Source organism: Ulvibacterium marinum, from assembly GCF_003626755.1.
Classification (GTDB): domain Bacteria; phylum Bacteroidota; class Bacteroidia; order Flavobacteriales; family Flavobacteriaceae; genus Ulvibacterium; species Ulvibacterium marinum.
Map to the genome: position 1 here is coordinate 1268649 of NZ_RBCJ01000002.1, position 57671 is coordinate 1326319.

Genomic DNA, 57671 nt, shown 5'->3' on the forward strand with positions numbered 1-57671 from the left:
GGTTTTGTTGGCACGCACCAGTTTTACGGGAACAGCCATGATGGGCCCTATGATTCTGGTCGGTATACTGAGTTCACGAAAACCGTCGCTCCTAATGCCTATTGTAACCGTAATGGCTTTGATTACCTTCATTCTCGCCAAAATAGGAATTATTCCATCCAAAATAGGAGTCTTGGAAGTTGAGTTGTTCCTATTTTCAATACTGGCAATTGCCTGTGTTTTAGAAGGTTTTCTTCTAGGTAAAGCCAAGGGTACTACTTCAAAGAATTGAAGGGCCGTGCAAATGCATCGACGAAAAAATAATTACATTTATGGGATGGACCTCCTATCGGAGAAGAATAAATAACCAATCGCACGGAATAATATAAAACCACGATTATGAAAAATAGCCTATATGTTTTATTTGCAATGAGCATTTTTTTTGCCTGCAAGCCAAAGGCAGAAAGTCAATCTTCGAATAATGAACCAGTAATTACCCTGGACGAGGGAACTCTAAAAAAAATAGATGTCCATGCACATTTTAAACATGCCAGGGAATACCTACCCGCATTCTTTGAAAAATGGAACATGCAGGCTGTATTGGTCGATGTTTACCGAGAGGATGAGGTAGGTATCATTAGAAGTTGGGATAACTATTTGACCCATGTCCAAACCTATCCTGAAATGTTTAGTCTATGTTCCGCAATTATCGGAGTGGGCATAGATGAGCCCGACTATGCACAAAAAACCATTGAGCAGTTAAGCAAGGAAATCGATTCCGGAGCTAGAATGGTCAAGGTATGGAAGAATTTTGGCATGGTCACCAAGGATGCTTCAGGGAAATATATTCAAATTGACGATCCCCGTTTACAGCCAATCTGGGACTTTTTAAAATCGAAACGAATTCCGGTGATGGCCCATATCGGAGAGCCTGAACAGGCGTGGAGGGAGCTGGATCCCCAAAATCCACACTACGGATATTATAAGGAGCACCCGGAATACCATGCCTACAACTTTCCAGAGATACCATCCTATGAAACGATAATAGCTGCGAGGGACAACTGGATAGAAAAAAATCCGGATATAAATATTTTGTGTGCACACTTGGGCAGTATGTCCCACAATGTGGATATGGTAGCGGAACGGCTTGATAAATTTCCAAATATGTACGTAGAGCCAGCCGCAAGGTTTGGAGATTTGGCGGGACAGGATAGCGATAAGGTAAAGGCTTTCTTTACGAAATATCAGGATAGGGTGTTTTTTGGTTCCGACTATGGAAATAGCACACCACAAGACTCCTTGAGCACCACCCAACTTAAAGAAGAACAGCAATCACTTGATGCCAATTATTGGCTGTTATGGAACTACCTTAGTGGTACGGATTCGTTGGAGATAAGAGGTCAAAAGACCCGTGGCCTGGGCTTGCCCATTGACATTCTGAAAAAGGTATATTATCAGAATACAGTAAACTTTTTAAAGCTAAAATAGAGTTTGGAGAGATAAATCGATATCAATTTAAAAATAACCGTTGCAATCAATTAAACGTAATAACCCATGAAAAGACACTGCTTGGCCCTTGATCTAAAGAATGATGAAGCCCTAATCGCAAAATATGAAGAATACCATAGGGAGGTATGGCCAGAGGTACTGGACAGCCTGCAGGATTCCGGTATTGTACATATGGAAATCTACCGAATTGGGAATCGTTTGTTTATGATTATTGAGGTGGAGGATTCCTTCTCCTTTGAGAAAAAGGCCCAAATGGATGCGGACAATGAAAAAGTTCAGGATTGGGAGGTACTCATGTGGGATTACCAACAAGCGCTGCCTATGGCCAAACCCGGTGAAAAGTGGTTGCCCATGGAGAAGATTTTTGACTTTAAGGCCTCCTGAATTTTATTCCATAGGGTATAATTCAAGAAGTTCTCCCGGACTATAAAATCCCTCCTTGCCCTTAATTCCTTCCCGTATTTTTTTGACCGTAGCGGGTAGAACTGGCAGGGCTTTGTTTCCGGGCATGTTTCTTACATAAGTCAATACCGAGGCGACTTCCTCATCATTGAGCATTTGGCCGAAAGGGGTCATGGGAACTTGGCCAGGGTACTTCTTACCTAAAACCTCAATTGGGCCCATAAGCCCTTTCAAAGTCAACATAATTAACCGTTCCTCGCTTCCGGTAACCCATTTTGAACCTATAAGCGGAGGAAATTGTGAGGCTTCGAGCCCCTTACCGTCGGGCTGATGACAAGTGGCACAATACCCGTCTCGTTCATAAATTTCCTTACCCTTTTTGAACATGTCACGGTTTGTTCCAATGAGATTGGTTTCCACCGTTTCCTTTTTACGTCCCAGTCTTTCATCGTTTAGATGTGCGATAGCGGCGGCAAAAGGTTTTTCCATCCACTCGTCCAATTCCTTCTTGCCCGCTTCCTCAATGATGGGCAAGCCCACATCCTTTCCAAGCCAAGAGGCCGCCACAAGTGCTTCAAGCCTTACACGAGGGTTGTTGTCCTGTGCGGCTTTCATTAATAGTTCTGCCTGATCGCTTACCTGATGGCTTGTATACCTTAGTACCCTTATGGCAGCCGTCCTAGCCCTAAAGTCCTCGGCACTCAATAACTTCTTCAACAATTCCTGATCAACCTCATTGGCACCCCAGGTAACCCACAGGGCTTCCAAAAGGAGTTGTTCATATTTTTGGGAATTTTCATCCAGGGCATCGACCCATGGTTTCAATTTTTTTAGCACTTCCGAAGTTTCCCTAGCACGTAATTCCCTTTTTGTCCGATATCTTGTCCTATATTCGGGAAGCTTTAAGTTATCCAGTAATTCCTCAATAGTCGCATCCACTATTTTAGCTGGTTCTACCAGCGGTCGTGATGGGTAGGTAATCCGATATACCCGTCCGTGAGCATGATCCCGCAAGGGATCCCGTGCATTATGTTGCATATGGCCTATTAGAACATTATGCCAATCGATAAAATACAGGGAGCCGTCCGGGGCAAACTCCAAATCTACGGGGCGAAAATTCTTATCGTCGGCATAAACCAGATCTTGCCGATGTTTGGTTATATAACCGGATGAATTGGGATCATCTACGACCCTATGTTGTTTTGTACCTAAAAAACCAATGGTATTGTTTATGAGAAGGTCGCCCTGCACATTATCGGGAAAGTGCCTACTGGACACGAATTCTATTCCCGAAGTTGGCCGAACTAGGTGTTTTTTTTCAATAAAGTTTTCGGGTATGGGAGAACTTACCCCATAGCGGGGAACAATGGTTCCAGGCATCATCCAAGTAGCGGAAGGTCCAGAAGTATGAATAAAGAAATTTTGGCCCCAATCATCAAACGCAATACCCCATGGATTTGGAATGGCCAATTGGGCCGTTCGCTCCAGATGATGCCGCTGTGGGCTGTATCTATAAAATCCACCATTGGTTCCCCTTACGGGCCCGTAGGCCGTTTCCACATTGGTATGTAGAAAGGTGCCTTCACCCATATAAATGGCTCCAGAGGGATCTGTTGTAAAGGCGCTAATGGCATGATGGGTATCATGGTCATCAAAACCGCTCAGTATGATTTCCTTTTCATCGGCCTTATCATCCCCATCGGTGTCCTTTAAGAGTATCAGATCGTTGCCTTGGGATACATAGACCCCTTCCGGGGCAAACTCGAATCCGATAGTCAAATGTAGTCCATCCGCAAAGATGGTCTCCTTATCGGCCTTGTAATCTCCATCGGTGTCCTCCAGAATAATGATTTTGTCATTGGGCTTACTATCCCCCGCTTTGTAATGGGGATAACTTGGCATTACCCCTACCCAAAGTCTGCCTTGATTGTCAAATGACATTTGCACGGGATTCGCCAAATTGTTGAATTCTTTTTCGGAAGCAAAAAGCTCTATTTTATACCCTGGTGCAACCTTGATCTTATCCAAAGCATCTTGACCGTACAAATATTCGGGATTTCCGTTTTTTTCACTGGCCTTATAGTTAGTCTTTACCGGAGGAAGCACCTTGGTATGGGCATCGCTTTTGGCCAAATCCATTTTTTTGCCTTGTGAGGCCATCCAAATGGCAGTGTCGCGAATGGCAGTCATTTGCCTAATCTTTTCTATTTCAAAAGGATAGTTGTCCGGGCCAAAGGGATCATATCTTCTTCCATATACATGCACGCCGTTGGGAATCTTGAAATCATTGAGCCAAAACCAGTTTTTTTCCTTTACTGCCTCATGGACCAAGGTTCTGTTTTTTTCTACCTTACTCGTAGTTTTACCAAAAACCTGATCTGCCAGGAAGCGGGAAAATTTTTGATAGCCCTTATCATTTAACTGAAATCCATCTGAGGTCAAATTGTCGGAAGTAGAATCAAACCAATTTTTGGACGCATCAAACGCATTTACAAATAGTATACCCTCTTCCGCTGCAACTTCTCCCATGGCCTTGGTATATAGTTCCAAGTTCTTGTTTTCTTTTTCTCCATTGGGCAAATCCATTTTTTCGGAAAGATCTTCATAAGCAATCGGTGATATCAAGGCCAGTTGTGGAGGATGGCTACCATTATAGTTCTGACTTAAGGTATGTTTGATAAAGGCCCGTAATTCCTCACGATAGTTTTCCAACCCTTCGGCTCCCTCAAAGGACTCCGTATATCCAAAAAATGCAATGATAATATCGGCTTCCAGACTGGTAATCCATTCATCCGGAGTGGGGAAATGCCCTACCCCTCCTTTTTGATGCCCTCCATCGTCCTCCTCAAAATGTATTTTACTACCAGAATCATGTTCAAACCTGTCCGCTCCAGGAAAGGCCCAAGGAGAAGGCCGTGCCGCATGTGGCCTAAAAGCCGGAGTGTTGGCCCCGTCTCCCATATTTCGTATAAAAAGGGAATCTTCCGGATATCGCAATTGCACTTCGGTCTCAAAGTGACCAAAATTCATCATTCGCCATGCCAGGTTATTGCCTATCAAAACGATGTGGGAATCCTTTTTTAATTCCAAAGTCGGACCTTCTTTTCTACTACAACCGACTACCACTAGGGTAAGGCAAAACAATAGTATTTTTCCTTTGCTCCAATCTATCCTTCTTCTCATCTAAACGTTACTTTGGTTGATTATTTCTTATTTGAAAGTTATATGTAATCCTTCTTCTACCGACTTTTCACAAGCTTCTATTATTTGCTGACAGGTAATGGCATCTTCCAAACTGGAAAGTGGCTCCGCATCCTCCCGTAAAACCTTATTGATGAAATGCGTAGTGGTATTCTTTATGGATTCCGGATAGCTGTAATAGGTCTGGGAGTGGGCACCATTCCGGTCATTGATTACCCAATCGCGATAGCTATAGCGTGTACTGCCCTTGGTACCGATGACCTTGATGATACAGGTCCAGGGGTCGCCAGCATGGTCATCATTCGCAAAACTGGCACATAAATGGCTTAGGGTTCCGTTTTGCATTTGAATATTGGCCATAGCTACATTTTCCTGTGGTGCCAGAGTATCATCAACCGTATGTTTTAAACACGATATGGTCTTTGGCTTTCCTGCCAAATATAGCATGGTATAGCTATGGTGGGTCAAAATCTGACGAATTACGCCAGGATATCTGGCCCTAATCTCATCCGCGTGATGAATATTATACATCATGTAAAACTGGGTAACATCTCCCAGCTTACCGCTCTGGATCATATCCTTTGCCCGGCGAATTCCCGTTTCATAAATATAGTTATGGACGGGCATACATTTTACGCCAGCTTCGGCTATGGCCTTACCCATTCTTTCCAATTCTTCAATTGTGGAAGCCGCAGGTTTCTCCACCAAAACATGCTTCCCCGCTTTTGCGGCCCTAATAGTGTACTCGCAATGGGTCTCCATATTGGTCAATATGAATACCGCGTCAATATTCGGGTCATTCATCAAATCATCTACAGAAGCATAGGTCTTGCAACCATATTGCGCTGCCTTCACCTTACCTTTTTCGGGAGTACGATTCCAAAGTCCGATTAATTCCGAGCCTTCCAGACCATTGATGGCCTCCGCATGCAAATCGGCCACATCACCCGCACCGAGTAAACCTATTCGTATTGTGTTCATGTGTTTATCGAAAAATCTAAAATATCCTTCTCCGCCATTTTCTTGAACTCTTGTAAGGACGTCCGCACCCCTTCGGCAATGGCAGTACGCGGTAAATTTTTGAAAGTACCATCAATTTTAGTGTGGTCCAAATCACAGATAAAAAGATTGGGAGGAGCATTATCTATTATGGAAAGTTTTACAAACGCTCCCATTCCCAAGGCATTGGCCTGTTCTTCAACAATTTGTAAAAACGATGGTATGGGTATAGTTTCTCCCTTAATATTAAAAGCTCCAAAACCGGAATACGATTGTAACGTACAAGCAGCAAAGTGAGCCCCTACGTCTTCCACAAAATGATAATTCTCGCGTCCCTGATATGGCATCACAAAGGGCATCAGCCTCCCTGAGACCGACCCCATGGCTATAGCCTTCATGGCATTGGTAGGTGCTGAGGTCTTGCCTTTGTCCCTACCCTTACCATAGGTGGTATTGATACGTAAACAAACCGTTGGCACCTTTGTATTGTCATAAAATAAACGGGCCAAATGCTCTCCTGCCAATTTCCAAATTCCATAATGATTAGGTGGTGCCAGAGGTACATCCTCGGCAATGGTCTCCTGAGGGTACATGGATCGCATCCCATATACTGCTCCAGAACTTGCGAATACGAACCTTTTTAAATCCGGAAGTTTCTCGGCGGCGTCAAAAAGGGCCACTGTACCTCCTGTATTGATTTCCATGCCACGGATGTGATATTTTGAACAATCCGGACTTTGGTATGCACCCAAATGAATAATATGGGTCGGGTTAACTTTTTGGAGCACTTCTTCAATGGCTCGGTAATCAGAAACGTCCAGGGTGACAAACTCCAAACGGGAATCCAAATCTTCGCCTAACCATAATTTCAAGGGATCGGTATTGTTGGATCGTGTAGCGACGATAATTCTATCGACTTCGGACGACTGCAATAACTTGTAAATGGTTACCGAGCCTATACAACCCGTGCCTCCTGTAATAAATATTGTATGCATGTATGTTGAATGCTAGATTATTGATATTTGATGTTGGACAATAGACTGGTCTTCCATTGGAATTATTAGGTTTAATAATTTATGGGTAAGACAAAATAAAATGGAATGATTCCTCAATCCGCCATAATTGTCTTGAATCCCATATCACTTCTCTCCCCTCTCATATCTCTTGTCTCTTTAAAAAAATCAGTTCATTTTTATTACGGCCTTTACATTGTTTGCCTTGATCGAATCCTCAAAAGCCTGCGTAATATTCTCAAAATCATAAAAATTGGTATAGTGTTCCGATGGAAATACTCCGGTTACCATCAATTTTTGGGCAACCATATAATCATCCCTACAGGATCCCATAGACCCCCTCATATTCAAAGACGTACGGGTAAGATGTGTAGCGTTTATTTCAACTTCCTTGGGATAGGTGGCAATAACACAGACATCCCCTTCCGGTCGCACAACGTCTATGGCTTCGGTCAATACTTGGGGGACTCCAGAGCATTCAATAAGTAGATCTACCTTCCCATTGGTTCCAAAAGGGATGCCCTTATCATCCACAATACCTTTGGACAATTGGGTGTTCAACGTATGGTCCGGGGAGACTTCTATGGTAATAAAACCTCGTTCCTTTGCTTTTTTAAGGCGAATATCCCGATCATGGGCTATTCCGGTAACAGCAACCCTAGCCCCTGCCGCCCTTGCCAATTCGGCGGACATAAGACCGATAATCCCACATCCTGTGACCACCACATCCTGCCCTGGTTTTATGTTACATTTATTATGCAGGGCGTTTACGATAATGGATAATGGTTCTACCAAGGCACCCTGCTCGGGCGTAAGACCATCAATCAAATGAACGACCCGGTCGGACTCCAGCACCACCTGTTGACCAAAGCCTCCATTTCTATGAAAGCCGATGATTTGTTTATTGGGGCATAGATTCCATTTTGCCACGCTGCAGGCCGGGCAATCTTCGTCTTGGCAACCTAGCATGGCCAAGGGTGTAAAAACATCACCCACTTTTACATCACCGTGATCTCCAGGTCCCAATTCCAATACCTCGGCACTGAACTCATGGCCTATTACCCTTGGACGTTCTACCCAATCAAAATTGGGTTTCCCTAAACTTGCACTATTATCCGAGCCACAGATTCCGGTATAGAGTGTCTTGGCCAAAATTTCACCCTCCTTTAATCCAGGAAGGTCCATATCCACTACGGAAGTATTGCTTGTTACCGAAACTCCGGAGTTAGGATATATTTTTTCCCTTCCATGAAGGCAAAAACCTTTTATTGCGTTGGTCATTCTTAACGAGTTCTTTATTGGATTTTTAAAATAGGATATAACTGGGGTTTGGAGATATTTCCGATACCACTACCAATCAACACCAGTTTCCTGCCAGCTTTTAGATTTTGCGGAATTCAACACGGCTTCGCAAACCTTTTGCGTTTCCTGGGCCTCTTTAAAGGTCGGGGAACAAGGCGTCCCATCTTCAATACTTTTGAAGAAATCGGCCACTTGGTGTACAAAACTATGCTCATACCCGATAGACAGGCCAGGGACCCACCATTTGTCCATATAGGGTTGGTCACCATCGGTAACGTGAATGGACCGCCACCCCCGTTCTATAGATTCATCCCGATGGTCAAAATATTCCAATCGGGACAGGTCGTGCAAGTTCCATTTAATCGATGCGTGCTCTCCATTGATTTCAAAGGTATACAGGGCTTTATGGCCCCTAGCGTAACGTGTAGATTCAAAGAGTCCCAAAGAACCATTATCAAAATGGCAATGGAAAATGCAGGCATCGTCTATACCTACTTTCTGTACCTCACCGGTACCCGTATGTACCCTTTCCTTGATAAATGTCTCCGTCATGGCCGAAACATCCTTGATGCCCCCGTTCAACCACATCGCCGTATCTATACAATGTGCCAAAAGATCTCCGGTAACTCCTGATCCGGCAGCATCGTTATCCAATCGCCATAATCCCTCCCCACCTTGGGGAAGCTCCGGACTAATGGTCCAATCCTGTAAAAAATTGGCCCTATAGTGAAATATCTTTCCAAGCTTTCCGTCATCAATCAATTGTTTGGCCAAGGTCACCGCAGGAACCCTGCGATAGTTGTAATATACTGTGTTGGGAACACCGGCCTTTTCCACGGCATCTACCATGGGTTGTGCCTCGGCCACGGTCCGGGCCAATGGTTTTTCGCATAGTATCATTTTTCCGGCCTCGGCCGCGGCTATGGCAATCTCGGCATGCATGTTGTTCGGGGTACAAATATCAATGGCATCCACATCATCTCTGGCGACCACAGCCCTCCAGTCGGTTTCTATGGATTCATACCCCCATTGGTCGGCGAATGCCTGCAAACGTTCCTTGTTACGGGCACATACCACTTTCAGCACAGGTTTATGCTTCAATTCCGGGAAAAAATCACCCAAACGCTTATAGGCATTGGTATGGGTCCTACCCATAAATCCGTATCCTATCAGTCCTATTCTCAATTCTTTTTTGTCCGCCATTTATAGTAATCGATATTAAATTATTGGTGTTTTGTTTATTGTATGAAATACTACTACTTCCTGCTCCACTACCCCTCGTACCATCCGTGAAGCTCGCGCACCTTGATCATGGCACCCAGGACATCGTTCCAAGTTTTGGGTTGCATCATTACCTCATTGGGGAACATACAGCCATCCCAACAGATATGTTTGAACCTTTTGGTAAGGCTGCCATCTTCATTTCGAAGCCAATGCCCTGCATCTACAGGAATATCCAATTTCCCATTGGGGTCCGCGGCCTGGCAGTGCCTTCCGGTCTTGTCATGGGAACCTGCCCCGAACACCGTTCCATCATTTTGGGCTACATGAAAATCTATCGTCCAGGGCCGTAAGGCGGCCGTAAGGGTTTTAAGACCCTCGGTTAAGGTGGCACGATCGTTCCATTGAAAGTCTTCAGGTAAAATTCTTTCATCGGGTTTGTTATATCCTAGTAAATATAATAAGGTATGAGCCATATCCGCTTGGAAGCCGATATTTGGTCGGTCTACTGCTTCCAAGGTATTGACCATGGATTTCCACCCATGCATCCCACCCCAACAGATTTCACCTTCCGCCGCCAGGGATTCTCCATAATCCGCAGCAATATCACAGGCCTCCCGGAATGTCTGGGCAATCAATTTTGTGTTTCCAACAGGATCCTGAGCCCAACTTTCGGGATCTATGGAGGAGTCTATACGAATGATACCGTTTGGACGGACTCCTATTTCACGTAGCTTTTGGCCTATCTTACAGGATTTGTGCACCTGTGTCACAAACTGCTTACGTTCTTCTGCGGTACCCATGGCAGATCCCCCTCCTGTAGGGGTCCACACGGGAGCGACCAGACTTCCAATTTCCAAGTTTTTGGACGTCGCCTTGTCCGCCATTCGTTTGATATCATCATCCGAAGCATCAATATCCATATGCGGATCGAATAGAAACAGGTCAAAACCGTCAAATTTTGTTCCGTCCACTTCCGCATTGGCGGTAAGTTCGATCATGGTATCGATGTCTATTGGGGGTTCGGAATCGGGGCCTTTACCCACTACACCGGGCCAAGAGGCATTGTGCAATTTAGGATAATTGTTCTGTTGCATTTTATCTTAGTTATTTAGGGTATTGTAAATTATCGGTGTGTACGTACACTAAGTGGACTAATTTAGCTAAAATCATGTATTTCATGAAATAAATGTTGTGGCTTTTTTAACAGCAACCTATATTTTGTGATAAACTGGTAAGACAACCATAAAATAATTATGATAATAGCAAAAAAGTAAGTAAACTTATACTTTGAATTTAAATTTTCTAGTATTGATTTTAATCAACCTAAACTAAAAACGTATGGAAAATACCGCTTCCACTTCAATGGTAAATGACAAAAGATTATTTTACGGTAGTTGTTTTGCCTTGATTACTACAGCTTTATCATTTAGTATCCGGGCTGGCATCCTCCCCCAGTTGGGAGAAGAACTGAGTTTATCCGCTACACAATTGGGTTTCATCAACCAAATGTGGTTTTTGGGCTTTCCCATATCCATGGTTATCGGCGGACTGATATATCATAAGGTTGGTGGCAAGGCAATAATGCAATTTGCTTTCTTCGCCCACGCCATAGGCATTATCATGACTATCTATTCAGGTAGTTATACGGGTCTGCTCATATCAACGCTTCTTATAGGGCTGGGCAATGGATGTACCGAAGCGGCCTGTAATCCTATGATAGCGGATGCCTATGAGGGTAACAAAATGAGTAAAATGATGAACCGTTTCCACATGTGGTTCCCCGGAGGAATCGTCATAGGAAGTATTGTTTCTGAAGTTATGACGAAAGTACTGGATATGAGTTGGGAATCACAAATTTGGGTCATCATGATACCTACGTTAATCTATGCCTACATGTTCTTTGGTCAGTCCTGGCCTAAGGCAAAAGTCAAGGAAGGTGCTACTCTTATGGGTAATTTAAAAGCCATGGTTTCTCCGTTATTTCTTTTTATGATTGCCTGCATGTCTTTGACCGCAATTTCAGAATTCGGGCCTCAGCAGTGGGTAGGACTGATATTGTCCAAAAGCGGGGCATCCCCTATGATTATACTGGCTTTGGTTACGGGAATTATGGCTGTGGCACGATATTTTGGTGGCGAAATGGTACATAAATTCGATCAAACTGGAGTGCTTTTAGGGTCTGCGGTTCTAGCTACTATCGGCATTTATCTGTTTAGTACGCAAACCGGAGCTATGGCCTATGTGGCGGCCATCTTTTTCGCCTTGGGCATTGCTTACTTTTGGCCGAATATGGTTGGTTTTGTAGCAGATAAAATCCCAAAAAGTGGTGCCTTAGGCCTATCCATTATAGGTGCGGTGGGTATGTTCTCCTCATCTATTTTCCAACCTATCATTGGTAGTTGGATTGATGCTGACAAGGCCGAAGCTGCGGCTGCAGGTCTTACAGGAGACGAATTGGAGTTGGTTTCCGGTCAGGCCACTTTGGAGACCATGACCTTGTTCCCCGGAATATTGATCGTACTATTTACCATACTTTATTTTTGGATGAAGAATCGGAAACCGGAAGCTGCGGCTGCAACGGCATCCTGACGACAGTAAAGTTTTGACCATATGGAATCGCAAACCAGGTCAAAAAACACATAGTATTATATTCGCCCCCTGCCTATTACAGGTGGGGGTTGTTTCTTTTAAGAAATGGTATTGAAAACTGAAATACCGCAATAAATTGATATAAATGAAAATTGGAATGAACCTTTTGCTCTGGACCAATCATGTGACGGAAGAGCATTATCCCATTATTGATAGTTTAAAGGAAACAGGATACGATGGCATTGAACTCTATATGGGTGAAGGCGATGTGGCACACTATTCCAAATTGGGAAATCATTTGTCCCAATTAGGCCTGGGAGTCACAACGGTGACCGGATTGGGACCTGAAGAAAATATCGCCAGTCCCGATGCCAAAATCAGGCAGGCCGGGCTAGACCGACTAAAGTGGGCCATCGACAATGGGGAGGCGTTAAAAACTGAAAATATATGCGGGCCCCTACATTCTAGTTTTGCCCATTTTACCAGACAACCCCCGACAATGGAAGAACGCCAGTGGAGCGCCGAAATGTTACGTAAAGCAGCTGAATATGCCGCTGAAGCCGATATTATGTTGGCTCCGGAAGCCTTAAATCGGTTTGAATGTTACCTGTACAATACTATGGAAGACCTACGGACTTTAGTAGAGGCCGTGGACCATCCCAATCTAGGAGCCATGTATGACACGCATCATAGCAACATTGAGGAAAAAAGTCAATCCAAGGCCCTTAAGACCATAGCACCCCATCTTAAACATGTACATATTAGTGAAAATGATCGAGGAACACCCGGTAGTGGACAAGTACAATGGGAAGATGTTTTTACGACCTTAAAAGAAATTAAGTATGATGGATGGTTGACCATAGAGGCCTTTAGTACCATAATTCCGGAATTTGCCAATGCCATTAACGTATGGCGTGATTATTCACCATCAGAAGAAATATATACCAAAGGACTTGCCTTTATCAAAGAGGGATTGGGGATTTGAAGTATAAGATATGAAGTAGGAAGTTAGAAATCAGCAATAGTAACCAACAACCATAAACTATCAACCGACAACTAAATTGTGAAGTACGAAGTGGTAAGTGGTAAGTGGTAAGTGGTAAGTGGTAAGTGGTAAGTGGTAAGTGGTAAGTGGTAAGTGGTAAGTGGTAAGTGGTAAGTGGTAAGTGGTAAGTAAAAATATCAAAATCAACCGGCAACGAACAACGAAATAAATAACATGAAAGTCAATCGATAAATATGAAGAAAATATATACACTTTTACTCCTTGCCCTATTAATGGCTTGCGGACAAAAAACGGAAAAGAAAGAGACGGAAAAGACCGTTGAGGAACCGAAGCAACTATTGACCTTTGAAGGCAAGGGTGATACCGGAAAACATATTGTTTTGATATCAGGAGATGAGGAATACCGTTCCGAGGAGGCTTTGCCCCAATTGGCTAAAATCCTGTCCAGACATCACGGGTTTACCTGTACGGTATTATTTGCCCAAAATCCGGATAAACCGGGAATAGTGGATGCCAATTACCTAAAAAATATCCCTGGTTTAGAAGCCCTTAACACTGCTGATGCCATAGTACTCTTTACCCGTTTTAGGGCACTCCCGGATGAGCAGATGAAATATATTGATGATTATCTCAAAGCGGGGAAACCGATTGTGGCTATCCGGACGGCTACCCATGCTTTTAACTTTACCGAGGAGGACTCTACCTCCAGCTATTCCCACTATAGTAATGCATACAAAGGTGATATGACCGAATGGACGGATGGTTTTGGTCGTCTTATCCTGGGTGAAAAGTGGCATACGCATCATGGACACCATAAACACCAGAGTACTCGTGGAGTTATTCCTCAGGAATCCACAAAACATCCTATTACCAACGGTATCGAAAATGGTGAAATTTGGGGTTCTACAGATGTATATGGTGTTAGACTCCCTTTACCAGGAGATGCGCAACATGTAGTTCTTGGTCAAGTTGTCAATAGAAAAGGGGAATACGATGAGAACGACCTTTTTTATGGAATGCGACCTACGGATGAAGAAATTGCCGATGTTAATGATAAGGGAATGAAGGTAAACGAAACCTTGATGCCCATTGCCTGGACCAAAAGTTACCAAATTCCAAATGGCAAAATGGGCAAAGCTTTTACTTCTACTATCGGCTCTTCCAGTGACCTGATGAACGAAGGGGTTCGGAGACTTTTGATTAACGGAGTGTTTTGGGCATTGGATATGACGGTACCCGAAAAAGCCAACGTGAATCTAGTTGGTACGTATAACCCTTCTGCCTATGGATTTCAAGCGGATGACTACTGGTTGGAAAAACGACTGAAAATCGAGGATTTGGAATAAAAACAACATTTCTTATCAACAAGTCTGTAGCTAATCTTTACGGTACTCAAGAATTTCCCCGGGTTGGCATTCCAAAGCCTCACAAATAGCCTGAAGTGTACTAAAACGAATGGCCTTTGCCTTTCCTTTCTTCAAAATGGAAAGATTGGACATGGTAATCCCTACCTTTTCCGAAAGCTCTTTAAGAGACATTTTTCGTTTGGCCAACATCACATCAAGATTTACAACAATAGGCATACTCTTTTCTTAAATAGTTAAATCTTTTTCTGCCTTTAATTGTGCTCCAATACGAAATGCCTCAGCAATGACTAAAAGGAAAAGAGATATGAATAAAGAGTTTAGCGTGACCCAAGAAAATAAATTAAAACTTGTGAATACCATGCCAGAAAATTCCAATCTATCACTGAAATAGGATGCAGAAATTACCGTTCCCAATCGGTCTAGAATAAAAAACACAATCCCCAGTAACCCAATATACCTCAATCGAATGGCATTTTCCACAATGAAGAACTTTCCTATTCGCACTGAATCTAGGATACGAATTGTCAACCGCAAAGAAAGAAGAAAAAGAACTTTAATCAAAAGGGCAATAAAGCTGTATATGGCCAAAAACCCTCTAGGAACATCATCTGACATAATTGCTCCGGTTGCACCTCGCATATAAAACTTTGCGGCCGAACCATCATTGAGTGTTTTTAGAGAACCCTCATCGGCAAAGGAAAACATCACGGGAAAATCCATATGACGTGTTGGACCACCACTAACAAATATGAAGATGCTATAAATCAGCCAAATAATTACTCCAATTGCAACAATGAAAAAGCCAATTCTAAGCACCCATAATAAAAACTGAATAAGAGCACTGCCATAAACCCTATTTTTCACTACCATAACAATCAATTTAATTGTAAAAAAACAAAAAAAATTATTGATAAACAATAAATAATAACTGTTTTTCAATAAAATTCATCAATTAATGGAAAGCATTGGAATTGATAGACGCTAGAAGGGCTGCAATTGCTTACCTATCCATAATGAAGCCACTTTCTACATAATCCGGTTCAAATCAACGGGTATAGCTCCGGATGTTCCGAAAACCTTTTTCTAAGTGCCTTTATCGTATCCACGAATTGCTTACAGGCCACAAAGGGATCTCCGCCTATACGCCATCCTTGTGTGGAAATGGGGCCAGTGTACCCAAATTCATAAAGTTTGGCCAACATCCAGGCCATATCTATTTGCCCCTCATTAAAACGAACTGCCTGAAAATTTGATGGTAAAAAGATACCATTAGTGAGGACCACATAATTTAAGTGCTTCATATATTCATTTTTTATGACTTTATCCAGCTCGTCCGAAGCCGCATTGGCGTACCAATGATGGGAGCAAAAAGCCGGACCTATGGCAGTCGCCTTAGCCCCTTTTAATATCTTAAATGTGGACTGGGGTGTATCGCATATCCAATGGATATGAGGATATAAAGCACCAATAATCCCAGATTCCTTACAAGCCTTATCGAAAGCGGCGATGATTTTATAGGCACGTTCCCAATGTCTGTCCTTGGCCCTGGCCGAACCACTTTCTGCAATAGTATCACCCATCAATTCCCCACGACCACTCAGGGACAAGGAATAATAGGGCTTTATGGGCAGTTGGGACAAGGCCTTAACGTTATTTACAATTTTTGCAATCTCCTCGTCAATTTCAGGAGCCTTGGCATCAATAACGGCTTGCGTAGTACCATGAAAACCCATTACCTTAAATCGTGTTTTCCCGAAGAGGTCCGTTACTTCTTTCCACGTATCCGAATCCGTATGTAACCCAACAAACTCAAATCCATCAAAACCTGCATGATCAGCAGCTGCTAATTTTGCTTTCCAGGAATAGGACCTTCGGTTTCCCGAGTGGAAATTATCAAATAGAACCAAAGGGTTTTTTGGTAACTCCTTAATTATCTTTTCTTCGTAAAATACCTGTCCCTTGCCATTTGAAGCTCTTGTTTGTACAGGAATGCCCATGGCCATTCCTGCTGCAGTTCCAGCCACACGTTTTACAAATGTTCTTCTATCGCTCATAAATCTCTATTTTAACTGGCTTAGATATGTAATCAAATCGTTGAATTCCAATGGAATCATAGTCCTTTCCAGCCCTTCTGGCATCAAGGAACTTTCCATCACCCCATAGGACGAGGGGTTTTTAAACGTATCATATTCTCCGTTTGTATTCATCAACTCGGCATAGTTAAGATGTACATCAATCTGTCTTCCCGTATGCCTAGTCCCTTCTGCATCCACCAAATACCAGCCCTGCCATTCCGGGGAAATCTCCAAAGAGGGTTCCAAAACCGCCGAAATTAGTTGGGAGATGGATTTACTGTCTCCAATATTGGACAATTCAGGACCAAAAGATCCCCCCCAACCATTTACCTTGTGACAACTTGTACAGAGACCGATTCTATTTTCAAAAACCAATCGCCCGATTTCGGAATTCCCGTTGCCTTTTACCGATGCATAATCGGCTTCATTAAATGGCGCGGTAACATCTTTAAAACAATTATTCCAAATGGAAAAAGCAGTTTCCGAGATTTGGTATTTGGTATTTTCAACCCATTCCTCGATTTCAGATCTTGTTGTATCATCCAGTCTAGCCGCACAGAGATACTTTAGGGCGGCATATTGTAGGATTTCGTCATTTTCATTAAGCATGCCCAGTACCTTCTTGATGTATTTTTGCGGGCCGTAACTCAGTTCCTGCACGGCCATTGATCGGGCAATTGATGTAAAATCAGTATTGAAAGCGACGGTTTGCAGTGCCCAACTGAAATCGGTTCCCGGTATTTTTTGAATGGCCTTTATTAGGGCGATTTGAAGCCTCCCGGACTTGGCATTCCCGAGAAGTTCTTCGATAATCGCCTTATTTGACTTAAAATCCTGCAAGTAAGGTATTGCCATTGCCTTTACCTCCTCGCCTATAACCGGGTTCTTCAAAATATCCTTAATAAACGATTTGGGCAGTTCCCTCGGGATTGTGGAACTTCTACCGGATCTTTTCCTTATCCTGTCCATGAAATCAGGTTGCAAATGCCGAACGGTTGCCAAAAAACTCTCGAAAAGTTGGGGCGGTATTTGGTTTTCCCTCAATGTACTGTACAAATGAGGCTCCATTTCGGTGATACCTTTTTTGGCTATATACATCAAGGTCATCCTCTGCATATCCTGATTTCTATCTCTCAACAAGGAAAGTATGGACGTCTTATTCAAGTTTTTCTTTACCTTAAAAAGGGTCAATAGACCTTGTAAACGCAGGTGGGGATTGTCACTTTTTATTAAGGGAAGTAATTCTTCGAGGCCAGCATTTTTTGCCAGGGAGTGCCGGGTAATGGCCAATTCAAAAAGATCTTTTTGTTCGAGGTCAGCAATAAGCTGGTCTACGCTCCTTGTATCTTTTTTAAATATATTGATGCTACGCTCTGAGTATGGTTGTTTTGATACGACTGATTTAGACTTTACCCGCCATAAACGCCCACTACCATGATTAGGGTATTCCCGTAAGACCCAATCCGTAATATATAGGTCTCCCCTACTATTTGTGGCCAACGAAACAGGATGAAAAGAGGCATCCCCCTGAATCAACACTTCGGGAATACCTTTTACGGAGGAGCCGTTTTGATCAAGAGGGATGCGAACCATGTTGTTCTCCTCCCAAATATTCACCAACATTTGAGAAGCGTAGGGGTCTCCAAAATTGGTAAAACTCCCATCGATCATGGCGCAAGGTGCCTCTCCCAAAGGAGCGGAAAAGGGCAATGTTCCCGGTAATTCCCCATTCCAAGAAGAAAAAGGATGTATACCACTTCCGCCGTATACCGATTTGTATCCGTAATCCCCACCGGGTACAATCTCAATCAATCGATTTGGGCCTCGGCTGTCAGGATCGTTATCGGTTACAAAAAGTCGACCTTCGCTATTAAACTTCAAATCGAACGGGTTCCAGAAACCGGTGGCCAATTCCTCCAATTGGCTACCATCTACCTTGCATCGAAAGACATTACCGCCGTCACCATATCCCTCAATTTGCGAACCATCGGTTCCCTTAATGGTCCAAGGGTTTCCCCCTACATTTCCCCTGGAGACATAAAGCCAATCATCTTCACCTAGGGCAAGCCCCAAAATTCCCGCATGGTCATAAACATTTTTGGGCTCCACCATAGTAACTATTGCCCTCTTCATATCGCTCACACCATTTTTATCATGGTCAAGATATTGGAATACTCCGTTTTTGGTAGTCAAAAACAAACCATGTTCTAAATTGTAATGTAGATTCATCCCATCTTCTATACTATCGGCAAAAACTATCCATTTGTCCGGGATACCATCATCATTTTCATCTACCGATTTTTTGATTAAATCAAACTTTGGTCCTTGATAGTTATTTGGAGGAGTATGGGTATGGGATTCTAAAACATAAATGGCATCGTTTTCATCGATGGCCATTCCAATGGGCGTCTTAATACTTGGATGTTCCGCAATCAGTTGCAACGAAAGGTTAGGATCATGGAGAATGATGTTGCTATGGGAGGAGGGCTCTTCCGCGCAGGAAACCAAGAATACCGTAATGCAAATTACACTCCAATTGAAACTATACTGTAATAAAGACATCATGGGAAAAAACTCCTAAGAATTAATTTTTTAATCTAGAGACTGTTTTGAAACAGTCTCTTATTCTATGCATGTTTAAAGTACAGATTTCGAAAATGCCATCAAAATCCTTTTCTATCATAAGCCAACCATTTTTTGCATGGGTAGCTATTCCCTGGCAGGTCGATATAGGGTATCCAAACACTACCAAACTGGAGAAATTTCTTTTTTGCTACATTAAGCTATTCTTTCTAATTAAGGAGATGATTTAAATCTAAAGTGGTTCCTTTTCCATAGTCAAGGCATGTATGGTATTCTGAATGGTTCCTTGCATAGGGTCACCGTTTTGGGAAGCCAGATTGTAGTTTATCGTCATAACGTCCACGGGCTGTATATCCGGAATATAAAGTTTTACGGCTTTCCCATCGTGAAGTAATTCCACTTTGGAGATGTCCAAGGTTAGTTCGTCATAACGATCGGAACCGTATTTGCTACTTCTTACGAGGTTCCAAGTCTTTATCTCAAAATTCCCGACATCCTTGGCCTTGTTTTGATCTAAAGGCTGTTCAAAAACCAACTGCACCGATGACCTTGCTACCTTAAGGTCAACGGGAAGCGTTAGCGGTTTTCCGGTATAACGAACCCGATAAAGTCCCCCGCCCCGTAGCATTTGGTTGGTACCCCAGGCCGACATGCCACAGGCGTATAATTGTCCATCAGCGGGATTGAACCTTCCGCGCATAACACCCGTCAAAAATTTGACTCCAGGCAAATCAATGACACCGCCTTGCATCTGACCCTTCACTTTCTCATGAAGTACTAATTGGATTTTACCATAACCATAAGAGAAACTCAAAAGACTTCCATTTAGGGGTCCCCATTTTTCGCTATCTATCCATAAGAGTTCAGAGGGAGACCGGTCAAATTGCATGTCCACCCAGACCATGGGTTGTTCCATCGCAACTCTGGTGGTATCTTTGGGCGGACCATACCCCCACATATTACCGTAGAATTTACCTTTTCCATCGACCCAATTAATACGATTCATAGGGTTCCAAAACCCTTGTTGATCGGTAACCAAAAAGCTACCGTCCGGATTAATACATACTCCATTGGCCGCCCTAAAACCAGTAGCAATGATATCGGTTTGGGAGCCATCCTTACTGACTTTTAGCAAGGTACCGTGCTGGGGTACCAAGGCCTCCCTTGCATGACGCCCACTCTTGGCATAATACAAATTCCCCTGAGCATCTGCCTGAAGCCCCATGGCGAACTCGTGGAAATGGTCGGTTACCTGATGATCATGATTAAAGCTTTCATAGAAATCGGTTTCATTATCCCCATTAAAATCATGCAATAAGACCAACTGATCTCGACAGATTACATAGATATTATCATTTAGTACTTTTATACCCAGCGGCTGAAAAAGACCGGAACCAATTCTTTGCCAGGTAAGTTGTCCTGTAGTATCCGTAAGTCCACTAATCACCCAAACATCGCCATCCGTGGCGCAAACCACGGCCTTGTTCGCATCACCCATAAAGTCGATACCGCTCAACTTCATCCTACAGGCCCACGGGTTATCGAATGGAGGGGTCAATTGGTCTACCGAAAAAAGGCCATCTTCATTTCCTGAGGTAATTGTAGTTTTTATCTTCTCGGGATAATGTGCGGGACCACTTGAAGTATATTGCGCCAATGATTCGGGTAGGCTTGAAGCGGCCAAAGCGTTCAAATTCTTTACGGATGAATCTGCAATAAATAACTTGAGGTTCACTGACGTTCCATGTTGAACCTTAAGTATTACGTAACCTTCCTCCTCTTCGAGCACAGCACCTTCACCCACGAGAGCTACTTCATTAGCTACCGGTGCCACTTTCATTTTTAAATTAGAGGTCGATGGACTGATATTTAACGTTCGGGTAAAGATGGTTTCCTTGCCTCGTTCCTCTACACCCAATTCTTCCAGAATATTGGCATTTCCCACGGTGTAGGAAATAATCGTGTGATTTTCATAGTGATATAGTCCCTTGTAATCTGCCCAACTTTTGGGTAACGGCCCAAAAGCTCTACCGTCCCGAGCCCGAAATCTCGGATCTTCAAAAGAACCTGTTTCGGGATTGGCCCATCCCGGGCCTACTGGAGTTTCAAAATGAAGTTTCCCTACCGTCCTAGGATACGTCTCATGTTTATCATTGAGAAGAATCCCGTCCCAGTCTATAAATCCCTCACCGGTCCATCCCCCGGCAACACGCATAACGTCATGATCAAATATCATCCAGGCCTTGCCTTTGGACACTCCCCCATCCCCTTTGTCCAAACGGATGGCAATACCTTTATACGCAAAATTGTTCTTGCTATAGTCCTCATCAGGATATGGGGCGGGTCCTGGGGAATGATATCGTTCCGGTCCGGTTTCTTCATCCACCAACTCATAGGTGTTGATCAAAAAATTTCCATAATCCATGTCCGACCAGGGTTGGTAGGGTTTGGCTTCAGGACCTTGTGAAGTTCCTTTAGGCAGACCGGCCAAATAGCCTGGAGAATTGGCAATATAGTTTTCCTCTTTGTTTTCCTTGATGTATTTATGACGTATATAGGAGATGACATCATATTTTTCCCTTGGGGTCAGCGTTGGTTGTGGTGGCATGGAACCATAACCGCGGCTTATGGTCCGGTACATGGAGAAAGCATCGCTACCGGCCTTTAACGGTTGCTCCCAAAACTTGGTGGACAGCGGAATTGAACCTTCTACCTCATCGGTTCCGTGGCAGTTGATACAATTAGCGGAATATATCCGTTCCCCTCTTTGGTATCCTTCGCGATCCGTACTGGCAATGATACCAGCATGGTCAATATTGGTCTCGGATTCGGAAAGATCTGACTCGGAAAGCACATATACAATAGTAGAGCGATCTATCTGAAAGGGTTCATTGGATAACCTCGAGGCCCTAAATGGGGATACCTCATCATTTATCCTAAGTTCCCCAGAAAACGTATTTTCTTTAAATGTACCTTCCAACTTGGCCGCATTTCCAAAAAGTTCGAAGTTCCCCGAAAAACGGTCCGAGGTAATGGAAACATTTTCAAGGTTGAATGTCCCCCAATCCAAAGAGACCAGTGAAGCTTGATTATCTCCACCTGATTTCACCAATTTTAGAATTCCTTTGGGGTTTTCATCCCCAAGGTCAATCTCATAGTCCCAAGACTCTTCAAGGACCTTTGATCCACAACCGGTTAAATTGAGTAAAATTGAAGAAATCAATATCCAAAGGAGGTATTGGGGAAAGTTACTTTTTCGTGAACACCATTTTTCCCTTGTCCTGATTTGGAGTTTCATATTTTTGTTTTGTTGAATCGGTTGGTGAAAACGAGACTCTTTTTGAATCCTAATAAAGCCTATTCCCTAAAAATATAAAAATAATGGACTTCCAATACCAAAGGCCGCATCAATGATTATGGCAAATATGATTTTCCAATTGGTGAAAGACTTCGGTAGGTGGTATTTGCTCCTTTAAGTTTGCTGAGCTATTGTTAGTAATGAAAATAGGGTAATCGTCCACGTGCTCTGGAATCCTACCATGTGACCCCTTTATTAAACTGGCATCCAAGGGAATGATATCCATTACTGTTCTAAACCCCAATTTCTTTTTGATAAGTTTACCAATAACCTTGGGCATCACCCATCTATCATTTGGGTCCGTATGCATTTCCACTGGATCGTAACCCGGTTTTTTGTGAATATCCACCATACGGGCAAAATCTGGGGCCTTGGCATCGTCCAACCAAAAATAATAGGTGAACCAGGAATCCTTGTCCGCTATAACTACCAGATCACCACAACGGTCATGATTTAAATTAGCCTCCTTTATTTCCTGTCCCGACAGTACTTTTTCTACCCCCTCTACTTTTTCCAATGCTTCCCGTACTTTGGATTTGATGGAGCCATCGTTTAGATACACATGTGCAATCTGATGATCCGCTACGGCAAAGGCCTTGCTAGCGCCGGCATCCAAAAGCTCTAATCCCCTCTCCGTGCGAATGTTTACATAGCCCGCTTTTCGAAGTATCCGATTTAAGTGTACTGGGCGGTTCACGTTGGTAATTCCATATTCCGAAAGCAGGATAATATGTGCTTCTTGTTTCTGATAATGTTCTACCAATTGTTTTACCACACCGTCAATCTCTCGCAAATCCTTGGATATGATGTTGAAATCAAGGCCATAGCGTTGCAGGTTATAATCCAGATGGGGAAGGTAGACCAACGTAAGCGTTGGGTTGTAAATTTCATCCGTTCGCAGGGTGGCATCCGCTATCCATTGGCTAGACTTTATGGATGTTTTCGGGCCCCAAAAATGGAACAACGGAAACGTTCCCAATTCCTCTTGTAGGGTATCCCGTAAGGTGGCAGGGTGGGAATAGATATCGGGTATCTTTCTTCCATCCGCCAAATAATTGGGTCGTGGCGTTACATTATAATCGGTATTGGCATACATGTTATACCACCAAAATAAATTGGCGCAGGTAAAATTCGAATCTTGCTTTTTTAGTTTGTCCCAGATTTTTTCACTTTGAACCAACTTATTGGATTGCCTCCAAAATTTCACCTCACATTCGTCCTTAAAATACCATCCGTTGCCTACGATACCATGTTCCGAAGGGTATTTCCCAGTGAGGTAGGTCGATTGCGCCGAACAGGTAACTGCGGGAAGTACGGGTTGGATAACTGTTGATTTACCTTGTTCTAAAAAGGATTTTATAAAGGGCGTATGCTCCCCAATGAGTCGTTTGGTCAATCCTACTACATTAATCACCGCCGTTTTTTGCATAGGATTACAATCTATCCTTTAACCAATTGATTTCCCGAATAATCGATTCCGACAATTCGCGCTTTAATGCTTTTGGAAGCACGTCCCAGGTGTAGGTCTCGATTTCCAAATGTTTGGAAACGGCATGTTTTTTCAGATAGTCGATTACTTTCAAAATATGGTCCTGAGTAGAATACAAAGTGTCGAAGCGCTCCAAAAAAATAGGAACGTGAAAGTGAGCCCTTAACTCGGTAAAATCATTTTTTTGCTCTAAAACTATAGGTAAGTCGTTATAAGTCTTCACTTTGCCATCCTTTTTTTCAGTAACTTGATGCAAATAGGTGGGTTCATCAAAACGGGCAAGAGATGCCCAAATTGCATCTTGATTCTCTTCGTCAAAAAGTATTTTTAGAGCAGCACTAACTTGAATCTTTCCAATCTGGATCCCTATATCGGCAAACTTTTGAAAGGTATATTCCGGTTCTTCGTAGGCCAAGGAAAAATGACAAATGTCGTAACAAACCGTGATATGTTTTTTAATCAAGCCCTCGGCTTCGTCGGCGGTAATCCCAATTCTATCCTGTAACAGTGGAATGGCTATCGGCAGTAAATATTCTGCAAAAAAATGAACTACCTCCTCACTATTCTCCAGAAGACCGTCCGGTTCGGGCTCAATATCCAAATGTAAATATTTGCCTGTAGTAGATTCTAGATTACCAAGTTGTAAAACGATTTCCGCGAGGTGTTCGGCACCTGTTTCAAAGGCCTTTTTCTTTAGTTCTTCGCTCGCGTGCCAGTATTTGTAACTAACAGGTGAGGTAGAAATCCCACCTGACATTCCACTGGGAAGTAATTCCACCAACTGCTCAAAAAGGCGTTTGGTATATGTTACCCTTTCCCGCGTTGTCCAATCCGGGGCATGCACCTCTTCCTTTACACGTTCATCATGGAAGTTTCCATAGGGGAACCCATTCATAGTGAACACATAAAGGTCGTGTTGCGTCAACCATTCCTTGAATTCCATTAAATGCCCCTCTTCATCAAGTTCTTCGCTGGCCTTATTGGACAAACGTAAACCTAATCCAAAAGGACGATCGGGAGATACCTTTGCCTTAATACCAGGAACATATTCCTTTAGACTATTAAATGTACTTTCCCAATTTGATCCTGGATGAATATTTGTGCAATAGGTAAGTTGAGTAGTGGTGCTTATATGCATTTTAGCTAGTCTATTTTTATTTTGCAACCATCGTTTAGAACTTTAATTGCATGTTGCATAAGATCTAAATCGATTTTATTCACATCGTGCTTCTTGCCAATTTCAGAAATCAAGGTAATACAAAGCTCACCTCCTAAATGTTCCCGAAATTCCTCGATTCCTTGCAACAGTTCCTGTATTTCTTTTTCGGTTTCTACGGGAATGTGCAAATCGAGCCCGATTTTTTGCATTACATTTAAAATACGTTTTTGGGTATCTTCGGAAATAAGGCCCATTAGCTGCGAATATGTAATGTCCAAGGCGATGCCTTTTGCCACGGCCTCCCCGTGTCTAAGCGTATACTGGGACATCTGTTCCAGTTTATGGGCGGCCCAATGGCCAAAATCCAATGGTCTGGAAGAACCACTTTCAAAGGGGTCGCCACCTTGGGCAATATGATGCATGTGCATTTCGGCACATTTATAAATCACATATTGCATAGCGGTCATATCTCTATTCCTCAATTTTTCCGCGTTATCTTCAAGGTAATTGAAAAACTTTTTATCCTTGATCAAGGCGACTTTTAGGGCTTCGGCTATCCCTGCTATCCAATCCCTTTGCTCCAAGGTTTTTAGAAAATCCGTATCATTGATTATGGCGTAAGGCGGAGCGAAAGTGCCCAGAAAATTCTTCTTGTCAAAGCTATTGATGCTGTTCTTTACCCCTACGGCCGAATCGTTCTGGGAAAGTACAGTGGTAGGAACGCGAATCAGTTTCACCCCGCGATGTGCAATCGCGGCCGCATAACCCACCATATCTATTATGGCCCCTCCGCCAATAGCCACCACAAAGGAATGTCTACAAATGGAATTCGTATTGATTTTCTCCAATATGGCGGAAACATTTCCATAGTCATTTTTACATTGTTCCCCTCCTTTTATAATGAGACTTCCGGTATATTGTACGTTCGCGGAATACTGAACGCAATAGTCCTTTATCTCCCTATCCAGCCCAGGATGATGTTCATGAACACCCTTATCAATTACAAAAAACGCCTTTACCCTTCCATTCTTTTTATACCCATCAAAAACATCCTTGAACAACGTATTATGGACATCGAACAGCTTTTGGGTAAAGTGTAGTTTGTACGCGTACTGTACGGCAAAGGATTGTTCTATAGTTTTTGAATGCATCGTTTTGGTTTAGGTCACTGCAAAAAGCTTGGACAAAAGTAGGGATAAAGGCAACAATAGTAATAACAAAAGGCCGTACCACCAAACGGAAAAGCCTACGGCCAAGGAAGCGTCCAGGACAATTAGCGAAAGGACGCCTGCTATCACCGCTTTTTTTATGTTTTGAGGGGAATTCAAGTTATAGGCACGAATAAGGGGTTTAAAGACCAAAAAAGCGAAGAGCGCTAAAAAAGGAATCACTTGAACTATATTTTCGGTTTTGGACATAACAATAGTTGCAATGGCCAAAATAACCAGTATGTACAATACCCCTGCCCAAATGATATGGTTCTTATTATTTCCATGCACCTCACCTCTACTTATTACCGTAATGGCAAAGATATACGCCAAAGGGATTCCGGCGTACCACCACTGGGAAAATGCTCCTAGGATGGACATACCCAAGATTAGGTTCAGGCCCCTGCACAATCCCATATTCAAAGGTCCAAGAAAGCCATCTTTTTTTGAAAAAGCATCATAAAGGACAATAAAAAAAGCCAAAACAAAGGAAATAATACCGCTAAAAGATCCGGAAAAAAAGGCCAATACTATCCCCAATATCAATAAAAGCACTCCGTAAAGTGCTGCGGATTTTAGAGGAATCAATCCACTTGGAATAGGCCTTTCCGGACGCTCCACTTTATCCAGATTTACATCGAATACGTCATTAAGAACAACCCCGCCCGCATACAAAAAGACTGATGCAAAAACCAAGAAGATTACTTTGTAAACGATTTCTAAACCAATAAAGTCATTGGAAAGAACTCCGGCAATTGCAATACCGGCCAAAATATCGGCGGCAGCGGTAGGTAAATTGGCTGGACGGGCCAAGCGCAAATATCCTTTTAGTACAGTGGACATTTATACAATTTTATCCGAATCCACTTTTGGGACTTGACCGCGCAATACGCTATTCTCATTATACAGTTCCGTCTGGTCGATTCCTTTCGGGTTTAACCAATCGGATTCTTTCATTTTGCCATTTTTTCCAAAAATATCCAAAGCATTTTGATAGCAGGTCTTCACCACATCTTCCTTTGCAATCCCTCGTTTCAACATTAAGTTGGCGGTTTTGGGAACTGCTAATGGGTCGCTTACCCCCCAATCTGCAGAGCTATCCACAATGATGTCCGTACTTCCATATTTTTTGACTACTTCTACCATGCGCTCGTTGCCCATTTTAGTCTTGGGATAGATAGTAAAAGCGGCTACAAAGCCCCTATCCAGCACTTCCTTTACCGTTTCTTCATTGTTATGATCAATAACGACCATGGCCGGATCTAAGCCATGTTCCAAACATACCTCCATACTTCTAATCGTACCTGATTTTTTATCCCGATGTGGTGTATGTACCTGTACCACCATGCCCAGTTCTTTGGCCATTTCCAATTGAGCTCGAAAGTACTTGTCCTCCGCGGGGGTTTGATCGTCATACCCTATCTCACCTATGGCTACCACATTTTCCTTATGAAGGTATAAGGGCAGTAATTCGATTACCTCTTCGGCCAAGGCTTCATTATTTGCTTCCTTGGAATTTAAACCGATAGTACAATAGTGTTGTATCCCGAATTGTCTGGCCCTAAAAGGTTCCCAACCTACCAAGCTGCTGTAATAGTCCTGAAATGAACCCACTTTGGTACGCGCCTGACCCAACCAGAAGGAAGGTTCGATGACCGCTACCACCCCTGCCTCCGCCATAGCTTCGTAATCATCCGTTGTTCTTGACGTCATATGAACGTGTGGGTCTATAAACATCATTTTTTCTTCCATATTCAATCTTTTAGGGTTTTCCAACTTAGTATTTTATTTTCAACCTGTTCCAACAGATGAGGATAGCCTTCCAGCATTTTTTTGGCTTCAGGGGTATCCGAATGATAACAACACAGAGCTCCGGCCCTATTTTCCAAAGAATCGGTACTGTCCAACAACCGTTTCATATCAGCTAAAAGGGTGGCATTTAGAAATCCGGAAACGGGACGCCAAAAATAAGGGTCAATATCCCTGGAGGCCGCCCATCGTTCATGGGCATAATCCGAAATAATACGGGCCAGTTCTTTGTTCGCCCTTTTGTCTACATCCAATATGGCGCTCAGATCTCCTTGCATAAAAGCGGTTTTCAGATACATCTGGTTCCATTGTTGCTCATTAAAGTACAATGCGGGATATGGGTTATTCAGGGCTATTGCATTAAAAACCGTGGATACATTGGTTCGAAGTGCATCGACTGCCTGGGTATTATAGGCCTCCGGATTGGGCAGCAATATCAAAAATTTTAAAAAAGTCTCCAATTCCCCGGTATCCGCCACTTCAATAATATTGGCAACCTTCGGTGTAAAAAATTCCCTATCCGCCTTCAATACGCTGATCAACAAATAAATTCTTGAAATCTGTTGGATATTCGCTTTCTGAATACGCAAGTAACCTTCTAGATCATTACCGGAATTGATACTTTGGATATTCTGAAGACCAATCTTGGACGGGACAAGACTGTAGGTTAAATACATATCCCGGGCATTGCCTTCGCGGGCGATTTTTTGGATTTTTTCCTCCAACCAATTACGGGCTTCCTGGTCAACGGTATTTTCAATAATCCTTGACAGCTGTTCGCCTACATCATTTAACTGCATAAAACCACCTATTTTAAAGGTAATCGGTAGTTCTTGAAATTGCTACCACTTCTACCAAGCAAACCATTTTGCCAAACATCATCAAAAATAAAGCTAATTATCATATAATAAAAGTGGTGGATATCGGTATTAACCACAATCCCTTTTTTTGTAACCTATGTTACCGGATTTTCAAGCAATAAGGTGATAAATATCATGAAAACACTTCAGTGAAGTCTATACTTTTGAGTGATCCAAAATTCAGGTAAACACCTTAAAAACAATAGTATGGAAATCATGGAAGAAGTTAGAAAACGGGTATTTCGATTTGGCAGCAAATCGGCCGATGGGGACAGCACAATGCGAAACTTACTTGGTGGAAAAGGCGCCAATCTAGCCGAGATGAGCGCTATCGGTATCCCCGTACCGCCAGGGTTTACCATAACCACAGAAGTTTGTACGGAATATAATAAGTTAGGAGAGGAGGCTACATTGAAACTGATCAGGAAGGATGTTGAGCAGGCCATTGCCAATATTGAAAAGATCATGGATACCGAATTCGGTAATTCGGAAAACCCTCTTTTGATTTCCGTACGATCGGGAGCACGTGTTTCCATGCCCGGAATGATGGATACCGTTTTAAATTTAGGTCTAAATGATGATGTTGTAAAAGGCCTTGCCGCTAAGACAAAGAACGACCGATTTGCCTGGGATTCCTACCGGAGATTTATTCAAATGTATGGAGGCGTTGTCCTCGGAATGAAACCGGAATCCAAGGACGATATCGATCCCTTTGAGGAAATTATGGAACACCTTAAGGAAAAACGTGAAATTGAACTGGACACCCAGTTTACCGTACAAGACCTTAAGGATTTGGTCTATGATTTTAAGGATATTGTAAAGAAGCGTACCGGTCACGATTTCCCTACAGACCCATGGCAACAACTATGGGGAGCCATTATCGCGGTTTTCAATAGTTGGAACGGAGACCGCGCCCTGTACTACCGTAAAATGCACGGCTACCCTGCGGATTGGGGAACCGCCGTAAACGTACAGGCCATGGTCTATGGTAACATGGGAGACAGTTCGGGTACCGGAGTATGTTTTACCCGGGATGCGGGAACAGGTGAAAATGTATTTAATGGGGAATATCTGATCAACGCACAGGGCGAGGACGTGGTTGCAGGTGTACGCACCCCACGACAAATCACCACGCTTGGATCCAAACGATGGGCGGAACTGGCCAAAATCAATGAAAACGAGCGTTTGGTTACCTATCCCTCCTTGGAGGAATTGATGCCTACCATATATAAGGAACTTCATGGGTATCAAGAAAAGCTGGAAAAGCATTATCGGGATATGCAGGACATGGAGTTTACCATTCAGGAAGGAAAACTCTGGATACTACAGACCCGTAACGGGAAACGTACCGGAGCGGCCATGGTAAAAATCACGATGGATTTGCTCAAAGAAGGATTGATTGATGAAAAGGAGGCAATACTCAGTATAGAGCCCACTAAATTGGACGAGTTGTTACACCCGGTCTTTGATACAAAAGCCCTAAAACGCGCACATGTCATCGCCCAAGGATTACCTGCCTCTCCAGGGGCCGCAACGGGACAGATCGTGTTTTTTGCCGACGAGGCACATAAATTCCGTCATAGCATCCTAACCCGGATAGAAACCTCTCCAGAAGATTTGGAGGGAATGAACATAGCCAAGGGTATCTTAACGGCTCGGGGCGGAATGACTTCCCATGCGGCCGTAGTCGCCAGGGGAATGGGGAAATGCTGTATCTCCGGTGCCGGTGCCTTAAAAATCAGTTACAAAAGACGGACGTTGACCGTAGACGGAAAAGTATATCATGAAGGAGATTGGATTTCCTTGAACGGTTCCACTGGAAATATTATTGAAGGTAAAGTAGCTACGAGCGAACCTGAATTAAGTGGAGAATTTGGTGAAATTATGAAATTGGCGGATAAGTATGGAACCATGGAGGTACGTACCAATGCCGATTCTCCAAAAGATGCCAAGGTTGCCCGTAATTTTGGTGCAAAAGGTATTGGACTGGCCCGTACCGAACACATGTTCTTTGAAGTAGACCGCATCAAGACCATGCGCGAAATGATTCTGGCCGATACGGTAAAGGGAAGAAAACATGCCTTGGAAGATTTGTTGCCCATGCAACGTAAGGACTTTGAGGGTATTTTTGAAGCCATGGACGGACATCCCGTTACCATTCGTCTTTTGGATCCCCCATTGCATGAATTTGTGCCCCATCAATTGGCCACACAAAAAGAGTTGGCCGAGGATATGCATATTTCCTTATTGGCCGTTAAGAACAAAGTAGCGGAATTACAGGAATTCAATCCTATGTTGGGCCATAGGGGATGTAGATTAGGAAATACCTATCCAGAAATAACCGAAATGCAAACCAGGGCCATCATTGAAGCAGCTCTAAATTTGAAGGAGAAGGGCATTGTCTCCAAACCTGAAATTATGGTCCCCTTAGTTGGAACATTGAGTGAATTTATGGAACAGGAAAAGGTAATCCGGGAAACCGCCAACAAGGTATTTGAAGAATATGAGGATACCATCGATTATTTGGTAGGTACCATGATCGAAGTGCCCCGGGCGGCATTAATGGCCGATTCCATTGCTGAACGCGCCGATTTCTTTTCCTTTGGAACAAACGATCTTACGCAAATGGCCTTTGGCTATTCACGGGATGATGCCGGTAAATTCCTGCCCATCTATCTGGAAAAAGGAATTTTGACCGCAGATCCCTTTGAGGTTTTGGATCAAAAAGGTGTAGGACAGTTAGTAAAAATGGGAACGGAACGCGGCAGAAGCACCAAGCCTGATTTAAAAGTAGGTATTTGTGGAGAACATGGCGGGGAGCCTAGTTCGGTAGAATTCTGTTATGCTACTGGAATGAACTATGTGAGCTGTTCTCCCTTTAGGGTTCCCATTGCACGGGTAGCAGCTGCCCAAGCAGTTTTAAAAGCAGGTAGTTGATCCACTTATGGATTTCATCCCCTTATAAAAAGAGGCGAAACTATAGTAATTGCGAATTGTTACCTGGACCAAGTTCCGGGTAACGGTTCGCAATACTATTTTTATGTGAACCTAACCCCATCTGATTCCCTCCTAGAGTCCTTGGAACCACATTCTTTACGGCGATTTTTTAAATACAAAACATTATAAATCAATCGATTATATTGGATTTTATGTAACAATTGTTACCAAGTTTTGACCCTTCACCTGACTTTTGTCATGTCTTTTGACCCCATATCCCAATAACTTTATGTGTATAAAATAGAAAAGGATAAAGTTTAGAAAGCATGAAACATTTGGTCATATTAGGCGCGGGAACATCAGGTACCATGATGGTAAATCATCTCATCGGAAAGCTTCCCAAAAAAGAATGGAAAATTACCATAGTAGATCAGTATAAAACACATTACTATCAACCGGGGTTTCTGTTTCTTCCCTTCGATATCTATACCACACAACAGGTAAAAAAAGATGGTAGAAAGTTTATTCCAAAAGAAGCGAATTATATCCAGAAAAAAATTGAGCTCATCCTGCCCAAGGAAAATTTGGTAAAGCTTGAAGGTGGGGAGGAACTACCGTACGATATATTGATCGTCGCGACTGGTACAAATATAGCTCCTGATGAAATAGAAGGTATGGACGGCCCTGGGTGGTACAAGGACATCTTCGATTTTTATACCTATCAAGGAGCTAAGGCCCTACGCAATAAGCTACGGGAATGGGAAGGTGGAAAACTGGTAGTGCATATTACCGAAATGCCGATTAAATGTCCCATTGCCCCTTTGGAATTTGTGTTCTTGGCCGACTCCTATTTTAAGAACAAGGGCATGCGGGACAGCGTGGACATTACCTTCGTTACCCCTCTAAGCGGTGCTTTTACCAAACCCAAGGCCACCAAGGCCCTACACTACCTATTGGAAGAAAAGAACATTACGGAGATTACCGATTTTAATATAGAACGCGTCGATTATGAAAACAAAAAGATAGTCGATTATGCCGATACCGAGGTTGAATATGATCTGTTGGTTACCGTACCCACGAACATGGGGGATGCACTTTTGGAACGCTCGGAAATGGGAGATGAACTGAACCATATCCCAACGAACAAGGCCACCTTACAGACCTTGGATCATGAAAACATATTTGCCATAGGCGATGCCACAAACTTACCGACCTCAAAAGCTGGATCGGTCGCTCATTTTGAAGCGGAGATACTGACGGAAAACATACTTCATTACATAAAGGGAGAACCTTTGAAAGAGGAATTTGACGGACATGCCAATTGCTTTATCGAGACCGGTAATGGCAAAGCCTTATTAATCGATTTCAACTATACCCATGAGCCGGTAGAGGGAACCTTCCCGTTTCCCGGCGTAGGCCCGCTGCAGTTATTGAAGGAAAGTAGAGCGAACCACATGGGCAAAATGGCCTTTAAATGGGTGTACTGGAACATGTTATTGAAAGGCACACATATTCCGTTCGTATCCGCGAACATGAGTACAAAAGGCAAACATTTTGAAAAAATGGAATCTTAATAATCTAAAACAAGGTAAAATGGAAAAGCTAATCGCACAACGTACTATTTCAGTAAATGAAGAAGGATATTTGACCGATTTTTCGCAATGGACCAAGGAAATCGGTGAGGGAATCGCCAAAGAGCAGGATATTGCTATGACGGATAGGCACTGGGAGGTCATAGATTACATTCATGATAAATTTCAAAAGGAAGAACCCCTCTCCATACGCGGTATCAAAAAAAGTGGGGTCATCAATATCAAGGAATTTTACAAGCTGTTTCCGGGAGGCCCATTAAAAAAAGCTACAATGATCGCCGGGATACCCAAACCCAAAAGTTGTATTTAAACCAGTATTTGTAAACAATTTAAATCAAAAATCATGAGTAAGACCAAAGTACGGAAGATGATGTTCATCCTTTCCAAAGCTACCATAGAAAATGTATATGCCGCCTTTATTATGGCCAATGGTGCCCGGATGGAAGGTATAGAGTCCGAGATATTCTTTACTTTTTTCGGATTGGAAGCCATCCAGAAGAAAAAACTGGAACATTTGCGTGTGGCCACGGTGGGCAACCCTGCCATGCATATTCCAACCATGTTGGGTGGCCTACCGGGCGTTGAGGCACTGGCCACCAGTATGATGAAAAAGGAAATGGAAAAACTGGATATGCCACCTGTTGGTGAATTTTTGGAAATATTATCGGATTCTGGATGTAGGCTTTGGGCCTGTAAATTGGCCATGGATATGTTCCATTTAAAGGAAAAAGATTTGATCGATGAAATCGAAGGCATCCTTACCATAGGGGATTTTTACAATAGGGCCGATGCCGAAGGTACCCAGCTGCTTTTCATTTAATGGCTAGGTATCTGTTAGCTCATCTTTAACAGGATAAATAGTTATACATTTTTTCTAAAATTTTATAAAAATATAGATTTTATAGTCAATATACATCGATAAGTAAACAAATATATTTCGAAAAAGATTACTTGAAAATATAACTTTATTTTCAATAGATTACGTTTTTTCTTAAAATTTTATAAGAATTTACGTTCAATTAATGATACATACCGATAATTTGACGGAACCTACCGTTTACCCGATTACGGAAACGTCCACCCGTCTTTCCCCTTAATTTTGATATTGTAACCACCAGCCTCCCTTTTGGATGTGCCTCTCAAATGGATAATCTAGATTAGGGGGAAAGGCAGGTAAAAACGCATTGAAATGTCCCCTTTTAAAAAGCTTGACCTACTTTTTATGTTCGTGCTATGTATTGTACTGAGCCATACCCTTACCGCACAGGTAATCTTGACCCATAATGTTGGAGAAATTGTACCCAGTACACAGTTTTCGTGTAGTCCATCATATATGGGGCGGATTTTTACGCTTCAGGATTTTGGGATTGCCGAAGATGAGGAGCTTATTATCAATTCTGCCGAAATAGCGTATCAAATCAAGGTAGAAAGGGAACTTGGTGCTTGGGTAACTTTCTATGTATATGCCATTGATGATAACTTCCCGACCTCCTTCTTCCAGGCTACGCTGCTAGGAAAGAGCCAACTGGTTCAATTGGAGACATCACCAACCAATAATGGGCTGACCCCTTTGAAGACGTTGACGGCCGATTTCAATATTCCGGTAACCGTGCCACCGAATACCAAAAGAATTCTGGTAGAAGTTGAGGAAAAATTAACACCAAACAGCCTCTATTTGGCATCTACCGAGGATGAAACCGATTCTTCCTGGTTCAGAGGGGGTTGTCCTCCTTACACTCATAATACCACGGACAATTATGGATATCCGGATGCGCACTTTTACCTAAAGGTATTTGGAAATAACCGTATTCCCTCAGGCTGCACGGATTATCCCATAAATTATACGGCCACCATCTGCGATCCCGATGGTGATGGTATTGGCCAGTTCGATTCTACTAATTGGGGATCTAACGTTGGTGGATTTGGAAACGAGGTCTCTTATTTTTATGCTAATGGAGATCCCCTTCCCGATCCCCTTCCCAACCCGTATACAAACAAAACGCCCTATAGAGAGGTAATTACGGTACGGGTGACAAATCCAAATACCGGAAACTGCCATGAGAGCGAAAGGACATTGATAACCCATGCCCCTATTGACATAGAGCAACCGCCCAACCTTTATGCCTGTGACGAAGGAAACGGTTATGCCCATTTTGATGTTTCCGCCATAGAGGCACAAATAATTGGTACACAGACCGGCTTAAACCCCTCCTACCTAAATATCTCCTATATGGATGCCAATGGCCAGGAGCTATCCGGTTTCCCTTCCGCCTCTTATAGGAACCAGCAGCCCCATACCCAGACCGTTTACGTACAGGTGGCGTATGATGCACCGTATACACCTCCATGTCCTGCAGAGACCTCCTTTGACCTTATTGTAAGACCTAGGCCACAAGCCGGATCCTTGAACGATTTGGTGGTCCAAGATAACGACGGTGATGGATTTGCCGAATTTGATACTTCTGGTGTAGAAAATACCGTGGTCGGCAGCCAGAGCGGAATGGACGTTTCTTACTTTGATGCCCAGGGATCCCCACTTCCTTACCCCTTACCGAACCCGTATACCAACACGACACCCCACCTAGAAACGATCACGGTACGGGTAAGCGACCCTATTACCGGCTGTTACAGTGAGACTCCGTTGACCTTGCGGGCCTCAAATACCCCAATAGTGCTACAACCATCCGACAAATATGCCTGTGACGAGGGAAACGGCTTTGCCCATTTTGATGTCTCCTCTATCGAATCGCAAGTCATCGGTACACAGACCGGACTAAATGTTTCCTATCTGGATGCCCAAGGACAGGTACTGCAAAATTTCCCCTCAGCGTCCTACAGGAACCAAAACCCCTATTCCCAGACCGTTACTATCAGTGTAACGGACCAAAGCGACCCTACATTTCATGTGGAGACCGCCTTCGACCTTATCGTAAACCCAATGCCAGTGGCACATGCCCTCCCAGATCTTATCGTGTGCGATGATGATGGGTTTGCAGAATTCGATACCTCAGAGGTCGTAGGCGTCGTGGTCGGGAGTCAGACAGGAATGGAAGTTTCTTACTTTGATGCCCAGGGATTAACGCTTCCCAATCCACTTCCAGATCCGTATACCAATACGGTTCCTTACCAGGAAACTATTACGGTACGCGTTACCGATCCATTAAGCAATTGTTATGCTGAAACCCCGTTGACCTTGCGTGTTTCGGATACCCCAACCGTTGGGAATCCATCTAATTTGTATGCCTGCGATGAAGGGAACGGCTTTGCTCAATTCGATGTCTCCTCGATCGAAACGCAAATAATCGGTACACAGACCGGACTAAACGTTTCCTATCTGGATACCCAGGGACAGGCGTTACAAGGTTTTCCCTCAATATCTTACAGAAACCAAGAGCCCTACTCTCAGACTATTACGGTAAGAGTGGAGAATAGCAACAATCCCGATTGTTATTTAGAGACTTCCTTCGACCTGGTTGTAAATCCCCTGCCCCAAGTCCAACCCTTGGAAGATTTAATAGTCCAGGATGAGGATGGGGATGGATTTGCCGAGTTCGATACCTCAGGTATTGAGAGTTCGGTTTTGGGCAGCCAGACCGGAATGGAAGTTTCCTACTTTGATGCGCAGGGATTACCGCTCCCTTCCCCCCTTCCTAATCCATACACAAATGCTAACCCCCATCAAGAAACGATTACCGTTAGGGTGAGCGACCCCATTACCGATTGTTATACCGAGACCTCTTTGACCTTACGAGTCTTGAAGGTACCTAACGTTGGGAGTCCAACTGATTTCTATGCCTGTGACGAGGGGAACGGCTTTGCCTATTTTGACGTCTCTTCGATCGAATCGCAAATAATCGGTACACAGACCGGACTAAACGTATCCTATCTGGATGCCAATGGAACGGTACTACAAAATTTTCCCTCCGCATCCTACAGGAACCGGGAACCCTATTCACAGACCGTCACCGTAAGTGTGACTGACCAGAGCGACCCTGCATTTCACGCCGAGACCGCCTTCGACCTTATCGTAAGTCCCTTACCCGTGGTACATGCCCTCCCAGATCTTATCGTGTGCGACGATGATGGTATCACAGAATTCGATACCTCCGAGGTCGAAGGCGCGGTAGTCGGCAACCAGACCGGATTGGAGGTTTCATACCTCGATGCCCAAGGATCCCAACTTCCCTACCCATTGCCTAATCCGTATATAAATTCGGAGCCCTATTTGGAAACAATCACCGTAGTAATCACCAATCCTCTTACCGGGTGTAGTGTGGAAACCCCATTGACCTTACGGACATTTGAGGCTCCGGACATACAGCCCCTTCCAAATTTATATGCCTGTGACGCAGGAGACGGCCACTCGCTTTTCGACACCTCTTCTTTGGAAACCCAAATACTTGGAGAACGCAATGGGCTGAAAATCTCTTACCTAGATGTCAATGGACAGGAACTATCAGGTTTCCCCTCTGCTTCTTATAGGAACGAGGAGGCTTATTCCCAGACGGTCACCGTTAGGGTGGCCGGAGAAGAAAGCCCAAATTGTTACTCAGAGACTTCCTTTGACCTGGTCGTGATCCAACCCCCGGCCATCGATCTACAGGAAACCTACTATCTCTGCGACCAGGAACCTTCCAGGACCATTTCCGCAACCCCCGATGGGAATTCCTGGACATGGTTCGCCGATGATGGCACTATACTCTCGGATTCTTCCGAAGTGGTCCTTACCGAGGAGGGAGGGTATACCCTTCTTATGGGCAGAATCCAAAACGGGATCAGCTGTGAAAGCTCTGCCTCATTCCGCTTGGTCCGCACCGAACCGACCATTATCCAACAATTGAACACCGGGGAGGACTTCTCCGGGGATAACCGTATTGAGGTCCTTGCTTCCGGGGATGGCGAACTGGAATATTCCATCGATGGCGAGAGCTATCAGGACGATAACATGTTCCATGAGCTTCCGGGAGGAACCTATACCGTATACGTAAGGGACAAGGAAGGTTGCGGAGAGGACTCCAGGGAAACGATCCTGTTGGACTATCCCAAATTCTTTAGCCCCAACAGTGACGGGATAAACGACCTTTGGAAAATCGAGGCCCTAGCGGACTTCCCCGACGCCGTGGTCCAAATCTTCAATCGTTATGGAAAGCTATTGGGCCGGATACGGCCTGGTGATATCGGCTGGGACGGTACTTTCAAGGGAAACCCGTTGCCTTCATCCGATTACTGGTTTACCCTAAATCTTGGTGACGGAAGAGAGTACAAAAAACATTTTGCCCTAAAACGGTAATCAGGAGGCCCTAAACCTTTATAATTAAACCAAAACATCTTGTGAAAAAATACTCCAAAAAAAGTAACGCTCCTGTTCAAGTCGTCACTACTACAGATGCCCTCGCAAACAGCTGTATCAAGTTTTGTATCGAGAAGACAACTACTACTGGCTTACAAAGAAGGCATTACCAATCCACACCTGTACTTTACCTTTAAAAAGAGGAAAGCTACCGTTTAATAAATCACGCAAACATCCGGGCATTCTACTTCGTAATTTTATCTCATAATAAACAGTTTACCACTGTGAATTTATAAAAAACCCAAATCCAAATCGTAGATCTTGAAACCATCAAAGCACAACAACCACAACCTTTTTGAAAAATCTAGACCTACTACTTATGCTCTTGACCTTTCTGGTATTTGGCAAGATAGTAATAGCAAAAATACCAACAACTCGAAATCTGTGTTCCCCCATCTATTTCACCCGAATAGCCAGCGAACAGATTTCACCGGTGACCGAGAATTTAGGGGATTCTGCCACAGTACTGAAAAATGTAAACACCGCCATTTCCCCAAGGCTGGTGTTTACTTTCAATGCATTGTTTGCAGTTTCTCCACAGGTTGCCAAAATACAGGCCGCTAGTGCCATTCATATTACTTCCGTTGAGTTTCCCACCCCAATAGCGATATATATCGTGGACGACCTTTTGATTTGTGTGGTCGTCCGGGGCTCGGGAACATCATTAATTTATTAATGCTTCAGGTGAGTTAATCTTAAAAACTATTGACCCTAAAGTACTGACTAACCGTATTGCAATTTGCCTTTTCCTAAGGTATACCGGCCCACAAGTAAAAGTTTACGCCCAATAGCCATATCCAAATTAGTCTGCACTTATCCAAATTATAAATATTTACTTACATTTCAGGGAAAATAACCCTATTCCAATCCGCTAATGTTTCCTGCCGATGCGCAAATGGGACCTACCGTTACCTGAATCTCACCAACTTTAGCCCATTTTCCCATTTAATTTTGGTATGAAAACAATCGGCCTCCCTATTTGGTGTCCACCCCAAGGACATTCCAAAGTATGAAAAGGGGCTTAAAGCCGATAAACTATTGATTATGTTCCATTTTAAAAAGCTTGACCTACTAGTGCCGTTACTCCTTTTGATGTCCGGCCAGATAATTATTTCGAAAATATCAACGGCTAGAAATCTGGATTCTTTAATCTATTTTAACCCAAAAGAAAACAAACAGGTTTCATCGGAGACTCATAATCCTAGGGATTCCATTACGTTGTCGGAAAACATAAGCATTGCTATTTCCCCCAGGCAGGTGTTAATGTTTGACGAAATATCCAAAGTTTTTCCTCGGGTCGCCAAAATACTAACCAACTGTGTCATGTTTAGTATTTCCGTTGAATTTCCCACCCCTTTAGCGATATCTACCGTGGACGGCCTATTGATTTGTAAGGTCGTCCGGGGCTCGGGAGCGAATTCACTTAAAGATACTTCGAACAGTAAATCCAATAGCCTTAAAAAGGTACAACAAGAATACTACAGAAATTATAAACAGAACCCTATCCGCCAAGTAATTGTTATGTAATCATTACCAAACCAACCTACCATGAAAAAAAAACCACATTCAACAAGCATCCCCATGCTGTTGTTCCTATTGGTTTTTACTTGCCAGATTATCAGTGCGCAATGTGACGCCACCAACTTTACGGTGACGGCCAACTCTGGAACTTGCCCTGCCAATGGCTCAATTGGTATAGAGCTTCCCGGTGGTTCTCCGTGTCTGGGATGGCAGGCAATTCTTACCAATCAGGGTGGGATAGAAACTATACAAAATATTCCCGTTAATGGAGAAGCGGTTAGTTATAAAGCTCTATCCACCGGTAATTATTCCATACGATTGGTCAATGGATCCACCGAAATACCTTATTCGGGAAACCCTGTAGTTATAACCACTACCTATGAGGCTATGGATATTACCACCAGCAATACGGCTCCGTCATGCCCAACGGATGCTGATTTCTACAGTCCGGATGGAACTTTGAGCGTAAGTATAAACAGCGGTGGCACCGGACCTTTTCTTTATGAAGTTACCACACAATTCGGCACACAGCGTTTTGGTCCCAGCACAGACACTTCCCATATTTTTGGTAACATGGTCGGGGGCGAATCGGTTTCCATGACCGTAACGGATTTGGGTTGCGGGGTAGCCGAAACACAAATTCCGGTAATAGCCGATAATCTGGATAGAGCATCTATATCACTGGATGGTGAATTTCAAAGGTTGTGTGCCCCCGACTGTACCATGTACGATGTAATATTTAGGGCACACGTCTATTCTCAAGACCGTATAGATAATGTACTACTTCCAGGTAATGCTACCATCCGTATTAATGGTGGAGCGCCACAAGATCTAACACTTGAGAATGTTAACGGAGCTACAGTTACTTTTAAGCATCTTCCCGGATTAATGGAAAACGATACCTATACCTTGGCGTTTAACGATGGATGTTATCTATTTGGTGAAAGTCACGTGGTACCACGGATGGAGAATGATTTTCTCGTAATAACTCCAGAACAAGGTCTTGATATAGCCACTTGTGCCCCGGTTCATCAGATAAACGGTAGCGGTTCATTTTGCAACACAAATTCGGTTACTATAGAACAAGAAATTACACCCGGAGTATGGACAAACCTCATATCTTCCAATTCCTTAAACGCCAATAATTTTTTCTATATTTTACCAGGCCCGGGACATTACAGGGTTGCCGCATCGGATGATTGCCATACGGTGGTCAGAGAATTCGATACCCTTCCGGAAACGAATTCCTTGGATGAAATAAGCATACGGGATTCTCCTTCTGTTTTGGAAGGAACGGGTGCCGTGGTAATTGATAGAACATTATCGCCTAATAGCAATATCACCGTTCCAAATACAACTTACGAGATAAGTCCCGTACCTTTTGTTTCCAATATTACCATAAATCCTCAACAACCCTTTACGCTGGGAGGCTCCTATACCTTAAACTTCCCGATAATCTATAGTACGACTATAAATCGCTCAATAATAGGAGATTTACCTCTTGGTGATTATGAACTAAAAGTCATTTCCTGTGGTACTGAAAGAACAATCCCCTTTGAGGTTACTGGCCCGGCGCAATACAGCCCTATGCTGCAGACCCTTAACGGATGCTCCAATTCAGGTCGAGTTATTTACGACCTGGGGGCAGTGAACGTTGCCAACAGTACTAATGATCGTATAGATGTGGAGTTATGGACCAACGATGGTAACGATGGATTGGGTGTATTGGTGACTAACGATATTCCTCCCGATGGCCTTTCCGGTTCTTTTAATAACCTCGCCGCAGGAGATTATGTCCTACGCTTTTCCGGTATTAGACTTCAATCCGGGAACGATAACGAAGTTTTCTCCGCCGTTACGCTCAGCAATGAGGAAAGGGAATATACAACTCCCATTAGTATTGACCAATTTCAAAATATAACCGCCACAACATCAGGCACTTTTTGTGATTTAACCAATCCCTCATCGGGAATAATCTTTACCGAGATTCTAAGCGGTACTCCTACCTATCCCATGGTTTACGAACTATTTGAAACAACAGATCTAGATACCGCCGTACAAACATTTACGGAAACTGAACCATCTGTTACCAGTCACCTTTTTCAGAATGTTCCCCAAGGTGACTACTTGATTCGGATTACCACTCCTTGTGATGCCCTAGATCTTAACCTAAACTTATTACCGGTATCCCTTCAGGTACGGGCAACGACAGATAGTGCTTTTGTCTGTTCCCCGGGAACTGCCGTGGATCTGTCCATTAATCTGCCTCAGAGCCTATATGATATTGATTGGGCCGATAGTTTGGGGAATCCACTGGGTTCGGGGGCTTCCATAACCGTGAATGTAAATACCACCTCGACCTATTCGGCAAGTTATTCGCTAAAACCCGTTTTCTGTGCTGGAGCAGAGGTAGAAACCCTTTCTATTACCGTCCCTTTACGATCTGGCCTTTCCCTTGTAGGATCCATGGTGGCCAATTGTGACCCGCAAGGTGGCTTTTATACCTTGGTCGGCGAATTGGACGGCACCGCCCCTTATATTGTATCGGGAACTGGTGCCCCGGGTACGTTCAATGGAAATATTTGGACTTCAGATCCTATCCCCGTAGGTATGGATTATAGCATAAGCTTTGAAGATGTAAATACTTGTGATATTACCATAGCCGATGTATCCCCGATTAGCTGCGTTTTTGATGACGTGTGCGGATTGGATAAAATTACCACCTCGGACACGGTAACCGCCAATGGCGATGGTGTTAACGACAGATTTGAAATTACAGGAGTAGAAAGCTGCAATTACATCTTTAAGTTGCGGCTTTTCAATAGATGGGGCAATCTTGTTTACCAATCAAACGATTACCGCAACGATTGGGGCGGATCCGCTCCTAATAATTCATTCGGTAGTTCAGACAAACTGCCTTCGGGAACCTATTATTATCTCATTACCGTACAGGACCAAGAATTAAAACCCATAGATGGGTACATTTATTTTGGCTCCAATTAAAAGCATCCAATACTAGGATTTGTCATAGCACGAAGCAAAGTGATTGAATAGCAACTCATGACAGAAAATAAAACATAAAGCGATTATTAAAAACGAAAACCAAATTGTAGCTCCATGACATAGATATCGTCTACCAAAAACCCCCAACCTCACAAGGCATGAAAAAACAAAGGAAATACCTAATCCTGATCACCATATTGTACGGCGCAGTCCTAAGTTCCCAGCAATTGCCCCAGTTTACACAATACTTGTACAATACGGTTTCGATAAATCCGGCTTATGCCGGTAGTAGGGGCGTATTTAATGGGACCGTTCTTCACAGAAACCAGTGGTCCGGTCTGGAAGGAAACCCCAGAACAAATACACTAACGGTACACATGCCTATAGAATTTACGCGTGTAGGTATTGGTCTATCCTATATCAACGACAAGCTGGGTTTTGAAAGCACAAATTACGTTTATGGAGATTTTTCATATTCTATACCCTTAAATGAAGAAATAAAAATGTCATTTGGACTTAAAGCCGGTTTTACAAGCTATTCCCTTGAAAACCCAGACCCAAATGACAGCTTTTTCACGGACAATGGTACCATATGGCACCCAAATTTTGGAGCAGGAATATACGTAAGTTCACAACGTTGGTTTTTAGGAATTTCCTCGCCCAGAATTCTCAATACAGATCTTAACCAGGGTGAATTTATGGCTTTGGAAAGAAATAGTTATTATGCCATAGGTGGTGTGGTATTTGACTTGTCCAGAGATTTAAAATTTAAACCTTCCATAATCTCAAAATTTACGGACGGCGCTCCGGCAACCTATGATATTTCCGCTAATTTTTTGCTCTATGATAAGTTATGGCTGGGAGCAACCTACCGCTACAATTTTGCGAACAACTTTGGGGCCATTATGGATTATCAGGTCACGAAGGAAATTAGGATAGGATATGCCTATGACCTTCCAACTGTAGAATTTAGGACCGCCAGCTCCGGTACCCACGAAATAATGTTGATTTATGAGCCCTCCTTTAGGAAAAGAGGGGGTATAAAATCTCCTCGATATTTTTAGTGGAACGTATGTGTAAAATACTCCTTTTTAAACAAAAAACGCACAGTAAGGAATATCAACAAATGCTGTCTTTCAAAAAGGATAAACATGTACATATTACGGATAACCCATAAGTTAAAAACAATAAGTCTATCATAAAATGAAGCATCGAGATTCACTAAAATTTGCATACCGTCAGTTAGCAGTTTCCTTTTTGCTCACGGGAGATAACAAAAAGGCCATAGCGTATTTCCAATTATTTATTGATGACGAGGAAACCCATTCAGAATATCATGAAAAGTATATAAAAGCCCTTATTAAGGATGGTAGGCACGAAGAGGCCGAATTGTGGTCAAAAAAAAACAAGAATTAAGGTATAGGTAAGGACAGCGATCAACAAGGCCTTACCGGAATTCAAAACAAAAATGGACAACCTAATCTAAGATAGATCCAATGAATTAAAAGTATACTATACAAGAATACTTCATATGAAAACGAGAAGAAATCTAATTATATATGATAAACAGGGCCCTTTGGGGAATACGATTGCGCGTTCTTTCCAAAAGACGCCAATTGCAGTTTATAAGAACAAAAAAATAACGCAGATATTAGATCTGGTAAGGCTCAAGCAAAAAATCAACTTTGTCTTTGTGCTTTTCATATTCAATGAAGAGTTCGAATTGGTGGAATGTACCTTGTTGGCCCAACTTAATGTCCCTATCATCTTTGCTCCAACGAACAAGCACAGTTACAAAAACCTTATCAAGATGAAAGGTATTGAGGTGATGGATGTTTCAAAACACAAAAGCCTGCATATTTCCCAAATTCTGGATTTTTTGGAAACCCATGATACTTAACCCTACTTTTTAACGTTAGATTAAAGCATTGATATTTAGGCTGTTGTTTTTTAGCTTAGACTTATATTCCAAAATCTAACCGATGAATGTAGTACTCATAGATGATGATCTTTCCGAAGTAAACTACGGTAAAGAGCTGTTTATCAAAAACTTCGGTCATTTGGGTGCTTTACAATGTTTTAGCGATTCTACGGAAGGTCTGCACTTTCTCAATGAAACCCGCCCGGATTTACTAATAGTTGATGTAGAAATGCCCAACTTAAATGGGTTGGACCTTTTAAAGCAACTTAAATCTCCAAATACGGAAGTCGTATTTTGTACGGCCCATGACAGGTTCGCTATAGAAGCGTATCGGAACTTTGCATTGGGCTTTCTCCTAAAACCGTATAATGAGGCCGATTTTATCGCCGTTGTATCAAAAGCTATCCAAAGATTGAAAGCAACCGTTAAGGAGATGGTACCAAATGAAAAACAATTGGAAGCATTGGAGTTGGAAAACAAAAAAATTCCTATTCCTACTTTGGGATGCACCTATTTTTCGAGTATTCTGGATATTATCCGATTGGAAAGCGTGGACAGTTATGCAAAAATACATTTGACCGATGGTAGTATTCATATGAGTTCCTACGGAATCAAATTTTTCGAAAAAATTTTGACCATGCCCTTGTTTTTCAGGACCCATAAATCTCATTTGGTAAATCTCAAAAAGGTTTCAAAACTCTTTACGGACGGTACTTTGGTTCTGGATACTGGGGATCGTATCCCAGTGGCCAGGCGACGAAGACCGGATTTAATGGCCATTTTTGACCAATTCTAAAACCCCGGCCAAGCCTATCTATGGTAAAACCTAATAATAAGGTATTCCAATGATAACCCGGGTCCCTTGCCCTCCCTTATCGCTTAAATCCTTCATTGCGATTTCATATTTGGACTCCCCGGAATAGTGTGTCTTGTTCATCAACATTAATCGCTCATACAATATTTGTGTAGAGTACGATTGATGTTCTTGATTATTTTTCTGCTTCTTTCGCGCTTGGACAATCCCAAGACCGTTGTCTTCTATTACGACCACTATTTGTTTGCCAATAGGGGATTTTTTAATCTCCACTAAGATGGCCTTATCTGTCTGGTCTTTCATAAAACCATGTACAATGGAATTCTCTACTAGAGGTTGCAAGATCATAGGGGGAATATAGGTGTCATGTATATCAATATCCGCTTCACATTTCATATGTAGTTCTATCTTATGCTCGTTCTGGGAATTGATCAACACAACGTAATTTTCAATATATTCTATTTCTTTGGCCAATGGAATGCTTTTATTCCGGGTCACATCCAAGGTAAGCCGCATAAGGTTTGAAAAATTGGATACATAGTTGTGTAAATCCAACAATCCCTTTTCCCTTAGCTTTAAACGTATTCCACTTAATGAGTTAAATATAAAATGAGGGCTCATTTGGGCCCTAAGGGCGTTGCGTTCCAATTCTATAAGGGTAAGGTTCAAGGCGTTTTTTTTCCGCTCCTTTGTGATATAGGAAACAAGCCATACTACGAACGTACCGATTAAAAAAAAGCCCACTAAAAACTGAAACCAAAGTCTTTTGTAAAAGACTTGGGATACATGTATGGTGTAGGACAGTTCGTTGGACGATTCTATACCCGTGGCATTGAATCCCTTGATCTTTAAATCATAATCCCCTGGAGGTATGGAAAATAACTTTAAGGTGGTTTGGTTGTCCAGACTTATCCAATCATCGGCAAACCCTTCCAATTTATAAAAATATCGGTTGTAGTCCGTATTAAAATTGTCATTGATACTATACGATGTAGAAAATGAGTTTTTATAATAAGGTAGATCAAAACTTGGGGTGCTATCGTTAAAAACGTTGATACCCACTTCCCTACCTTTGGTACGATCATAATATTCGAATTTTGTAGGGAATATTTTGATATCCCTGGATTGATGGGTGGTATTGATACTATCAAAGGCGATAATTCCATTGATCCCTCCAAAAAACAAGCGGTCTTTGGACGACTTATAATATGAATTTTGATTGAAATCATTAAACGTCAAGCCATCTTCAACAAAAAAAGAAGCCATTTTTCTGGTCTCCCTATCATATCTAAAAAGACCATAATAGGTACTAAACCACATAATTCCATCGGCATCTTCCAAAATACCGACTACATTTAAATCCGTAAGGCCATCCGCCTTACCGATAACCTCTATTTCCTTTACATCCTTGTCCACAAATATTACTCCACTATTGGTACCCATCCAGAGGTTTTCAGCTGTATCCAAAAAACTCATATACACCCTATTCGTTGGAATATTTAGCCCATTGCCGGTATTATTTTTTTTTAGGGTTACAAAGGTATCGGAAGTAAGGTCCTTAATGAACAATCCATTTCGGTCCGTAGCCACATAAAGCTTGTCCTCTGTTCTCAAAAGGTCCCTTACATAAACCGCTCTATTATCGTCTATGGGCAAAATAGGCAAATCCCTAAATTGTTTTTTATGGATGTCAAATTCCTGCAGGCCAAAATTGCTGGCGATAACCAAGGTAGAATCCGAGTACCTTGCTACGTCATAGTATTGCATATGGGTCAATCTCGGATGATCTTCAAATAGGTACTGTCCTATAATTTCATTTTCAAGAAAATTTATATTGGATATTTTTTTATGCTCTCCAACACACCAGGCCGTGGAATCAGTGGTCGGTAAAAAAGATCTGAGGTAGTTTAGGGAGGGAAAGACTTTTTCTGCTGAATATTCTTGTTCACCATAATTATTAATGGATGGTTTAATTTTAAACGTTCCGGCATAGCTGGCTGCAAGGATTTCTTTGTTCGACAGCTCCGAAAAACCCCGTGCACTTACCTTCCGTTCCGCATAATCATCAAGGATTTTATGAAAGGTATGGCTATTGAATTTTATTTTACGGATACGGTCATAGCTACTCACATAAATGACGTCGTATTTATCCACGACCACATCATCGATCATATAAGGAAATGAAATTTCGTGGGCCTTGGTCAGATGGTCTTCCCCATTTTTTTGTTGCAATTTATAAAAACCCAATTTTTTTCCGGATTCATCAATGGCAATTAGATCCGCGTGGTTCTTTAAATAGGGATTAGAGCTTTTATAGATAGGAATCATTTCCTGAAAAGGCAGATTCGTTACCTGAATGCCTAAATCTTCCATAGAACGCGTATCAAAAATTTCCCCTTCAAAACGGTAAGAAGTATTCTCGGATTTGGGAAAAAGTTCACCATTCTCAGTAATCAATATTCCATCACCACCGTTAAAGGACCATTCAGGGTATAGATAACTACTCTTGGAATAATTTATGGAGGCAGTAAAATCTGCATGCAAAACACTGTTTCCATCCTCTAGGAGATACAGCTTGCGCCCTAGTCTAAACAAAATCTTATCACAATCGATCACTTTCTCGACAAACGAAAAACTTCTCTGAAAATATCCCGGATTTAAATCCCGATCAGCTTTCGGGGTCTTGTATTTTTTGACCTTAAGAGAAGGGTCAATTTTCAAAACACAATCGTTGTAGGTTCCGGCCCATATATTGCCTTCGCAATCCTCGATCAAGGAGCCCAATGAAACCTTCTCCTCCTCCAAAATCTTTTTGAAATGTACACGGTCAAAACTATCGTCCAAACTATTGGATATAAAAACACCAATATCGGACACTATCCAAATACGATGTTTGCTATCAATAAATATGACATCCAAATAGGTTGATAGGATTTTTTCGTCTTTGTCCAAAAAAGTGGAAAGCATGGAATTGGTTTCAAAGTCCTTTACAATTCCATTATAAGTGGAGTACCAGAGAACTTCATCCTCATCCACATATATTTTGTTTCTGATTTTATGGCTCTCACCGTTGTTGTTGATAGAAATCTCCCGAATCTTATATTCCTGTGCTCCCAAAAAATGAAGTGCCAAAAACCAAAAGGGCAGTACAAACCACCTGTATTGGCTATACATTTTACAAAAAACAGATGGCTGGCTTCGGGATTTAAGGTGAATGAGAGCGAATACTACATCAATCAACATTTCATATAAAGTTCAGTTTGGTTACCTAGCTATTCAAGAATAATGGGATACCCGATCAAGAACACAAATTCAGGCCGGGTAGCAACGTAATAGTACAGTTTGAATTTAGGATGCCAATTTGAAGCAAGCTAAAGACATAAAAAAATGATTATCAATATGTTACACCCAACAAATAATATTACTGGCTTTTTCTTAAGTGGTAATCCCCATTATCCATTTGTTCATATGATGAATCCTTTTTCACGAATATTTGTAAACGAAATCCAATCATTTCATACTCCAACTAATTTAGACACACAAGCTGTATATAGGTAACTCCTTTTTCCCATATTAATGACTATTTTTTGTATTACATTCTCACCTAGGGGAAGAAACCTTTAAGACTATTGGGTAAGCCTGAGTGCTTTATAACCTATGCTTGGCGTAATTGTACAAGTTCCTTTCCCTGGCAGGGAAAGGTGGCTTCCCGCTAGAGCGGGAAGCCGGAAAGGGTAGATTCTGGACCAAGACCAGTTTTGTGGAAAAAAATAGTTTAGCTATTTAATCTTTTCCAATGCCCTAAAAAGTAGGAATAAATGCAAGTTGCCATCTCCAATACCATCCCTTATTTTTTTAAAGGCAATTCGTATTTGGGACTCTACTGTTTTAATGGAGATTCCCAATTTTTCTGCAATTTCCCTGTTTTTATACCCTTCCTTTTTGCTCAGCAATAAAATTTCCTTGCACCGCTCGGGGAGGGTATTTACTATTTCCCTTATCCTTTCTGTTTTCAGGGTAAGCTCGGAATTATCCTCTTCCAAAAGATAGGACATCGCCTCATATTTAAGGGAATCCAGAAGTTTATCGTTTTTTTTGTCCTTGCGGTTTTTTTGCAAATATGCGTGGTAGACCGATTTATACAAATAGGATTTTACGGAAGTATGTATATTAAGTTCGTTTCGTCTGATCCAAAGTTTTACATATTCATTTTGAACAAGATCTTCGGCATCCAACATGTTACGGGTAAACTGTAATGCATAGGAGCACATTGACTTATAATGCAAATCAAAAAGCACTTTTAGGGCATTATGATCGCCCAGCTGAATACGGGACCATAAAATTTTATCATCCAACATTGGTTTCGGGGGAATTAGGTTTCATATGTCTTGTTATCATAAAGATTAAAAAAAACTTAGGAAGTTTAAGGGTAAACATGCGTTTTTGCATCTTATTTACATACAATGTAACTTTATCAAACTTATTCCTGTGTGAAAAGTCTTATAATCAGGTATTTAACCGATACCATTTCCGATCAAGAGCTTATTGAATTACACCTTTGGTTACAAGATCCAAAGAACAAAGCGGTTTTTAAGGCCATGGTCCAGGCCAACGAGGAATTGGATTTTATCCATAGGCCCATTGATGTGGAGATGGCCTATGAAAAGGTGCTGAATAATACCACCAAAACTCAACGATCTCTACCAAAACGTTACCGCTACCCTATTCTTAAATATGCGGCCGTAGTGGCTATCTTACTAAGTACTTCAGTAGGTCTGTACCACCTGGCAAAAAAGGACGGGATTGGCATAACCGCCCCTCCAGTTACGGAGACATCTCCCCAAATTACCTTGGAACTGGAAGACGGAAGCCTTTTGATTTTGGATGAGAAGCAACAGACTACCTTGACTAACAAGCAAGGAGATCAGGTCGTAAGTCAAGAGTATGATAAGCTTAAGTATAAAAATGATGGGGCAGCGGAAGGTAAATTAGTCTACAACCAGCTTACCGTTCCCTATGGCAAACGATTTACCATAGAATTGGCAGATGGGACGGTTGTATTTCTTAATGCCGGTACAAAACTTAGATACCCCAAGGTTTTTACCGACCCAAAAAGTCGGGAAGTGTACTTGGACGGGGAGGCTTTTTTTGAAGTAGCGGAAAATGCGGCCCATCCCTTCATTGTACATACCGAAAAAATGAATGTCCGTGTATTGGGCACCCAGTTCAACGTCTCCAGCTATCAAAATGAAAATAACACTTCAACCGTTTTGGTCAAGGGCAGTGTTGGCGTCTACAGACCTTCCGAAGCCTTTGTTACGGAAAAAAGTATCGTCATTTCACCACGGCAACAGGCCTCTATCCAAGAAGAAGAATTTACGGTAAGGGAAGTAAACGTTCAAAAACATATTGCATGGACCAAAGGCCAACTGTATTTTGTTAATGACCGTTTCGGAAATATCGTTAAGGAAATGGAACGTCACTACGATATAAAAATCGAAAATAACTATCCAGAATTAAACGATACTAGATATACCGGTACTTTTGAGTCCGAAACCATTGAGCAGGTCCTGAACGTTTTTAAAAGGAACACCCAATTTGAGTATCGCATAGAAAAAGACAAAATAATAATTACCACCTCCCCCTAATTTTTTTAAGAAATAATAACCTAAAAAAAGCGGCCAATGACATAAGCGAAATAATTAAAGAAAACAAAATCGGGAAATGCAGCCACATTCCCCGATTCCACAATTGATTTTACAGCTGTCTGAAACAAACTAAAAATCGTTCAAAATTATGAAAAAACCGAACACTATGGAATGGTTATCCAAAATCATTCCAGAACTTGATTTGAAAATGAAGCTCACTTTCTTTTTTCTTATCGTTGCACTTTTTCAAATACAAGCGAATTCCGGGTACTCCCAAAACACGAAAATTAGTCTAGATCTTACCCAGGTAACGCTAGCTGAAGTATTCTCGGAAATTGAAAGTAAAACGGAATTTAGATTCTTTTATAAAAATGAGGATGTAAATCTAGACCGTAAGCTTACTTTAAAAATCAGAAAAGAGCGCATCCATGTCATATTAAATAGAATTTTCCAAAATGGTAAGGTCTCCTATGAAGTTTTCAATAAACATATTGTAATAAAAAAGGCAAACAATTCTACTTCATCCCAAGTACAGGTAGTTCCTTTACCAGAATCGTATCAATTGCAAGTAAACGGTACCATATCCGATTCCAATGGAACCCCCCTACCTGGTGCTAATATCGTGGAAAAGGGTACGACAAATGGTACACAGTCCGATTTTGACGGCAACTTTTCCCTTTCGGTGACGGATCAAAATGCAGTTTTGGTCGTCTCCTATCTTGGTTTTACAACACAGGAAGTCCAAGTTGCAGGCCAAACGACCATTGCCATAATTTTACAGGAGGATGCCGGGGCCTTGGAGGAGGTTGTGGTGGTTGGTTTTGGTACCCAAAAGAAAATAAACCTTACCGGGGCCGTGGAAGTCATCGATGACGATGCCCTGGAAAATAGACCCGTTAACAATGTATCCAACCTCTTGGCAGGCCAGGCCAGTGGAGTTACGGCCTTTTCAGGTGGTGGACAGCCTGGCTTGGACGAATCCAATATATCCATCCGTGGAAATACCACTTTTGGAGGGAGCAATTCACCCCTCATCATAGTTGACGGGGTAGAGTCCACATTGAATAACATTGATCCTATTGACATTGCCAGCATTTCAGTACTCAAAGATGCTTCATCAGCCGCTATTTACGGGGTAAGGGGCGGTAACGGGGTTATCATTGTCACCACAAAAAGAGGACGTTCTGGAGCCCTTATGGTCAATTACAATACCTCCCTTGGATTTCAGGAATTTACGGAAACCCCAACGTTTACCAACTCTTTTGACTATGCTACATTACGGAACGAAGCATTGGTTAACGATGGTAATGCACCGGAATTTACCGATGAACAATTACAAGCCTTTCAAAATGGTTCGGCGCCCAATACGGATTGGCTGGGAGCATTGTTGACCCCTAACGGCTTTACCCAAAGACACCATCTGGCCTTATCTGGAGGTTCGGATACCTTCAACTACAGTGCTTCACTGGGCTATTTGGATACCGAAGGGCTCATTCCTAATACCAACTACAGACGATACTCCTTCCGATTGAATTTGGACCAAAAAATAAACGATAGATTGACTTTGGGCTATAATGTGGCGTTGACCCGAAGGGATATCGAAGAACCCCGGGGAGGTGTCGGTAGTATCTACAGCAAAAATTTTAGGGAACATCCCACCGAACCCATACGAAACAGTGATGGTAATTTTGTAGCCTTTATCAATGAGCATAATTCTGTCGCGGAAGCCAATGAAGGGGGGCTTCAGCGTACATTGGAAGACAAATTGTTGGGAAGCGTCTCGGCCGAATTCAAAATTCTTGAGGGCCTCAATATTAAGGGCATTGCCGCCGTAAATCAGGATTACAGGAATTTTAACGACTTTGATAAATTCCTGCAATTGTATAATGTAGATGGTTCAGAAGCCATTGGCCTGCCCAGCCGAATAAGTGTAACTGAATCCCGTAGGACCAATATAAACTTACAAGCTTTATTGACCTATGAAAAAACCTTTGGTAAACACTACATAAAAGCCCTATTGGGGCATAATTCCATCCAGGATGATTTTAAGCTGACCCAGACTGCGAGGACCGGATTGCCTTCCAGTAACGTTAGTGATGAACTGGCATTGGGCGATCCGGATACGGCTACTAATACTAGTGATGTGGAATTGTATCGCCTAGAATCCTATTTTGGAAGGTTGAACTATAATTTTGATGACAGATACCTCTTTGAGTTTACCCTGCGTCAAGATGCCACCTCCCGATTTGCCGAAGCTAATAGAAAAGAGGTTTTCCCCTCCTTTTCCTTAGGCTGGAATTTGGCCAATGAGAATTTCTTTACGATTGAGGAAGTAAATCAATTGAAGCTAAGGGGGTCCTGGGGCCAGTTGGGCAATCAAGAAGTGATTGTAAACGGTGCGGTCTCCAATTTTGCATATGCCCCCACCTTTAGGGCAGGCGCAGGTTATCAGGCCGGTGGCCAGTTGCAGACCAGCTTTAGGGAAGGCCTTATTGCCAATCCGGATTTGAGATGGGAAACCATTACAAAGAGTAATGTGGGTCTCGACGCGGCACTTTTCAATAACAGTTTTCGATTCAGCTTTGATTACTTCTCGGAAAATCGGGACGACATTTTGGCCGTAGTTCCTCTGCCAGGCTCCTTCGGGGCATCTGCACCACCCTCCAACGTGGCCAGTTCCATTGCCCGTGGTATTGAAATGAGCTTTAACTATAACGGAAGTATAGGAGATGATTTCAACTATTCCATTGGGTACAATATGACCAATTTTCTAAAGGCCCCTACAATTGACGCTCTTCCGGAAACCGGCGAGGTTCCGGGGCGTAGTGTGGGCGATCCCATCAACAATATCTTCGGGTATGAGGCATTGGGACTTTTTCAAAACGAGGCGGAGATAGCGAGTGCTCCTGATCAGACCGCTTTGGGAGGAACTCCGGTACCCGGTGATATTAGGTATGCGGATACCAATGGCCGTGACGAAAATGGGAACCTTACCGGACAACCGGACGGCATAATCGATCCAGATGATAGAACTTCCTTGGGCACCTTTACCCCAAAATTGTTTTATGGCTTTAATTTCGGAGCCGACTACAAAGGGTTGGACCTATCGCTGTTTTTTCAGGGGGTAGGGCGTGTTCAAAACTCCTTGATCGATAGGGCGGCACATCCCTTTAGCAATGGTGGTAAGACCCTTGCCAATCATTTGGATAGATGGACCCCGGAAAACACAAATGCTTCCTACCCTACCCTACATTCCGCCAATGCAGGGAGAAACCAGGTCACCAGTTCGTTTTTTACCTATAATGCATCATATCTACGGCTAAAGAACATACAACTGGGGTATTCCTTACCGGAGTCTTTTATCAACAAGTTCGGATTACAAAAATGTAGGGTCTATGTAACGGCGGATAATCTCTTAACGATTACAAATTCAGAATTTCCAGACGGTTTCGACCCGGAAACTTTGGGCAACCCTGATCCGGATGCATTAAATCCAGGCAACAATGGTGAAATCTACCCTCAGGTAAAAACATACGCCATAGGACTTAATGTTACTTTTTAATCAATGAAAAACTGCGATATGAAAATTATAAATAGTATAAGCTTTAAAAAATCCACCCTTTTAGGTGGAGTCACTGTAGCATTAATGGTAATTTTTTCCTGTAGCAAGGATTTTCTGGATGTTTCCCCAGATGATACCATTAATCCCGATACCTTTTATAAAACGGAGGCTGATGCCATTGCCGGGGCCTTTAGTGTTTATGAGTTATTATCTTCTAATGATCCTTACGAACGCTATCATATGATCGGAAGGAATATATGGAGTGATGATGCCTGGGGTACAAGCTTTACCGCCGGACAGTATGAACCTATTGGGCAGGGAACACATTCCCCAAGTTTTGGAATGATCAATCAGGTGTGGGGATTCTTTTATAATATGATTCGAAGGAGCAATGTTTTTCTGGCCAATGTGGACAATACGGAAATGGATGCCGGGCTGCGTGAGCGTCTAAAGGCGGAAGTACGTTTCCTTAGGGCCTTTGCCTATCAAGAGCTTACGTTTTTATATGGGGATGTCCCGTTAATAACGGAAGTAGTACCTGTAGAAGATGCCAAAAATACGACCCGAACGTCAAAGGCGGAAGTAGTAAACTTTGTGCTTAGCGAGTTGGAAGCCACGGCGAATGTTTTACCGCCCTCCTATTCCGGGTTGGATGTGGGGCGTGCCACCAAAGGTGCGGCAGATGCCCTACGTTGCCGGGTATTGATGTTCGAAAACAACTTTACGGAAGCCATCAACGCCGCACAGGACGTTATGGCCGGACCCTACAATCTGGAAACCAACTTTGGCGACATTTTTAAATTGGCCAATGAAAACAACGAGGAGGTCATATTTGATATCCAATACCTTACCGCTGGCTGGGATTATCTAAATGCCCAACAGTTGTATTCCTTACCACCCAGTTTAGGGGGATGGACCGGATCTTCACCCAGCCAATCCCTTGTGGACGAATTTGAAACTTCGGATGGATTGGACATCAATGAGAGTGGTAGTGGCTATGACCCGGACAATCCTTTTGACAATAGGGACCCGCGCCTTGGGCAATCCATTATTTTTCCCGGAGAAACCATTGATGGGGTAACCTTGGATCCCTGGAATACGGACAGTGCAGATCGTTTGGGAGGAGGTAATTCCACGACCACCGGATACTGGATCAAAAAGTTCTATGACAATACACTTCCGACCGCTCAAGATGGTACCAATTACATTTTGATACGGTATGCCGAAGTCTTGCTCAACTATGCGGAAGCCGTTAATGAAACATCAGGTCCTACGGCGGAGGTCTATAACACGTTAAATTCTATCCGATCAAGAGTGGGTATGCCAGATTTGCCGGTAGGTCTAGGCCAGGGCGAAATGCGGGAACGCATTTTACACGAGAGGCGGGTAGAATTGGCCTTTGAGGGCGATCGTTTTTACACGATCCGTAGACACAGGATAGCGGAACAAGTGGTACCCCAAGATATACTTGGAGCGGTGAATCCTGCCAGTGGTACAAATGTATTGGCCAATACGGGGCGATTATTTGATCCGGCAAAGGATTATCTATGGCCTATTCCCCAGGAAGAAATAGACCTGTCAGAAGGGGTAATAACCCAAAACCCCAATTGGTAAAAAACAAAGCGTGTATTTAAGTTAATTTTTTTGTTAATGTTAGTTTAAAATGGGGTTTGGGGTTAGTCGCTCAAACCCCCTTTTTTAAATCAGAATGTACCGATTACGAATTTTCATACCAAAAAAGGGAAATGCACTGCTTGTGTTCTCATGTCTTTGCATCGTAATGGGTTGTACCAAAAAAACAGCGTCCTTGGAACGATTCCCCGTTAAAAACGTGGACTCCCTGGCCCTGTTTACAATTCTAACCCCAAAGTATACCGGAATCACGTTTGCGAACAGGATAAAGGAAAGTATGTATATGAATGGGCTTACCTATGAATATATATACAACGGAAGCGGTGTGTCAATTGGTGACCTCAACAATGATGGGCTGGAGGACATTTTTTTAGTTTCCAGCTTTGGAAAAAACGAACTATATCTAAATAGAGGCAATTTAAAGTTTAGGAATACTACCGGAACTTCCAATATCGAAGGCGCCTACGGGTTTTCTACCGGAACCACTATGGTGGACATTGACCATGATGGGGATTTGGATATTTATGTGTGCAAATCGGGATTGTTCGATGATCCGGAC

At 42.7% G+C, this 57671-nt stretch carries 41 protein-coding genes (2 of these 41 cut by a window edge); 22 read left to right on the forward strand and 19 right to left on the reverse strand.

Translation table 11 applies throughout. The annotated features are described in order from the left end of the window. The 3 genes from D7Z94_RS12810 to D7Z94_RS12820 all read left to right on the forward strand — a co-directional run. Positions 1-271 carry the final stretch of a sodium:solute symporter family protein gene (locus D7Z94_RS12810; RefSeq protein ID WP_120711918.1) on the forward strand. 1145 nt of this gene lie to the left of the window's left edge, so only the last 271 of its 1416 coding nucleotides appear in the window; the start codon falls outside the window, past its left edge; the stop codon is at positions 269-271. Between the two features lie 107 nt (positions 272-378). Next, complete coding sequence (locus D7Z94_RS12815) at positions 379-1467, forward strand: amidohydrolase family protein (protein ID WP_120711919.1); 1089 nt, start codon at positions 379-381, stop codon at positions 1465-1467. Positions 1468-1533: 66 nt separating this feature from the next. Then, complete coding sequence (locus D7Z94_RS12820; protein ID WP_120711920.1) at positions 1534-1872, forward strand: L-rhamnose mutarotase; 339 nt, start codon at positions 1534-1536, stop codon at positions 1870-1872. Between the two features lie 3 nt (positions 1873-1875). On the opposite strand, the gene D7Z94_RS12825 is transcribed toward D7Z94_RS12820, so the two are convergent. The 6 genes from D7Z94_RS12825 to D7Z94_RS12850 all read right to left on the reverse strand — a co-directional run bounded on the left by D7Z94_RS12825 (position 1876) and on the right by D7Z94_RS12850 (position 10723). Continuing rightward, positions 1876-5073: a PVC-type heme-binding CxxCH protein gene (locus tag D7Z94_RS12825; protein WP_120711921.1), complete on the reverse strand. Its 3198-nt coding sequence runs from the start codon at positions 5071-5073 to the stop codon at positions 1876-1878. Between the two features lie 27 nt (positions 5074-5100). Continuing rightward, positions 5101-6072, reverse strand: a complete 972-nt coding sequence (locus tag D7Z94_RS12830) for a Gfo/Idh/MocA family protein (protein WP_120711922.1) — start codon at positions 6070-6072, stop codon at positions 5101-5103. Beyond that, on the reverse strand, positions 6069-7085 hold the full coding sequence (locus D7Z94_RS12835) for an NAD-dependent epimerase/dehydratase family protein (protein ID WP_120711923.1): 1017 nt from the start codon (positions 7083-7085) through the stop codon (positions 6069-6071). Before D7Z94_RS12835 ends, D7Z94_RS12830 begins: the two co-directional genes overlap by 4 nt. Positions 7086-7271: 186 nt before the next feature. Beyond that, complete coding sequence (locus D7Z94_RS12840; protein WP_120711924.1) at positions 7272-8384, reverse strand: zinc-dependent alcohol dehydrogenase; 1113 nt, start codon at positions 8382-8384, stop codon at positions 7272-7274. A 69-nt stretch (positions 8385-8453) separates the two neighbouring features. After that, complete coding sequence (locus tag D7Z94_RS12845) at positions 8454-9608, reverse strand: Gfo/Idh/MocA family protein (RefSeq protein WP_120711925.1); 1155 nt, start codon at positions 9606-9608, stop codon at positions 8454-8456. A 68-nt stretch (positions 9609-9676) separates the two neighbouring features. Continuing rightward, complete coding sequence (locus D7Z94_RS12850; protein ID WP_120711926.1) at positions 9677-10723, reverse strand: sugar phosphate isomerase/epimerase family protein; 1047 nt, start codon at positions 10721-10723, stop codon at positions 9677-9679. A gap of 244 nt (positions 10724-10967) precedes the next feature. Here D7Z94_RS12850 and D7Z94_RS12855 point away from each other — a divergent pair, with 244 nt between their 5' ends. The 3 genes from D7Z94_RS12855 (at position 10968) to D7Z94_RS12870 (ending at position 14570) form a co-directional block, all read left to right on the forward strand. After that, positions 10968-12218: an MFS transporter gene (locus D7Z94_RS12855; protein ID WP_211341783.1), complete on the forward strand. Its 1251-nt coding sequence runs from the start codon at positions 10968-10970 to the stop codon at positions 12216-12218. Between the two features lie 145 nt (positions 12219-12363). Further along, entirely contained in the window at positions 12364-13203 is an 840-nt protein-coding gene (locus tag D7Z94_RS12860) for a sugar phosphate isomerase/epimerase family protein (RefSeq protein WP_120711927.1), read from the forward strand. A gap of 254 nt (positions 13204-13457) precedes the next feature. Further along, positions 13458-14570 carry a ThuA domain-containing protein gene (locus D7Z94_RS12870; RefSeq protein ID WP_120711929.1) on the forward strand — a complete coding sequence of 371 codons (1113 nt, stop codon included), beginning with the start codon at positions 13458-13460 and terminating at the stop codon, positions 14568-14570. Positions 14571-14600: 30 nt separating this feature from the next. Here the strand turns inward: D7Z94_RS12870 and D7Z94_RS12875 are convergent, their stop codons facing one another. The 11 genes from D7Z94_RS12875 to D7Z94_RS12930 form a co-directional block, all read right to left on the reverse strand. After that, a complete protein-coding gene (locus D7Z94_RS12875) occupies positions 14601-14807 on the reverse strand; it encodes a helix-turn-helix domain-containing protein (RefSeq protein ID WP_120711930.1) in 207 nt (68 codons plus the stop codon). Between the two features lie 9 nt (positions 14808-14816). After that, positions 14817-15461 (reverse strand): DUF2975 domain-containing protein, encoded by a 645-nt coding sequence (locus D7Z94_RS12880; protein ID WP_147415883.1) that lies wholly within the window; start codon positions 15459-15461, stop codon positions 14817-14819. 170 nt (positions 15462-15631) lie between these two features. Further along, the gene (locus D7Z94_RS12885; protein WP_120711932.1) at positions 15632-16645 is read right to left on the reverse strand and encodes a sugar phosphate isomerase/epimerase family protein; all 1014 of its coding nucleotides are present in this window, start codon (positions 16643-16645) and stop codon (positions 15632-15634) included. Positions 16646-16651: 6 nt separating this feature from the next. Then, the gene (locus D7Z94_RS12890) at positions 16652-19231 is read right to left on the reverse strand and encodes a PVC-type heme-binding CxxCH protein (protein WP_120711933.1); all 2580 of its coding nucleotides are present in this window, start codon (positions 19229-19231) and stop codon (positions 16652-16654) included. 250 nt (positions 19232-19481) lie between these two features. Then, entirely contained in the window at positions 19482-22547 is a 3066-nt protein-coding gene (locus tag D7Z94_RS12900; RefSeq protein WP_120711935.1) for a DUF6797 domain-containing protein, read from the reverse strand. Positions 22548-22656: 109 nt separating this feature from the next. Further along, complete coding sequence (locus D7Z94_RS12905; RefSeq protein ID WP_120711936.1) at positions 22657-24036, reverse strand: alkaline phosphatase family protein; 1380 nt, start codon at positions 24034-24036, stop codon at positions 22657-22659. A 4-nt stretch (positions 24037-24040) separates the two neighbouring features. Next, on the reverse strand, positions 24041-25234 hold the full coding sequence (gene eboE / locus D7Z94_RS12910; protein ID WP_120712069.1) for a metabolite traffic protein EboE: 1194 nt from the start codon (positions 25232-25234) through the stop codon (positions 24041-24043). 5 nt (positions 25235-25239) lie between these two features. Further along, positions 25240-26406: a 3-dehydroquinate synthase gene (locus D7Z94_RS12915; protein ID WP_120711937.1), complete on the reverse strand. Its 1167-nt coding sequence runs from the start codon at positions 26404-26406 to the stop codon at positions 25240-25242. Between the two features lie 9 nt (positions 26407-26415). Continuing rightward, positions 26416-27306 carry a UbiA-like protein EboC gene (eboC, locus tag D7Z94_RS12920; protein ID WP_120711938.1) on the reverse strand — a complete coding sequence of 297 codons (891 nt, stop codon included), beginning with the start codon at positions 27304-27306 and terminating at the stop codon, positions 26416-26418. Then, positions 27307-28215, reverse strand: coding sequence for a TatD family hydrolase (locus D7Z94_RS12925; RefSeq protein WP_120711939.1), 909 nt, complete (start codon positions 28213-28215; stop codon positions 27307-27309). It abuts the gene before it with no gap. A 2-nt stretch (positions 28216-28217) separates the two neighbouring features. Next, a complete protein-coding gene (locus tag D7Z94_RS12930; protein ID WP_120711940.1) occupies positions 28218-29072 on the reverse strand; it encodes an EboA domain-containing protein in 855 nt (284 codons plus the stop codon). A gap of 267 nt (positions 29073-29339) precedes the next feature. On the opposite strand from D7Z94_RS12930, the gene ppdK reads away from it, so the two are divergent. From ppdK to D7Z94_RS12985, 12 genes are all read left to right on the forward strand, one after another. Next, the gene (ppdK, locus tag D7Z94_RS12935) at positions 29340-32069 is read left to right on the forward strand and encodes a pyruvate, phosphate dikinase (protein WP_120712070.1); all 2730 of its coding nucleotides are present in this window, start codon (positions 29340-29342) and stop codon (positions 32067-32069) included. Between the two features lie 326 nt (positions 32070-32395). Beyond that, positions 32396-33643 (forward strand): type III sulfide quinone reductase, selenoprotein subtype, encoded by a 1248-nt coding sequence (gene sqr / locus D7Z94_RS12940; protein ID WP_120711941.1) that lies wholly within the window; start codon positions 32396-32398, stop codon positions 33641-33643. Positions 33644-33662: 19 nt separating this feature from the next. Beyond that, positions 33663-33971 (forward strand): TusE/DsrC/DsvC family sulfur relay protein, encoded by a 309-nt coding sequence (locus tag D7Z94_RS12945; protein ID WP_120712071.1) that lies wholly within the window; start codon positions 33663-33665, stop codon positions 33969-33971. A 33-nt stretch (positions 33972-34004) separates the two neighbouring features. Further along, positions 34005-34481: a DsrE/DsrF/DrsH-like family protein gene (locus D7Z94_RS12950; RefSeq protein ID WP_120711942.1), complete on the forward strand. Its 477-nt coding sequence runs from the start codon at positions 34005-34007 to the stop codon at positions 34479-34481. 369 nt (positions 34482-34850) lie between these two features. Beyond that, on the forward strand, positions 34851-38951 hold the full coding sequence (locus D7Z94_RS12955) for a T9SS type B sorting domain-containing protein (RefSeq protein ID WP_120711943.1): 4101 nt from the start codon (positions 34851-34853) through the stop codon (positions 38949-38951). Between the two features lie 355 nt (positions 38952-39306). Continuing rightward, positions 39307-39687 carry a hypothetical protein gene (locus tag D7Z94_RS12960; protein ID WP_147415884.1) on the forward strand — a complete coding sequence of 127 codons (381 nt, stop codon included), beginning with the start codon at positions 39307-39309 and terminating at the stop codon, positions 39685-39687. A gap of 368 nt (positions 39688-40055) precedes the next feature. Further along, positions 40056-40538, forward strand: a complete 483-nt coding sequence (locus D7Z94_RS12965) for a hypothetical protein (RefSeq protein WP_147415885.1) — start codon at positions 40056-40058, stop codon at positions 40536-40538. Between the two features lie 21 nt (positions 40539-40559). Further along, positions 40560-43535, forward strand: a complete 2976-nt coding sequence (locus D7Z94_RS12970) for a gliding motility-associated C-terminal domain-containing protein (RefSeq protein WP_120711946.1) — start codon at positions 40560-40562, stop codon at positions 43533-43535. A 158-nt stretch (positions 43536-43693) separates the two neighbouring features. Continuing rightward, positions 43694-44599, forward strand: a complete 906-nt coding sequence (locus tag D7Z94_RS12975) for a PorP/SprF family type IX secretion system membrane protein (protein ID WP_120711947.1) — start codon at positions 43694-43696, stop codon at positions 44597-44599. Positions 44600-44738: 139 nt separating this feature from the next. Beyond that, positions 44739-44951, forward strand: a complete 213-nt coding sequence (locus D7Z94_RS25540; protein ID WP_147415886.1) for a hypothetical protein — start codon at positions 44739-44741, stop codon at positions 44949-44951. A 115-nt stretch (positions 44952-45066) separates the two neighbouring features. Next, positions 45067-45435 (forward strand): hypothetical protein, encoded by a 369-nt coding sequence (locus tag D7Z94_RS12980; RefSeq protein WP_120711948.1) that lies wholly within the window; start codon positions 45067-45069, stop codon positions 45433-45435. An 82-nt stretch (positions 45436-45517) separates the two neighbouring features. Further along, a complete protein-coding gene (locus tag D7Z94_RS12985) occupies positions 45518-46252 on the forward strand; it encodes a LytR/AlgR family response regulator transcription factor (RefSeq protein WP_120711949.1) in 735 nt (244 codons plus the stop codon). Between the two features lie 30 nt (positions 46253-46282). Here D7Z94_RS12985 and D7Z94_RS12990 read toward each other — a convergent pair whose 3' ends face one another. Beyond that, complete coding sequence (locus tag D7Z94_RS12990) at positions 46283-49513, reverse strand: sensor histidine kinase (protein ID WP_120711950.1); 3231 nt, start codon at positions 49511-49513, stop codon at positions 46283-46285. A gap of 536 nt (positions 49514-50049) precedes the next feature. Continuing rightward, positions 50050-50628 (reverse strand): RNA polymerase sigma factor, encoded by a 579-nt coding sequence (locus tag D7Z94_RS12995; protein WP_120711951.1) that lies wholly within the window; start codon positions 50626-50628, stop codon positions 50050-50052. A gap of 132 nt (positions 50629-50760) precedes the next feature. Between D7Z94_RS12995 and D7Z94_RS13000 the strand changes: the two genes are divergently transcribed. The 4 genes from D7Z94_RS13000 to D7Z94_RS13015 form a co-directional block, all read left to right on the forward strand. Next, positions 50761-51918, forward strand: a complete 1158-nt coding sequence (locus D7Z94_RS13000; protein ID WP_120711952.1) for a FecR family protein — start codon at positions 50761-50763, stop codon at positions 51916-51918. Between the two features lie 148 nt (positions 51919-52066). Next, on the forward strand, positions 52067-55480 hold the full coding sequence (locus tag D7Z94_RS13005; RefSeq protein ID WP_120711953.1) for a SusC/RagA family TonB-linked outer membrane protein: 3414 nt from the start codon (positions 52067-52069) through the stop codon (positions 55478-55480). A gap of 18 nt (positions 55481-55498) precedes the next feature. Continuing rightward, positions 55499-57094 (forward strand): RagB/SusD family nutrient uptake outer membrane protein, encoded by a 1596-nt coding sequence (locus tag D7Z94_RS13010; RefSeq protein WP_158594633.1) that lies wholly within the window; start codon positions 55499-55501, stop codon positions 57092-57094. Between the two features lie 193 nt (positions 57095-57287). Then, positions 57288-57671 carry the 5' end (the start) of a VCBS repeat-containing protein gene (locus tag D7Z94_RS13015; RefSeq protein ID WP_158594634.1) on the forward strand. 2970 nt of this gene lie beyond the right edge of the window, so 384 of the gene's 3354 nt are visible here — the first part of the coding sequence; the start codon lies at positions 57288-57290; the stop codon falls past the right edge of the window.

What these genes read in the sequence shown, in the direction of transcription:
- D7Z94_RS12815 (WP_120711919.1), top strand. Translation starts at nt 379, where the DNA reads ATGAAAAATAGCCTATATGTTTTATTTGCAATGAGCATTTTTTTTGCC.
- D7Z94_RS12820 (WP_120711920.1), top strand. Translation starts at nt 1,534, where the DNA reads ATGAAAAGACACTGCTTGGCCCTTGATCTAAAGAATGATGAAGCCCTA.
- D7Z94_RS12825 (WP_120711921.1), bottom strand. Translation starts at nt 5,073, where the DNA reads ATGAGAAGAAGGATAGATTGGAGCAAAGGAAAAATACTATTGTTTTGC.
- D7Z94_RS12830 (WP_120711922.1), bottom strand. Translation starts at nt 6,072, where the DNA reads ATGAACACAATACGAATAGGTTTACTCGGTGCGGGTGATGTGGCCGAT.
- D7Z94_RS12835 (WP_120711923.1), bottom strand. Translation starts at nt 7,085, where the DNA reads ATGCATACAATATTTATTACAGGAGGCACGGGTTGTATAGGCTCGGTA.
- D7Z94_RS12840 (WP_120711924.1), bottom strand. Translation starts at nt 8,384, where the DNA reads ATGACCAACGCAATAAAAGGTTTTTGCCTTCATGGAAGGGAAAAAATA.
- D7Z94_RS12845 (WP_120711925.1), bottom strand. Translation starts at nt 9,608, where the DNA reads ATGGCGGACAAAAAAGAATTGAGAATAGGACTGATAGGATACGGATTT.
- D7Z94_RS12850 (WP_120711926.1), bottom strand. Translation starts at nt 10,723, where the DNA reads ATGCAACAGAACAATTATCCTAAATTGCACAATGCCTCTTGGCCCGGT.
- D7Z94_RS12855 (WP_211341783.1), top strand. Translation starts at nt 10,968, where the DNA reads ATGGAAAATACCGCTTCCACTTCAATGGTAAATGACAAAAGATTATTT.
- D7Z94_RS12860 (WP_120711927.1), top strand. Translation starts at nt 12,364, where the DNA reads ATGAAAATTGGAATGAACCTTTTGCTCTGGACCAATCATGTGACGGAA.
- D7Z94_RS12870 (WP_120711929.1), top strand. Translation starts at nt 13,458, where the DNA reads ATGAAGAAAATATATACACTTTTACTCCTTGCCCTATTAATGGCTTGC.
- D7Z94_RS12875 (WP_120711930.1), bottom strand. Translation starts at nt 14,807, where the DNA reads ATGCCTATTGTTGTAAATCTTGATGTGATGTTGGCCAAACGAAAAATG.
- D7Z94_RS12880 (WP_147415883.1), bottom strand. Translation starts at nt 15,461, where the DNA reads ATGGTAGTGAAAAATAGGGTTTATGGCAGTGCTCTTATTCAGTTTTTA.
- D7Z94_RS12885 (WP_120711932.1), bottom strand. Translation starts at nt 16,645, where the DNA reads ATGAGCGATAGAAGAACATTTGTAAAACGTGTGGCTGGAACTGCAGCA.
- D7Z94_RS12890 (WP_120711933.1), bottom strand. Translation starts at nt 19,231, where the DNA reads ATGATGTCTTTATTACAGTATAGTTTCAATTGGAGTGTAATTTGCATT.
- D7Z94_RS12900 (WP_120711935.1), bottom strand. Translation starts at nt 22,547, where the DNA reads ATGAAACTCCAAATCAGGACAAGGGAAAAATGGTGTTCACGAAAAAGT.
- D7Z94_RS12905 (WP_120711936.1), bottom strand. Translation starts at nt 24,036, where the DNA reads ATGCAAAAAACGGCGGTGATTAATGTAGTAGGATTGACCAAACGACTC.
- eboE (WP_120712069.1), bottom strand. Translation starts at nt 25,234, where the DNA reads ATGCATATAAGCACCACTACTCAACTTACCTATTGCACAAATATTCAT.
- D7Z94_RS12915 (WP_120711937.1), bottom strand. Translation starts at nt 26,406, where the DNA reads ATGCATTCAAAAACTATAGAACAATCCTTTGCCGTACAGTACGCGTAC.
- eboC (WP_120711938.1), bottom strand. Translation starts at nt 27,306, where the DNA reads ATGTCCACTGTACTAAAAGGATATTTGCGCTTGGCCCGTCCAGCCAAT.
- D7Z94_RS12925 (WP_120711939.1), bottom strand. Translation starts at nt 28,215, where the DNA reads ATGGAAGAAAAAATGATGTTTATAGACCCACACGTTCATATGACGTCA.
- D7Z94_RS12930 (WP_120711940.1), bottom strand. Translation starts at nt 29,072, where the DNA reads ATGCAGTTAAATGATGTAGGCGAACAGCTGTCAAGGATTATTGAAAAT.
- ppdK (WP_120712070.1), top strand. Translation starts at nt 29,340, where the DNA reads ATGGAAATCATGGAAGAAGTTAGAAAACGGGTATTTCGATTTGGCAGC.
- sqr (WP_120711941.1), top strand. Translation starts at nt 32,396, where the DNA reads ATGAAACATTTGGTCATATTAGGCGCGGGAACATCAGGTACCATGATG.
- D7Z94_RS12945 (WP_120712071.1), top strand. Translation starts at nt 33,663, where the DNA reads ATGGAAAAGCTAATCGCACAACGTACTATTTCAGTAAATGAAGAAGGA.
- D7Z94_RS12950 (WP_120711942.1), top strand. Translation starts at nt 34,005, where the DNA reads ATGAGTAAGACCAAAGTACGGAAGATGATGTTCATCCTTTCCAAAGCT.
- D7Z94_RS12955 (WP_120711943.1), top strand. Translation starts at nt 34,851, where the DNA reads ATGTCCCCTTTTAAAAAGCTTGACCTACTTTTTATGTTCGTGCTATGT.
- D7Z94_RS12965 (WP_147415885.1), top strand. Translation starts at nt 40,056, where the DNA reads ATGTTCCATTTTAAAAAGCTTGACCTACTAGTGCCGTTACTCCTTTTG.
- D7Z94_RS12970 (WP_120711946.1), top strand. Translation starts at nt 40,560, where the DNA reads ATGAAAAAAAAACCACATTCAACAAGCATCCCCATGCTGTTGTTCCTA.
- D7Z94_RS12975 (WP_120711947.1), top strand. Translation starts at nt 43,694, where the DNA reads ATGAAAAAACAAAGGAAATACCTAATCCTGATCACCATATTGTACGGC.
- D7Z94_RS25540 (WP_147415886.1), top strand. Translation starts at nt 44,739, where the DNA reads ATGAAGCATCGAGATTCACTAAAATTTGCATACCGTCAGTTAGCAGTT.
- D7Z94_RS12980 (WP_120711948.1), top strand. Translation starts at nt 45,067, where the DNA reads ATGAAAACGAGAAGAAATCTAATTATATATGATAAACAGGGCCCTTTG.
- D7Z94_RS12985 (WP_120711949.1), top strand. Translation starts at nt 45,518, where the DNA reads ATGAATGTAGTACTCATAGATGATGATCTTTCCGAAGTAAACTACGGT.
- D7Z94_RS12990 (WP_120711950.1), bottom strand. Translation starts at nt 49,513, where the DNA reads ATGTTGATTGATGTAGTATTCGCTCTCATTCACCTTAAATCCCGAAGC.
- D7Z94_RS12995 (WP_120711951.1), bottom strand. Translation starts at nt 50,628, where the DNA reads ATGTTGGATGATAAAATTTTATGGTCCCGTATTCAGCTGGGCGATCAT.
- D7Z94_RS13005 (WP_120711953.1), top strand. Translation starts at nt 52,067, where the DNA reads ATGAAAAAACCGAACACTATGGAATGGTTATCCAAAATCATTCCAGAA.
- D7Z94_RS13010 (WP_158594633.1), top strand. Translation starts at nt 55,499, where the DNA reads ATGAAAATTATAAATAGTATAAGCTTTAAAAAATCCACCCTTTTAGGT.